47 protein-coding genes and 1 tRNA gene (1 of these 48 running past the window's edge) are annotated in these 57,671 nt (G+C 49.0%); 25 read left to right on the top strand and 23 right to left on the bottom strand.

Annotated elements, in window-relative coordinates:
* From murC to lpxC, 5 genes are all read left to right on the top strand, one after another.
* Window positions 1-618 carry the final stretch of a UDP-N-acetylmuramate--L-alanine ligase gene (gene murC, locus Q0852_RS14515; RefSeq protein WP_299019127.1) on the top strand. Its footprint begins 849 nt before the window's first position, so 618 of the gene's 1,467 nt are visible here — the last part of the coding sequence; the start codon falls outside the window, past its left edge; its stop codon occupies window positions 616-618.
* Between the two features lie 256 nt (window positions 619-874).
* On the top strand, window positions 875-1,630 hold the full coding sequence (locus Q0852_RS14510) for a cell division protein FtsQ/DivIB (RefSeq protein WP_299019125.1): 756 nt from the start codon (window positions 875-877) through the stop codon (window positions 1,628-1,630).
* A gap of 72 nt (window positions 1,631-1,702) precedes the next feature.
* Window positions 1,703-2,959 (top strand): cell division protein FtsA, encoded by a 1,257-nt coding sequence (ftsA, locus tag Q0852_RS14505; protein WP_299019123.1) that lies wholly within the window; start codon window positions 1,703-1,705, stop codon window positions 2,957-2,959.
* A gap of 33 nt (window positions 2,960-2,992) precedes the next feature.
* Window positions 2,993-4,183 carry a cell division protein FtsZ gene (gene ftsZ, locus Q0852_RS14500; protein WP_299019121.1) on the top strand — a complete coding sequence of 397 codons (1,191 nt, stop codon included), beginning with the start codon at window positions 2,993-2,995 and terminating at the stop codon, window positions 4,181-4,183.
* Window positions 4,184-4,296: 113 nt separating this feature from the next.
* Window positions 4,297-5,214 (top strand): UDP-3-O-acyl-N-acetylglucosamine deacetylase, encoded by a 918-nt coding sequence (gene lpxC / locus Q0852_RS14495; protein ID WP_299019120.1) that lies wholly within the window; start codon window positions 4,297-4,299, stop codon window positions 5,212-5,214.
* Between the two features lie 96 nt (window positions 5,215-5,310).
* On the opposite strand, the gene Q0852_RS14490 is transcribed toward lpxC, so the two are convergent.
* Complete coding sequence (locus tag Q0852_RS14490) at window positions 5,311-5,772, bottom strand: DUF721 domain-containing protein (protein ID WP_299019118.1); 462 nt, start codon at window positions 5,770-5,772, stop codon at window positions 5,311-5,313.
* 424 nt (window positions 5,773-6,196) lie between these two features.
* Here Q0852_RS14490 and secA point away from each other — a divergent pair, with 424 nt between their 5' ends.
* A complete protein-coding gene (secA, locus tag Q0852_RS14485) occupies window positions 6,197-8,923 on the top strand; it encodes a preprotein translocase subunit SecA (protein ID WP_299019115.1) in 2,727 nt (908 codons plus the stop codon).
* A 109-nt stretch (window positions 8,924-9,032) separates the two neighbouring features.
* On the top strand, window positions 9,033-9,431 hold the full coding sequence (gene mutT, locus Q0852_RS14480) for an 8-oxo-dGTP diphosphatase MutT (protein WP_299019113.1): 399 nt from the start codon (window positions 9,033-9,035) through the stop codon (window positions 9,429-9,431).
* Window positions 9,432-9,490: 59 nt separating this feature from the next.
* Here mutT and yacG read toward each other — a convergent pair whose 3' ends face one another.
* The 8 genes from yacG to nadC all read right to left on the bottom strand — a co-directional run bounded on the left by yacG (window position 9,491) and on the right by nadC (window position 16,712).
* Complete coding sequence (gene yacG, locus Q0852_RS14475) at window positions 9,491-9,712, bottom strand: DNA gyrase inhibitor YacG (RefSeq protein WP_299019111.1); 222 nt, start codon at window positions 9,710-9,712, stop codon at window positions 9,491-9,493.
* 8 nt (window positions 9,713-9,720) lie between these two features.
* Window positions 9,721-10,458, bottom strand: a complete 738-nt coding sequence (zapD, locus tag Q0852_RS14470; RefSeq protein ID WP_299019109.1) for a cell division protein ZapD — start codon at window positions 10,456-10,458, stop codon at window positions 9,721-9,723.
* Between the two features lie 25 nt (window positions 10,459-10,483).
* Window positions 10,484-11,089, bottom strand: coding sequence for a dephospho-CoA kinase (gene coaE / locus Q0852_RS14465; RefSeq protein ID WP_299019107.1), 606 nt, complete (start codon window positions 11,087-11,089; stop codon window positions 10,484-10,486).
* A gap of 2 nt (window positions 11,090-11,091) precedes the next feature.
* Window positions 11,092-11,961, bottom strand: coding sequence for an A24 family peptidase (locus Q0852_RS14460; RefSeq protein ID WP_299019104.1), 870 nt, complete (start codon window positions 11,959-11,961; stop codon window positions 11,092-11,094).
* Between the two features lie 70 nt (window positions 11,962-12,031).
* Window positions 12,032-13,252: a type II secretion system F family protein gene (locus tag Q0852_RS14455; RefSeq protein WP_299019103.1), complete on the bottom strand. Its 1,221-nt coding sequence runs from the start codon at window positions 13,250-13,252 to the stop codon at window positions 12,032-12,034.
* A gap of 21 nt (window positions 13,253-13,273) precedes the next feature.
* Window positions 13,274-14,983: a type IV-A pilus assembly ATPase PilB gene (gene pilB, locus Q0852_RS14450; protein ID WP_299019101.1), complete on the bottom strand. Its 1,710-nt coding sequence runs from the start codon at window positions 14,981-14,983 to the stop codon at window positions 13,274-13,276.
* Window positions 14,983-15,510 (bottom strand): prepilin-type N-terminal cleavage/methylation domain-containing protein, encoded by a 528-nt coding sequence (locus Q0852_RS14445; RefSeq protein ID WP_299019099.1) that lies wholly within the window; start codon window positions 15,508-15,510, stop codon window positions 14,983-14,985. The genes pilB and Q0852_RS14445 overlap by 1 nt, the downstream gene beginning before the upstream one ends.
* 314 nt (window positions 15,511-15,824) lie before the next feature.
* Complete coding sequence (gene nadC, locus Q0852_RS14440; RefSeq protein WP_299019271.1) at window positions 15,825-16,712, bottom strand: carboxylating nicotinate-nucleotide diphosphorylase; 888 nt, start codon at window positions 16,710-16,712, stop codon at window positions 15,825-15,827.
* A 305-nt stretch (window positions 16,713-17,017) separates the two neighbouring features.
* On the opposite strand from nadC, the gene ampD reads away from it, so the two are divergent.
* From ampD to lpdA, 5 genes are all read left to right on the top strand, one after another.
* Window positions 17,018-17,572: a 1,6-anhydro-N-acetylmuramyl-L-alanine amidase AmpD gene (gene ampD, locus Q0852_RS14435; protein WP_299019097.1), complete on the top strand. Its 555-nt coding sequence runs from the start codon at window positions 17,018-17,020 to the stop codon at window positions 17,570-17,572.
* 290 nt (window positions 17,573-17,862) lie between these two features.
* Complete coding sequence (gene pdhR, locus Q0852_RS14430; protein WP_299019095.1) at window positions 17,863-18,636, top strand: pyruvate dehydrogenase complex transcriptional repressor PdhR; 774 nt, start codon at window positions 17,863-17,865, stop codon at window positions 18,634-18,636.
* 82 nt (window positions 18,637-18,718) lie between these two features.
* Window positions 18,719-21,382 carry a pyruvate dehydrogenase (acetyl-transferring), homodimeric type gene (gene aceE / locus Q0852_RS14425; RefSeq protein ID WP_299019093.1) on the top strand — a complete coding sequence of 888 codons (2,664 nt, stop codon included), beginning with the start codon at window positions 18,719-18,721 and terminating at the stop codon, window positions 21,380-21,382.
* A 13-nt stretch (window positions 21,383-21,395) separates the two neighbouring features.
* Entirely contained in the window at window positions 21,396-23,237 is a 1,842-nt protein-coding gene (gene aceF / locus Q0852_RS14420) for a pyruvate dehydrogenase complex dihydrolipoyllysine-residue acetyltransferase (RefSeq protein ID WP_299019091.1), read from the top strand.
* A gap of 182 nt (window positions 23,238-23,419) precedes the next feature.
* The gene (gene lpdA / locus Q0852_RS14415) at window positions 23,420-24,847 is read left to right on the top strand and encodes a dihydrolipoyl dehydrogenase (protein WP_299019089.1); all 1,428 of its coding nucleotides are present in this window, start codon (window positions 23,420-23,422) and stop codon (window positions 24,845-24,847) included.
* A 248-nt stretch (window positions 24,848-25,095) separates the two neighbouring features.
* On the opposite strand, the gene Q0852_RS14410 is transcribed toward lpdA, so the two are convergent.
* A complete protein-coding gene (locus tag Q0852_RS14410; protein WP_299019086.1) occupies window positions 25,096-27,018 on the bottom strand; it encodes a methyl-accepting chemotaxis protein in 1,923 nt (640 codons plus the stop codon).
* A 157-nt stretch (window positions 27,019-27,175) separates the two neighbouring features.
* Between Q0852_RS14410 and Q0852_RS14405 the strand changes: the two genes are divergently transcribed.
* The gene (locus tag Q0852_RS14405; protein WP_299019084.1) at window positions 27,176-29,398 is read left to right on the top strand and encodes a patatin-like phospholipase family protein; all 2,223 of its coding nucleotides are present in this window, start codon (window positions 27,176-27,178) and stop codon (window positions 29,396-29,398) included.
* A gap of 215 nt (window positions 29,399-29,613) precedes the next feature.
* Window positions 29,614-32,211 carry a bifunctional aconitate hydratase 2/2-methylisocitrate dehydratase gene (acnB, locus tag Q0852_RS14400; protein ID WP_299019082.1) on the top strand — a complete coding sequence of 866 codons (2,598 nt, stop codon included), beginning with the start codon at window positions 29,614-29,616 and terminating at the stop codon, window positions 32,209-32,211.
* A gap of 118 nt (window positions 32,212-32,329) precedes the next feature.
* Here acnB and Q0852_RS14395 read toward each other — a convergent pair whose 3' ends face one another.
* Entirely contained in the window at window positions 32,330-33,466 is a 1,137-nt protein-coding gene (locus tag Q0852_RS14395; protein WP_299019079.1) for a glycerate kinase, read from the bottom strand.
* Between the two features lie 248 nt (window positions 33,467-33,714).
* On the opposite strand from Q0852_RS14395, the gene Q0852_RS14390 reads away from it, so the two are divergent.
* From Q0852_RS14390 to Q0852_RS14365, 6 genes are all read left to right on the top strand, one after another.
* Window positions 33,715-34,083 carry a YacL family protein gene (locus tag Q0852_RS14390; RefSeq protein WP_299019269.1) on the top strand — a complete coding sequence of 123 codons (369 nt, stop codon included), beginning with the start codon at window positions 33,715-33,717 and terminating at the stop codon, window positions 34,081-34,083.
* Window positions 34,084-34,276: 193 nt separating this feature from the next.
* Window positions 34,277-34,615, top strand: coding sequence for a P-II family nitrogen regulator (glnK, locus tag Q0852_RS14385; protein WP_299019077.1), 339 nt, complete (start codon window positions 34,277-34,279; stop codon window positions 34,613-34,615).
* A gap of 26 nt (window positions 34,616-34,641) precedes the next feature.
* Window positions 34,642-35,871 carry an ammonium transporter gene (locus tag Q0852_RS14380; RefSeq protein ID WP_299019075.1) on the top strand — a complete coding sequence of 410 codons (1,230 nt, stop codon included), beginning with the start codon at window positions 34,642-34,644 and terminating at the stop codon, window positions 35,869-35,871.
* 236 nt (window positions 35,872-36,107) lie between these two features.
* Window positions 36,108-37,121 (top strand): Fe(3+) ABC transporter substrate-binding protein, encoded by a 1,014-nt coding sequence (locus Q0852_RS14375; protein WP_299019073.1) that lies wholly within the window; start codon window positions 36,108-36,110, stop codon window positions 37,119-37,121.
* Window positions 37,122-37,297: 176 nt separating this feature from the next.
* On the top strand, window positions 37,298-38,926 hold the full coding sequence (locus tag Q0852_RS14370) for an iron ABC transporter permease (protein WP_299019071.1): 1,629 nt from the start codon (window positions 37,298-37,300) through the stop codon (window positions 38,924-38,926).
* Window positions 38,926-39,966 carry an ABC transporter ATP-binding protein gene (locus Q0852_RS14365; protein WP_299019069.1) on the top strand — a complete coding sequence of 347 codons (1,041 nt, stop codon included), beginning with the start codon at window positions 38,926-38,928 and terminating at the stop codon, window positions 39,964-39,966. Before Q0852_RS14370 ends, Q0852_RS14365 begins: the two co-directional genes overlap by 1 nt.
* A gap of 105 nt (window positions 39,967-40,071) precedes the next feature.
* On the opposite strand, the gene Q0852_RS14360 is transcribed toward Q0852_RS14365, so the two are convergent.
* Entirely contained in the window at window positions 40,072-40,677 is a 606-nt protein-coding gene (locus Q0852_RS14360; RefSeq protein ID WP_299019067.1) for a TetR/AcrR family transcriptional regulator, read from the bottom strand.
* 228 nt (window positions 40,678-40,905) lie between these two features.
* Between Q0852_RS14360 and hpt the strand changes: the two genes are divergently transcribed.
* Entirely contained in the window at window positions 40,906-41,439 is a 534-nt protein-coding gene (gene hpt / locus Q0852_RS14355; RefSeq protein ID WP_299019065.1) for a hypoxanthine phosphoribosyltransferase, read from the top strand.
* Between the two features lie 121 nt (window positions 41,440-41,560).
* Here hpt and can read toward each other — a convergent pair whose 3' ends face one another.
* Window positions 41,561-42,214, bottom strand: coding sequence for a carbonate dehydratase (can, locus tag Q0852_RS14350; RefSeq protein WP_299019063.1), 654 nt, complete (start codon window positions 42,212-42,214; stop codon window positions 41,561-41,563).
* A gap of 352 nt (window positions 42,215-42,566) precedes the next feature.
* Here can and Q0852_RS14345 point away from each other — a divergent pair, with 352 nt between their 5' ends.
* The gene (locus Q0852_RS14345) at window positions 42,567-43,490 is read left to right on the top strand and encodes an ABC transporter ATP-binding protein (RefSeq protein WP_299019061.1); all 924 of its coding nucleotides are present in this window, start codon (window positions 42,567-42,569) and stop codon (window positions 43,488-43,490) included.
* Entirely contained in the window at window positions 43,487-44,257 is a 771-nt protein-coding gene (locus Q0852_RS14340; protein WP_299019060.1) for an ABC transporter permease, read from the top strand. The genes Q0852_RS14345 and Q0852_RS14340 overlap by 4 nt, the downstream gene beginning before the upstream one ends.
* Before the next feature lie 74 nt (window positions 44,258-44,331).
* Here the strand turns inward: Q0852_RS14340 and panC are convergent, their stop codons facing one another.
* From panC to thpR, 8 genes are all read right to left on the bottom strand, one after another.
* Window positions 44,332-45,216: a pantoate--beta-alanine ligase gene (gene panC, locus Q0852_RS14335; RefSeq protein ID WP_299019058.1), complete on the bottom strand. Its 885-nt coding sequence runs from the start codon at window positions 45,214-45,216 to the stop codon at window positions 44,332-44,334.
* A 10-nt stretch (window positions 45,217-45,226) separates the two neighbouring features.
* On the bottom strand, window positions 45,227-46,021 hold the full coding sequence (panB, locus tag Q0852_RS14330) for a 3-methyl-2-oxobutanoate hydroxymethyltransferase (protein ID WP_299019057.1): 795 nt from the start codon (window positions 46,019-46,021) through the stop codon (window positions 45,227-45,229).
* Window positions 46,022-46,046: 25 nt separating this feature from the next.
* On the bottom strand, window positions 46,047-46,532 hold the full coding sequence (gene folK, locus Q0852_RS14325; RefSeq protein ID WP_299019055.1) for a 2-amino-4-hydroxy-6-hydroxymethyldihydropteridine diphosphokinase: 486 nt from the start codon (window positions 46,530-46,532) through the stop codon (window positions 46,047-46,049).
* Complete coding sequence (gene pcnB / locus Q0852_RS14320) at window positions 46,529-47,950, bottom strand: polynucleotide adenylyltransferase PcnB (RefSeq protein WP_299019053.1); 1,422 nt, start codon at window positions 47,948-47,950, stop codon at window positions 46,529-46,531. Before pcnB ends, folK begins: the two co-directional genes overlap by 4 nt.
* Before the next feature lie 55 nt (window positions 47,951-48,005).
* Window positions 48,006-48,890 (bottom strand): tRNA glutamyl-Q(34) synthetase GluQRS, encoded by an 885-nt coding sequence (gluQRS, locus tag Q0852_RS14315; protein ID WP_299019051.1) that lies wholly within the window; start codon window positions 48,888-48,890, stop codon window positions 48,006-48,008.
* Between the two features lie 75 nt (window positions 48,891-48,965).
* The gene (dksA, locus tag Q0852_RS14310; protein WP_299019049.1) at window positions 48,966-49,415 is read right to left on the bottom strand and encodes an RNA polymerase-binding protein DksA; all 450 of its coding nucleotides are present in this window, start codon (window positions 49,413-49,415) and stop codon (window positions 48,966-48,968) included.
* A gap of 130 nt (window positions 49,416-49,545) precedes the next feature.
* The gene (gene sfsA / locus Q0852_RS14305) at window positions 49,546-50,256 is read right to left on the bottom strand and encodes a DNA/RNA nuclease SfsA (protein WP_299019047.1); all 711 of its coding nucleotides are present in this window, start codon (window positions 50,254-50,256) and stop codon (window positions 49,546-49,548) included.
* Between the two features lie 34 nt (window positions 50,257-50,290).
* The gene (thpR, locus tag Q0852_RS14300; RefSeq protein ID WP_299019046.1) at window positions 50,291-50,851 is read right to left on the bottom strand and encodes an RNA 2',3'-cyclic phosphodiesterase; all 561 of its coding nucleotides are present in this window, start codon (window positions 50,849-50,851) and stop codon (window positions 50,291-50,293) included.
* Window positions 50,852-50,991: 140 nt separating this feature from the next.
* Here thpR and hrpB point away from each other — a divergent pair, with 140 nt between their 5' ends.
* Together hrpB and mrcB are read left to right on the top strand one after the other, a co-directional pair.
* Window positions 50,992-53,460 (top strand): ATP-dependent helicase HrpB, encoded by a 2,469-nt coding sequence (gene hrpB / locus Q0852_RS14295; RefSeq protein WP_299019044.1) that lies wholly within the window; start codon window positions 50,992-50,994, stop codon window positions 53,458-53,460.
* A 110-nt stretch (window positions 53,461-53,570) separates the two neighbouring features.
* The gene (gene mrcB / locus Q0852_RS14290) at window positions 53,571-56,030 is read left to right on the top strand and encodes a penicillin-binding protein 1B (protein ID WP_299019042.1); all 2,460 of its coding nucleotides are present in this window, start codon (window positions 53,571-53,573) and stop codon (window positions 56,028-56,030) included.
* Between the two features lie 48 nt (window positions 56,031-56,078).
* Here mrcB and Q0852_RS14285 read toward each other — a convergent pair whose 3' ends face one another.
* Both Q0852_RS14285 and Q0852_RS14280 read right to left on the bottom strand, forming a co-directional pair.
* The gene (locus Q0852_RS14285) at window positions 56,079-57,335 is read right to left on the bottom strand and encodes an HD-GYP domain-containing protein (protein WP_299019040.1); all 1,257 of its coding nucleotides are present in this window, start codon (window positions 57,333-57,335) and stop codon (window positions 56,079-56,081) included.
* Window positions 57,336-57,594: 259 nt separating this feature from the next.
* A tRNA-Thr gene (locus Q0852_RS14280) sits at window positions 57,595-57,670 on the bottom strand.
* Window position 57,671 lies beyond the last annotated feature (1 nt).

Below are 57,671 nucleotides of genomic sequence, written 5' to 3'. Positions count from 1 at the left end.
GCTCTTGAAGTGAAGCTGAATATTCCTGGTCGCCATAATGCCCTTAACGCCACTGCGGCTGTTGCGGTTGCAACGGAAGAAGGGGTTGAGGATGAAGCTATTATTCAGGCTTTGGCTGAGTTCCAGGGGACGGGGCGTCGTTTCGATCACCTTGGTGAATTCGACAGCGGTAACGGAAACGTCATGCTGGTAGATGATTACGGCCATCACCCAAGTGAAGTCGACGTAACCATCAAAGCGGCACGTGCTGGTTGGGAAGATAAGCGATTGGTGATGGTCTTCCAGCCACATCGTTACAGTCGTACCCGAGATCTTTATGAAGACTTTGCCAACGTGTTGGAGCAGGTGGATGTGCTGGTCATGCTAGATGTTTATGCGGCTGGTGAGAAGCCGATTGCCGGAGCCGATGGCCGTTCTCTTTGCCGCACTATCCGCGGACGCGGCAAGATCGATCCGATTTTTGTGCCAAATAGTGATGCGTTGCCAGCGGCATTGGCCAGTATTATTCAGGAAGGTGATCTGGTTTTAACTCAGGGAGCCGGAGATGTTGGCAAAGTTGCACGGAAATTGGCCGAAATGAAGCTAAGCATCACAAAAATGAGTGAAAATCAATATTAGCAACCAATAAATTGTGATAAAGGCATAAGCTTTGCGTGATTTTTAGGCGGCAAAGTGTCGGTAATCGAAGCATTTACCTGACTTTGTTCTCAGGATATGTAAGTAAACCTCCAACAATAGTTGGAGTGCTGCGGGTTGGTCGGTATAATCGAGCAACTTTGCATACTCCTACCTGATTGTATCAAGGATCAGCTTGGCCCTAAATTATTAATATAGGGACATAAAGCTGACAGCTGAGGTAAGGGGAACGAACAATATGGCTGATGCAGCCTTGAAAAAAATATCCCTTCCGTTTTCAGTAACACCTGGCCAGTGGGGGGGATTGGCGTTTTTCCTTTTTGTTATCGGTTTTATTGCCTGGCTGTTGAGCGCGGCAATAAACTGGATGACAGATGCCAATCGGTTGCCGCTTTCCCAGCTGGTAATTCAGGGAGAGCTGCACTACCTGAGTACGGATGATGTCCGTCAGGCGATTCTAGAACTGGATCATCTGAGTAGTTTTATGACTCAGGATGTCGATGATATTCAGCATACTCTGGATGCTTTGCCTTGGATTGCAAGGACATCAGTGCGAAAACAGTGGCCAGATTCGATTAAAGTCTTTCTGGTCGAGCACCAGCCAGCAGCGGTTTGGAATCAGCACTACCTGGTCAATACAGAAGGCGATGTCTTTCTGGCTCCGGCGGAGCAGGTCTCCGGACAGAATCTAGTTGAGCTGACGGGGCCGGAGAATACCAGCCGTGAAATGCTGGCAGCGCTGTTAGAAATGCAGCCGAGATTACAACGTGCCGGGTTCGACATTGCCGCTTTGGCGTTTAATGAACGTCGTGCCTGGCGGGTATGGTTAACTAACGGAGTTCGACTTGAGTTGGGTCGAGAAGCCCGGATGGAGCGTCTTGAACGGTTTGTCGGGTTGTATCCGGAATTAGAGCAGCTAGGAAAAGCCGTTGAGTACGTAGATTTACGCTACGATACCGGGGCTGCTGTGGGTTGGGATGTGGTTCCAGAATAATACTGGCCGGAGGCAGGCCTGCCAGGGTAGCAGGTGTGTTATGGCAGGGTATAACGATAAGAGCGTGCGCTAATGACGAAGGCGGCAGATAAAAAACTCATAGTGGGCCTGGATATAGGCACTTCCAAAGTGTGTGCTTTGGTAGGGGAAGTGTTGCCTGATGGTGGTGTGAATGTCATCGGTGTCGGTAGCAGCCCGTCACGGGGAATGGATAAAGGCGGGGTCAATGATCTTGAGTCCGTAGTTAAGTCGGTTCAGCGTGCAGTAGATCAAGCTGAACTGATGGCAGATTGCCAGATCTCCTCTGTGTTTTTGTCATTATCAGGCAAACATATACGTTGCCAAACGGAAAAAGGCATGGTGCCTATTTCGGATGAAGAGGTAACGCAGGATGACGTTGATAATGTTATTCATACAGCGAAATCCGTAAAAATTAGCGATGAACACCGAACTTTGCATGTAATTCCTCAGGAATTTGCTATTGATTATCAAGAGGGAATTAAAAACCCTGTTGGTTTATCAGGAGTTCGCATGGAAGCCAGTGTACATTTGATTACCTGTCACAATGACATGGCTCGGAATATCGTCAAGGCGGTAGAACGCTGTGGGCTGAAGGTTGATCAGTTGATCTTCTCTGGCCTGGCTGCCAGCCATGCAGTGCTGACGGCAGACGAACGCGAACTGGGTGTTTGTGTGGTTGATATCGGTGGCGGTACGATGGACCTTGCGGTCTGGATCGGTGGGGCATTACGCCATGCCGAAGTGATTCCGTATGCCGGCAATGTTGTAACCAGTGACATTGCCTACGCATTTGGTACCCCGCCGGGAGATGCTGAAGAAATTAAAGTAAAATATGGCTGTGCGCTGAGTGAGCTGGTAAGCAAAGATGCGAAAGTGGATGTCCCGAGTGTCGGTGGCCGCCCATCCCGCAGTTTGCAGAGCCAGACGTTAGCTGAAGTCATAGAACCCCGTTACAGTGAGCTGTTGGGGCTGGTTAACCAGAAGCTACTGGAAATACAAGAACAACTGCGTAATGCGGGCGAAAAACACCATTTAGCCGCGGGCATTGTCCTCACTGGGGGAGCCGCACAAATGGAAGGTTTGATTGAATGTGCCGAGCGAGTTTTTCGCAATCAGGTACGGATAGGTCAGCCGTTGGAGCTAAGTGGCCTGACTGATTATGTCCAGTCACCGCATTATGCGACTGCAGTAGGTTTACTGCATTACGGAAAGGACAGTCAGACATTTGATGGTAGTGATCTGGAGCCGAAGCGTTCGGTTTCCGGAATATTCTCTAAAATCAGTGGCTGGCTAAGAAAAGAATTTTAAACCTGATGCGAACAGGAAAGACGGAGAGAACAAATGTTTGAACCGATGATGGAAATGTCTGATGAAGCAGTAATCAAGGTCATTGGCGTTGGCGGCGGCGGCGGTAATGCTGTCGATCACATGGTACGTGAGTCGATTGAAGGTGTTGAGTTTATCAGTGTAAATACTGATGCTCAGGCACTTCGTAAGAGCAGTGTAAGTACTGTGATCCAGATTGGTGGTGATATCACTAAGGGTCTGGGTGCAGGTGCTAACCCTCAGGTAGGTCGTGATTCGGCCCTTGAGGATCGTGAAGCGATCAAGACTGAGCTGCAAGGTTCTGACATGATCTTTATTGCTGCCGGTATGGGTGGTGGTACCGGTACCGGTGCCGCGCCAATTATTGCTGAAGTAGCAAGAGAGCTGGGTATTCTTACCGTTGCGGTTGTGACCAAGCCGTTTAGCTTTGAAGGCAAAAAGCGCATGGCGTTTGCCGAGCAGGGTATCGAAGAGCTGTCCAAGCATGTTGACTCTCTGATCACGATTCCAAATGAGAAGCTGCTGAAAGTTCTTGGCCGTGGTATTACGCTGCTGGACGCATTTGCTAAAGCAAATGACGTGCTGAAAAACGCCGTTCAGGGTATTGCAGAGCTAATTACCCGCCCGGGTATGATTAACGTCGACTTTGCTGACGTTCGCACTGTGATGTCTGAGATGGGCCATGCCATGATGGGCAGCGGTGTTGCCACCGGTGACGATCGTGCGGAAGAAGCGGCAGAAATGGCAATTTCAAGCCCGCTGCTGGAAGATATCGATTTGGCTGGTGCGCGTGGTGTTTTGGTTAACATTACTGCTGGTCTTGATATGCGTCTTGATGAGTTTGAAACTGTGGGTAACACAGTGAAGGCATTTGCATCAGACAATGCAACCGTTGTTATCGGTACATCTCTGGATCCAGAAATGTCTGATGAGCTGCGTGTCACTGTTGTTGCAACAGGTATCGGCAAAGAAAGTAAGCCAGATATTACCCTGGTTACGACTTCTAAGCCTGTACAGGCTGTTGCTCAGGAAAAAACTGCAGCACCTGCAGTTGAAGAAGCGAAATCTGCACCGTTGACTCAGCAAGCTCCTGCAGCTGAAACTAACGTGCCGTCATCAGCCTCTTCTGCAGCACCAAAATCAAAGCCTCAGGCTGACCACGACTACCTTGATATCCCTGCGTTTTTGCGCAAGCAGGCTGACTAGTCGGCGTAAACTGTTTGGGTTATCAAATAAGAAGTGGTATCATATCTGCCCATTTATCGAACATTTGTTATAAATGGGCCGATGTATTGGCTAACAATAGTTGAGAAGAGCAGATGATTAGACAACGTACACTGAAAAGCATAGTGCAAACGACTGGGGTGGGCCTTCACTCTGGCCGTAAGGTGACGCTTATTCTTCGTCCTGCCGCAGCAAATACTGGTGTGATTTATCGCCGTACTGATTTGAATCCGCCTGTTGATTTTCCGGCTGATGCTGATTCAGTACGAGATACCATGCTGTGTACCGCCCTTGTGAATGAAGAAGGGGTGCGTATCTCAACTGTTGAACACTTGAACGCGGCTTTAGCAGGTATGGGTATCGATAACGTGATTATCGAAGTGGATGCGCCTGAAATTCCAATTATGGATGGTAGCGCCAGCCCATTTATTTATCTGCTGCAGTCTGCCGGTATCGATACGCTGAACACGCCGAAGCGATTCTTGCGTATCAAAAAAACTGTTCGCGTCGAAGATGGTGATAAATGGGCAGAGCTACGTCCACATAATGGATTCCGCCTTGACTTCGCCATCGATTTTAATCACCCGGCGATTGAATCAGAGCAGCAGCGTCTAGTGTTGGATTTTTCCAGCCAGTCATTTGTAAAAGATATCAGTCGTGCACGAACCTTCGGTTTCATGCGTGATATCGAGTACCTTCAGTCACAGAACCTGTGTCTGGGGGGGAGCTTTGATAATGCCATTGTTTTGGATGACTATCGTATCCTGAACGATGAAGGCCTACGTTTCGATAATGAGCTAGTGACTCACAAAGTTCTGGATGCCATTGGTGACCTTTACATGTGCGGCCACAACATTATCGGTGAAATGTGTGCTTATAAGTCTGGCCATGCATTGAACAACAAGCTATTGCGTGCTGTACTTGCTGATCAGGAAGCTTATGAGTGGTCGACCTTTGAGGAAGAACACGAAGTACCGGTTACCTTTGCCCAGCCGGGAATGGTACTGGCTTAAGCCATAAGAATTGATAAAAACGCCGGACTCAGTCCGGCGTTTTTGTTTGTGTAATCTGCAAGACCCGCTTTTCCTGCCATTATTTCTTGAACTTTGTTATTTATTTTTTCCCTTGGCTGAAAGGGCGGCAAGTCGTTCAAGCTTGTCTTTCACCTTCTTGGGTGCGTTTTTTGCTGCGCTAAGTAAATACTGCGCTGCCAGAGGGGAGATAGGTTTCTGGACAATATCTGGTGTCTTCTCTTTTGGTTTCTGTTCAACCGCAGCCAGTGCCGGATTAATTTTTACCTCAATATTGCCCAGGTTTGGCAGAAGTTTTTCCCTGAGTTTTTTGATCAGGTTATTGCGCTCATAATTAAGCCGCATAGACCAGGCTGCCGATGCAGTTTCGATAATCAGCGTGCCTTGCCGATAGTTACTGACACGGCAGAACTCAGCGCAATCGAGGTGCTGCTTGACGGCTTTGTTCAGCTTGCTGAGTGCGATAGCACGCTGTTGGATGTTGCCTAACTGGCTGTCATCGAGCAGGCTGGCGGTGGTTTGAGGGCGATGATCGCGCATTACACTCCATTCCAAATCATGATTTAGGGGCTAAGTTCTAATTTTTCGTATATGAAAAGCAAGTCACCCGTATTTATCATAGGCGGCCTCGTCAATATGTCATATTATACCAAGTCTGTAGAATTGCTGGATAATGATTATCAGCATATCTATAGCAATGGCATGTATGCCTAGCAGCGGGGCTGCAATTGTCGGTAAGACGTCGGCCTTGAGCAAATCATTGGTATTGTTTTCTTATTCCCCTTGAAATCAATCAAGGTGGCCACAATATCACTTATAACCCTTGTTTTTCGTGTCGGCTTCTGTTGTCACATTTGTGGCGGATTCAGACGGGATAGGGATGATTCAATCCCGGTTATGAAACCCAGATTAAGCGATTCAGCCAGTACTGAAGCTGAAATAACAAAGAGAAAACGGCATCGCCATGTTATCAAAACTACTGACCAAAGTTATCGGTAGCCGTAACGACCGCACTCTGCGTCGTATGCGCAAAATTGTAGACCAAATCAATAAGCTAGAACCTCAATTTGAAAGCCTGCAGGATGAAGAGCTGAAAGCAAAAACAGCTGAATTCCGTGAGCGTTTAGATCAAGGTGAAACCCTCGACCAGCTTCTTCCTGAAGCATTTGCAACTGTCCGTGAAGCATCTAAGCGTGTCTTTGGCATGCGTCACTTCGATGTTCAGATGATTGGCGGTATGGTGCTGAATAACTGCCAGATAGCCGAGATGCGTACTGGTGAAGGTAAGACCCTGACGGCAACCCTGCCTGCGTACCTGAATGCGCTGACGGGCAAAGGTGTTCACATTGTAACGGTGAACGACTACCTGGCTGCACGAGATGCGGAAACCAACCGTCCGTTATTTGAATTCCTGGGCATGACTGTTGGTGTTAACGTGCCTAACATGCCGCCGCAAGCGAAGAAAGAAGCTTACGCAGCAGATGTACTTTATGGTACTAACAACGAATTTGGCTTCGACTACCTGCGTGACAATATGGCATTTCGTCCGGAAGATTGCGTTCAGCGCGAGCGCTTCTTTGCCGTAGTCGATGAAGTGGATTCTATCCTGATCGATGAGGCCCGTACGCCGCTGATCATCTCCGGTCCTGCTGAAGATAGTTCAGAGCTGTATATCAAGATCAATGGCCTGATCCCAAGCCTGCAAAAGCAGGATCAGGAAGATACCGAAGAATACCGTGGCGATGGCCACTATACGGTTGACGAGAAATCCAAACAGGCACACCTGACAGAAACAGGTCAGGAGTTTGTTGAAGAGCTGCTTAAGCAAAAAGGCATGATGGAAGAGGACGATACACTGTATTCACCTGCCAATATCAGCCTGCTACATCACGTGCATGCGGCGCTTCGTGCCCATGTGCTGTTTGAGCGTGATGTTGACTATATCGTTAAAGATAATGAAGTGATCATCGTTGATGAGCACACTGGTCGTACTATGCCTGGTCGCCGTTGGTCTGAAGGTCTTCATCAGGCTGTTGAAGCCAAAGAAGGAGCGAAGATCCAGAACGAAAACCAGACCCTAGCATCGATCACTTTCCAGAATTACTTCCGTCTATACTCCAAGCTGTCGGGTATGACAGGTACGGCCGATACCGAAGCGTTCGAATTCCAGTCTATCTACGGTCTGGAAACCGTGGTACTTCCTACTAACAAACCAATGATCCGTGATGATATGGGTGACTTGGTGTACATGACCGAGCTTGAGAAGTTTGCTGCTATCAGTGAAGACATCAGAGAGCGTGTCGAAAAAGGCCAGCCAGTCTTGGTGGGTACAGTCTCGATTGAAAAATCTGAACTTCTGTCTAATGCGCTGAAGAAACAAGGTATCAAGCACCAGGTTCTGAATGCGAAGTTCCACGAGAAAGAAGCGGACATCGTTGCTGAAGCGGGTCAGTCTGGTGCAGTAACAATTGCAACCAATATGGCCGGCCGTGGTACGGATATCGTGTTGGGTGGCTCATGGCAGAGTGACGTTGCCAAGCTGGACAATGCTACAGACGATCAAATTGCTGCTATTAAGGCGAAGTGGAAGGATAACCATGAAGCCGTACTAGCTGCTGGTGGTTTGCATATTATCGGTACAGAGCGTCATGAGTCCCGTCGTATCGATAATCAGCTGCGTGGTCGTTCCGGTCGTCAGGGTGATCCGGGTTCATCTCGCTTTTATCTGTCGATGGAAGATGGCTTGATGCGTATTTTTGCCTCTGAACGTGTATCGAACATGATGAAGAAGCTGGGTATGGAAGAAGGCGAAGCGATTGAGCACCCATGGGTAACCAAGGCGATTGAAAACGCTCAGCGCAAGGTTGAAGGCCGTAACTTCGATATTCGTAAGCAGTTGCTTGAATTTGATGACGTAGCAAATGATCAGCGTAAGGTTGTTTACGAGCTGCGTGACGAGCTGATGAATGCTGAAGACATCAGCGAGATGATCGAGCAGAACCGCGATGATGTAATTCAAGCTGTTATTGATGGTTACATTCCGCCGCAGTCGCTGGAAGAAATGTGGGACATTCCGGGACTGGAAGAGCACCTGAGGAAAGAGTTTGATCTGGAGCTGCCAATTCAGGAGTGGCTGGATAGCGAAGAGAAGCTTTACGAAGAAGCATTACGTGAGCGTATTGTGAATACTTCGGTCGAAATTTATCGTCAGAAGGAAGAAGTGGTTGGTGCTCCGGTACTACGCAACTTCGAGAAGACGGTGATGCTGCAGAACCTGGATACATTGTGGAAAGAGCATCTGGCTGCAATGGATCACCTGCGTCAGGGGATCCACCTGCGTGGTTATGCTCAGAAGAACCCGAAACAGGAATACAAGCGTGAGTCGTTTGAATTGTTCGAGGGCATGCTTGAGAGCCTGAAATCGGATGTGATTGCGATTCTGAGCAAGGTACGTGTTCAGCAGCAGGAAGAAGTTGAGCGTCTGGAAGAAGAGCGTCGCCGTCAGGCTGAAGAGCTAGCTCGTCGTCAACAGTTCCAGCACCAGAATGCGGAAAGCCAGATTGCCGATGAAAGCAGCGAAGCTCAGGAAGCGACACCGTTCCAGCGTGAAGAGCGCAAGGTAGGTCGTAATGAGCCTTGCCCTTGTGGTTCCGGTAAAAAATACAAGCAGTGTCACGGTAAGATCAGTTAATTGATCCTCCGGATAGGTTTGATACAGTAAAAGGCCGCGCAAGCGGCCTTTTTTATAACGATTAAAAGAGGGATTGCAGTGTCCCTCGAAATGAAAAGCAGGCTTTGAAATGGATAAGAAACAAGTTTGGATCTCGGCCGGAATCATTTTGAACGATCAGCAGGATAAGGTATTTATTACTCAGCGTGCCGCTAAGGCGCATAAAGGTGGTTTCTGGGAGTTTGCCGGAGGTAAGGTTGAGTGCGGCGAGACAGCAGAGCAGGCTGTTATACGTGAGCTTGATGAAGAAGTCGGGATTCTGGTTACCGAACTGGAGCATTTTATTGCCCTTGAGCACGAATATCCGGAAAAAGCGCTGAAGTTTGATTTCTTTCTGGTTAAGGGATTTGAAGGAGAGGCATATGGCAAAGAAGGCCAACCGGGTGAATGGGTAAAACTGACTAAACTTCGAGACTATGATTTCCCGGAAGCGAATGAGATAGTGCTGGATAAGTTGATGGGGATGTAAAATTGAGCCTAGCGGATTGCTCGTGTTTCCACGAAACCAGGAGCTAGGCTCTATATTAATTAATAGCCCATATCTTCCGACCAGCCGTCGGAATCAGACATGTCGGGCGCACCCGGGATCGCTTTTTCTTCCTCGGCCCATTCGCCAAGGTCAATCAGCTGGCAGCGCTTTGAGCAGAAAGGGCGAAATGGGCTTTTCTCGCTCCATTCAACCTTGGATTGGCAGGTCGGGCATTTCACCACGGTGATGTTAGCCGAAGACGGCGTGCTAGATTGCGTCACAATGAACCTCAGCAAATAGCTAATTTAAACTCGATAGCTTCCGCAATACTCGTCCCTTCCTCAAAAGGCAGGTAACGAATGGCAAAGCGGTTGCGATGGCCTGATATCATAGGGTAAACCCCATGGCTAGGGCAAATTTCAAGGCGAAGCAGGCTGGCATCTTCAGCTTCATACTGAAAGAAGCCGCTGCGGGCAACTTGCGGTTGGAAGTGCCCCGATTCGCGGGTTAAACGCAACCATAAATTGAGAGCCTCAGTCAGTTCGGCTAGCTGTGTCAGCCAGTTAGCGAGATCACTTTGTTTATGCGCCAATGGTAAATGTAGCCAGTGGTGCAGGGTTGGCAGATCGAAACAGCAGCTACCGCCAGGGATTGAGAAACGCTGTTTGATGCCGCTCAAGAAGCGATCTTCACGGATATCCTGACCTAGGCGGTTGGCAGCGATAAGTTTATGGTGAGCAAGATCCAAATTATCGAGAATAGCCAACAGGGCAGACTGATCGACCCCATTAATATTGAGCCAGCTTTTTAGTTTGGTTCTCTGTTTGTCGAGATCTTTGGCCAGCTCGGATTTGAGTTGGATTTGATCTAGGATTTCCAGCAGGTCAAACAGGGCGCGGAAAAAAATCTGATGCTGCCACTGATCACTGAGTTGACTGGAATGAGTCATCTGCCGGATCAAATACTCAAGCCGTAAATAAATACGCACTTTTTCATTCAACGGATGTTCAAAGCGGTTTGTTAGCATACTTGCATTATCCGATGTTAACTCGTTATTGATATTGAAGGCTCATCGCTAAATATTGCTGGTGCAGAGCGGCTACTTCATCTCTAAGTGCTGTACTGTTGCCATTGTTGCTAATCACATCGTCAGCGGCGGCCAGTCTGTCCTCGCGGGAGGCCTGGGCGGCCAGGATCTTTTTGACATGATCGGCATCAACCTGATCACGTTGCTTGGTGCGGGCGATCTGCACTTCCTCATCCACATCAACTACAAGAAGGCGGTGAGCCATGGTTTGCAGGTTATTTTCAACCATCAGCGGGATCACCAGCAGGCAGTAAGGTGAGGTTGCCTGCGCAATATCATCCAGCATCCTTTCCCTGATCATTGGGTGGAGTAACTGATTAATCCATGTTTTCAGACTGTTATCATTGAAAATCACCTGTCTTAGCTTACTGCGGTCGAGGGTGCCGTCTGTCAGCAGGATGTCAGAACCCAGTTTTTCAGTAATGGCTTGCAAGCCGGGAGTGCCGGGCTCTACAACTTCCCGGGCGGCAACATCAGCATCAATAATATCAATGTTATAGTGGGCAAACAGATCTGCGACTGTGGTTTTGCCACTGCCGATACCGCCGGTTAGCCCGACAACCATAGTCATAATTACAGTCCTAAATATGAAGTCAGGTACCAGTTCAGGATATCTTCACCCCATAGAATGCCAATCCAGCCTGCCAGGGCAAGGTAAGGACCGAAGGAAAACGGGGTCTGAGAATCAGAACTTTGTATACGCAACAAGATGATGCCACAAATTGCCCCGACCAAGGAAGACAACAGGACAACAAAAGGTAGTAATTGCCAACCTAACCAAGCACCTAGAGCTGCAAGTAGCTTGAAATCACCATATCCCATCCCTTCTTTACCGGTTAGAAGCTTGAAACACCAGTACAGGCTCCAGAGAGACAGGTAGCCAGCCATGGCTCCGATCACCGAATCAGTCAGGGAGATAGGCCCCCAGCCAAGTAAGGCAACCAGGATACCGCCCCACATCAGGGGAAGGGTGATCTGATCCGGCAGCAACATCTTATCGATATCGATAAAAGTGAGAGCGATCAGGGCAAAGCTGAAAAAGATCACCGCAATAGCCCACTGTGAAGGGGGTAACACGGTGGCGACCGTTGCCGTTACGATGGCAGTAAACAGTTCGACTGCCGGATAGCGGGTGCTGATCTTTGCCTGGCACGAGCGACAGCGTCCTTTAAGCAGCAGCCAGCTCAGTACCGGAATATTTTCCCTCATGCTGATTTGGTGCTGACAGTGCGGGCAGCGCGAGCGCGGTATGCTCAGGTTGAATGTCTGGCTATCGTCGACCGGGCCAAACTCAGGGAAGCATTCGGCGCAGTCAGCTTTCCATTGTCGCTCCATCATGACAGGCAGGCGATAGATCACCACATTAAGGAAGCTGCCGATCAGCAAGCCGAACAGGGCCGCAAAGGCAGGAAATAGCCAAGGATAGTAAGTCAGCAGTTCCATGAAAAACATCTCATATATACATATGCGGTTATTGTAGGGGATTCAGGGGGGAGATCCTAGAACCAGTCAATTACCCTATCACACTCATCAGTTTGAAAATCGGCATGTACATGGCAACTAGCAAGCCGCCTATAAGGCCGCCGAGGAAGATAATGATCAACGGTTCGATAATCTTTCCCAGGTTGTCGACCGTGTTATCGACATCATTTTCATAGAGGTTGGCCATTTTATTGAGCATGTCATCGAGGGAACCTGACTCTTCGCCAATCATGGTCATTTGCAGCATCAGCTCGGGAAAGACATCGCTTTGCCGCAGGGCAATGTGAAGCGGCATTCCGGCGGCGGTACTGGTATAGGCTTCTTCTACGGCTTGTTCTATATGAAGGTTTCCGGCCGTTTTCCCTGCGGATTGCAAGCCGTTCAATAGCGGAATGCCGGCACTGAAGGTGGTGGCCAGTGTACGGGAGAACCGGGCGACAGTTGCTTTGAGTAACACGGTGCCAATGATGGGCAGCTTGAGGTTGAAGCGGTGGATGGCTTGTTTAAAGCTGGGTGAGCGCTTGTAGCTATAATGGGTGAGGAGCAGAGCGCAACCCAGAGCTGTAGCCAGGTACGCGCCACTGTTGAGCATGAAATCGGATGCTTTGATCACCTGACGGGTAAACCAGGGAAGTTCGGCACCAAAGCTACTGAAGATGCTGGCAAATTGTGGGATCACAAAAACCAGCATCATAATGGTGACAATAATAGCGGTGAGGGTAACCATACTTGGGTAAATCATTGCTTTTACGACTTTCTTGCGCATCGCTTCGCTTTTTTCCCGGTAGGTTGCAATGCGCTCAAACACTTCCCCTAAATGTCCGGTTTGTTCTCCGGTAAAGACAAGATCGCAATAGAAATTGTCAAACAGCGGTGAGCTGGTTTTCAATGCTTTGGAAAGTGAGGCGCCGGATTCGACTTGTATGGTGACTTGTGTCAGTACAGCCCGGGCTTCAGCTTTGTGATGGCTGCTGGACATCAGCTTTAATGCCTGTACCACCGGTACCCCTGCGGCGATCATGGTTGCCAGTTGACGGGTAATTGCCGTAATGTCGGCCGGTTTCATTTGATTTTTGAGTTTGCTCAGGGTTGAAGGATTTCGTCGCTTGATTTTTTTGACCTGTATCATCTGCTCACTGAGCTTGGCGCGTACTTCTTGTTCCTGAAATCCTAAGATGACACCTGAGATCTTTCTTCCGGCCTGGTTGACGCCGCGCCAGTGGTAATAACGAACTTTACTGGCCTGTGCCATAACTGTGTTCCTTGTTAACGATTAGCTAAAGTGCAGTACCCGCTGAAGCTCTGTCAGGCTGGTGACCCCTGCGATGAGTTTTTCTATCCCTGATTGTTGCAGCTTCTGCATCCCTTGGCGGCAGGCAATATCTTCCAGCTCAAGCGTACAGGCTCCGGCCATCAGGGCTTCGGCAAGTTCGCGGGTAAAGGGCATTACTTCATAGATCCCGACTCGACCGAGATAACCGTTATTGCAGTCGTCGCAGCCTCCTGCGCGGGCCTGATAGAGTGTTGTATCTGTGTTGATAGCAAGCTTTTTTCTCATGAAATCATCGAGGTGATGTGCTTCCTTGCAGTTATTGCAGAGCCGGCGTGCGAGACGCTGAGCGATGATCAGGCTCAGCGAGGAAGCGAGGTTGAAATCTTCCACACCCATGTTGGTCAATCGGGTAATGGTTTCTGCTGCCGAGTTGGTATGCAGGGTTGAAAGCACCAGGTGACCGGTCTGGGCGGCTTTCACTGCTATAGCGCCGGTTTCCAGATCGCGGATCTCACCAACCATTACCACATCTGGATCCTGACGCAGGAAAGATCGCAGCGCTTCGGCAAAGCCCAGCCCGACCATATTATTGATTTGAACCTGGTTGATCCCTGGCAGGTTGATTTCCACCGGATCTTCGGCGGTTGATATGTTGCGCTCATCGGTATTAAGAATTTTCAGCCCGGTATAGAGCGAGACGGTCTTGCCGCTGCCCGTTGGGCCGGTCATCAGGATCATTCCCTGCGGTTGCTGCAGGGCATCAAGGTAGGCCTGTTTTTGCTGGACGTTATAACCAAGAATATCGATGTCCAGATTGGCACTGGAACTGTCGAGGATCCGCAGTACTACTTTTTCACCCCACAGTGTCGGCAGGGTTGAAACCCGCAGATCAACCGCCAGAGTAGGAGCGAGCTTTAACTTGATCCGGCCATCCTGTGGTTGGCGGCGTTCGGCAATATTGAGTTTGGACATCACCTTGATACGGGTAGACAGCCGTCGAGACAAATGTGCGGGTGGATTGGCGTGCTGGTGCAAGATCCCGTCGCAACGAAAGCGGATCCGGTAGGTTTCTTCATACGGCTCGAAATGGATATCCGAGGCTTTTTTTCGCACGGCATCAAGCAGTACCTGATTAATGTAGCGGGTAACCGGTGCGTTGTCCTGGCTTAAATCAGTTGTCTCATCCAGCTGTTCGCCTTCACTCAGATCGACCAGATCAACTAAGTCGGCATCACTGACACTGCGTTGATTTTGTTGCTGGCCTTGGGAGGTTTTTCCCCCTATGTCGCTGCCGTACATACGACGGATGGCTGCATCCAGTTGTTTGGTTTCCAGCAGTAACGGCTCGATATTTTTGCCGGTAGCAAAGCGGAATTCATCCAGCGCATCGAGTTGGGTCGGATCGCACAGGCCAATATAGAGGGTATGTTCTGTGGCTTGCAGTGGCAGGATTTTGTGCCTGAGTATTAAGTCTCTTTGGTTGAGGTTTTTACAACAGCTAGCATAGTCATACTGGTGGGCATCAACCAGGGCGATGGCAAATATATGTTCTAAGTGGCGTGCCAGCTCGGTACTGCTGAACAGACCGAGCTGAACCAAAGCCGAAGGCACAGAGGTGCCTTCGGCCCTGGCAAAGTCTACCACTTGCTGTTCCTGCACCAGGCTGATAAGCCCGGCCTGGTGCAGGATAGAGGCGAGATTGGTTTGCATTAGTTACTTGAACAATCTATGCCACGACCTGGTGTTGTAGTAGCGCATCCTGTTCCAGTTAAATCCCAATCAAAAACTCCATTTTGAATCGTTGGCGTGAGAGTTACTGCTAATAATGCAGGAGTTGCAGCTCCATCGTTTGCTGTTGATGTTACCGTTATTACGCCGTCATCTATTGTAAGCTGATCAACATAAGAGATCGTGGCACCAGCATTCGCTGCTGCAATAGCAGCAGGAATATCGTTACTACCGGCATTACAGCCAGCCAGTGTGCCTAGGTCTTGTGCACATAATGCAACCGCAGTTTTAAAACCAGTTATACCGGCTACTGCACCAGCGACACGGGTACGTTGCGTATAATCAGAATAAGCTGGAATTGCAAACGCAGAAATAATTCCAATAATCGCCACCACGATCATCAATTCAATTAACGTAAAACCCTTTTGTCCTTTCATTTGTTTTAAACCCTTTTTAAATATGCCCGCAAGCACGAAAAATAAAGTGGGTTCAGCATAGTTCTCATGCACAACTGATTGAAAATATCGAGAAAGGGTTACTGGGCTGAGTTAGAAAAATAATGTGTATTGTTGCATTTTTTTGCATATCAGCTTCGGCGGACAACGGGTTTTAGTAATAAGAAAATCATCAATATAGGGATATTGATATGATTGGTAGGAATATGGGGAAAGTGTGTTTGAGTATCTAGTCTAGCCTTGGATAGGGCTGCGAGAGAGGGCGTGGTTGGTAATTATTTACCGAAATGAGTGGAGATTGATTGAAAGCAGAGGGAATTAAATGAGGCGAAACACACAGTTATCGCCTCTGATAACTTGAAACAGGGTTACTTAAACCGCATCGACAGATCCATTGCCTTTAGGTGTTTGGTCAGTGCGCCGACAGAAATGTAATCCACGCCTGTTTCGGCGCATTCACGGATGTTTTGTAAGGTGATGTTGCCGGAGTTTTCCAGTGCCGCGCGACCTTGGTTGATAGCAACGGCCTCGCGCATCATATCGAAAGTGAAGTTATCCAGCATAATGATGTCGGCACCGGCATCGATAGCGCGCTGCAACTCTTCCAGGCTTTCTGTTTCCACTTCAACCGGCTTGCCCGGATTCAGCTCTTTTGCTGTGGTGATAGCTGCTTCAATACTGCCGCAGGCAATGATGTGGTTCTCTTTGATCAGGTAAGCATCAAATACGCCGATACGGTGGTTGTAGCCGCCGCCGCAAGTGACGGCATATTTCAGTGCGCTGCGCAGGCCGGGAATAGTCTTGCGGGTATCGAGAAGTCGGGTATTAGTACCTTCCAGTTGCTTAACGTATTCTGCTGTTGTGGTTGCGCAGCCTGACAGGGTCTGGATAAAGTTCATCGCGTTGCGCTCGCCGGTAAGCAGGATCCGTGATGGGCCGCGCAAGGTGCATAGGATTTGATTGGGTTCAACGGTATCGCCATCCTGGATATGCCATTCAATAGAGACTTCGCCACCTAGTTGTTTGAATACTTCTTCGGCCCACATCTGGCCGCAGAATACTCCGTGTTCTCGGGTAATAATGGTGGCAACCCCTTGGCTGTCTGCCGGGATCAGGCTGGCGGTAACATCACGTGACGGGTCAATGACACCACCGAGATCTTCACGCAGGGTGTCGGCGACGGCACGGGTAATTTCCTGTGGGAGCTGTTGTTTTAGGTAGTTCAGGCGCGATGCGCTGTCGTGCTTCTTTTCCATCTGAGTCATGACATATCCGTAGCAAGGGTTAAGCTGCTGGTTAGCCGGGGAAGCGGTTGGTGCTTCCTGCTTTATTGATGGTTTCGATCATACATGGAGAAAAAAGGAGATGCGAGATCCGGGATCTGAGTTCCGAGGAAAATCGGGAAAGCGCGTTATGATGAAAATATATCGGGAGTGATGAAGAATAGTAAGGCTTTGATATTGGAATATTGAAGTAGAGGAACGAATTTTCGAGGGCTGGCGCGTGACTTGTTTTATGCTCCGCGAGCCTGATTTTATGACTAAGAATCCAGGGTTTACAAATGTTAACAATTAATCAGCATCATTGGGTGGAAGGCGTTAAGCATGTTCCTTCACCGTTTTTTGATGAGCGACCGGATAGCGATGATATCTCGCTGCTGGTGGTACACAATATCAGTTTACCGCCGGGGCAGTTTGGTGGCCCCTACATAGAGCAGCTTTTTACCGGACAGCTAGACCCGGATGAGCATCCCTATTTCGAGTTAATTTCAGGTTTTCGTGTCTCTGCTCATTGTTTAATTAGACGAAATGGCGATATTATTCAGTTTGTTCCATTTAATTGTCGTGCATGGCATGCCGGTGTTTCGCAGTTTGAAGGCCGTGATAAGTGTAACGATTATTCTATTGGAATTGAGCTGGAAGGAACGGACACCCTCCCTTATACCCAGGCCCAGTATGATACCCTGACTGAGCTTTCCCGGGTAATAATAAACCGTTATCCGAAGATTACTTCTTCACGGATCACCGGCCATGAATTTATAGCTCCCGGTAGAAAAACGGATCCTGGCCTGTCTTTTGACTGGCGTACGTTTAAAATCGCCTTGATTGAAAAGTAATCCTTACAGGGTTGAAAATTAGGCTAACTTTGATTGGTCTGACCATTTATCGTTCTCCCTCCTTTATTTCTTCTTTTTACTGTTAATGAATGGTGTTGATGGTGTTTTAATAAGTTTTCATAAGTTGAAATCTTTGTTAAATCACCACTCGTTCTATGATTTCCGTCAAGTTGCTGGTGGACATCCCAAATTATTTCTGTAAACTTTCCTTCCACAATTTAATTGGTAATACCAATTATCCGCGAACAGGTTTACTGAAACGCTATAAGTGCCAGAAGCATAAATAAAAAATGACTTATAAACGAATTCGCCAACCCAAGCTCTCCGATGCTATCGAGCAGGAAATTGAGCGTCTGATCCTCGAGGGCACCTTGTCCCCGGGTCAGCAGCTGCCGCCTGAACGTGAGCTGGCTAAGCAATTCGACGTTTCACGTCCTTCCGTTCGAGAAGCAATCCAGCGCCTTGAAGCCAAAAATCTCCTGACCCGCCGTCAGGGTGGCGGCACCTTTGTGACAGAAAAACTATGGCAGAGTTTTTCTGAGCCGCTGCTGGACTTGCTAAGCACCCACCCGGAAACCCAACTCGATTTACTGGAGTCTCGTCACGCCCTTGAAGGCCTGGCTGCGTATTACGCGGCATTACGAGGCAACGAAGAAGATTTCACTCGTATTCGTGACTGCCATACATGGATACAAGACGCTCAGCAGCTAGGTGATCAAAAAGCCGAAGCCAGTGCGGTAATGCAGTACCTGATTGCGGTGACGGAATCCGCACACAACATGGTACTGCTTCATATCATCCGCAGCCTTGCCCCTTTGCTAGAGCAAAACGTATTACAAAACTTTGAGCTCCTGAACCGCCGCCCAGAGGTTGTGGAAAAGGTGCGAAAGCATCGAGCCAATATTGTGCAGGCAATTGTTTCTGGTGAGCCAGAAAAAGCCCGTGAAGCATCGCATGCACATTTGGCTTATATCGAGGAAACCCTGTTGGATTTATCGCGTGAAGATAGCAGACGTGAACGCTCTCTTCGTCGGATTCAACAACGCAAGGACGGGCTGGATTAGTACCCCTCATATCAGCCGAGGCAGGTAGTAAACAGTCGCGACATTGTTAGTTTTGTAGATTATCAACGAAAGGATAGATCGCATGTCTGAAGTCATGAAAAATGACGTTGACGTACTTGAAACTCAAGAGTGGCTAGAAGCTCTTGAATCAGTCGTTCGTGAAGAAGGTGTAGAGCGTGCACAGTACCTGCTTGAGCAAGTTCTGGATAAAGCACGTTTAGACGGTGTAGATATGCCAACAGGCATGACTACGAACTACATCAATACGATCCCAGCTGCACAAGAGCCTGCGTATCCTGGTGATACTACTCTTGAGCGTCGTATTCGTTCCATCATCCGTTGGAACGCAATCATGATCGTACTACGTGCTTCTAAGAAAGATTTAGACCTAGGTGGCCACATGGCTTCTTACCAGTCTGCTTCTGCATTCTACGAAGTATGTTTCAACCACTTCTTCCGTGCTCCAAACGAAGTTGATGGCGGCGATTTGGTTTACTACCAGGGCCACATCTCTCCAGGTATCTATTCTCGTGCATTTGTTGAAGGTCGTCTGACTGAAGAGCAGCTAGACAACTTCCGTCAAGAAGTTGATGGCAAAGGTATCCCTTCATACCCGCACCCTAAACTAATGCCTGAGTTCTGGCAGTTCCCGACTGTTTCTATGGGTCTAGGCCCTATCTCTGCTATCTATCAAGCACGTTTCCTAAAGTATCTGGAAGGTCGTGGCCTAAAAGACACCTCTGCTCAGCGCGTATATGCGTTCCTGGGTGATGGTGAGATGGATGAGCCAGAATCACGCGGTGCAATCTCTTTCGCTGCCCGTGAAAAGCTAGACAACCTATGTTTCCTAATCAACTGTAACCTACAGCGTCTAGATGGCCCTGTTATGGGTAACGGTAAGATCATTCAAGAGCTAGAAGGCCTGTTCAAAGGTGCTGGCTGGAATGTGGTTAAAGTGGTTTGGGGTAACAACTGGGATTCGCTACTAGCGAAAGACACTACTGGTAAGCTTCTTCAGCTAATGAACGAAACTATCGATGGTGACTACCAGACATTCAAATCTAAAGATGGTGCATACGTACGTGAGCACTTCTTTGGTAAATACCCAGAAACAGCTGCACTAGTTGCTGATATGACTGATGACGAAATCTTCGCGCTTAAGCGTGGTGGTCACGAGTCTTCTAAGCTGTTTGCTGCATTTAACAATGCAAAAGAAACTGAAGGTCGTCCAACCGTAATTCTGGCTAAAACTGTTAAAGGTTACGGCATGGGTGAAGCGGCTGAAGGTAAGAACATCGCTCACGGTGTGAAGAAAATGGACATGACGCATGTTCAGCACCTACGCGATCGCCTAGGCCTGGAAGATCTGGTTTCTGACGAAGACATGAAGAATCTTCCGTACCTGAAACTGGAAGAAGGTTCTGCAGAGTACAACTACCTGCATGCACGTCGTAACGCGCTACACGGTTACACGCCTAAGCGTCTGCCTAAGTTCACACAAGAATTTAAGGTGCCAGAGCTAGACGATTTCGCACCTCTACTCGGCGAGCAGAAGCGTGACATCTCTACGACTATGGCTTACGTGCGTACGCTAAATATCCTGCTTAAAGATAAAGCTATTGGTAAGAACATCGTACCAATCATCTGTGATGAAGCTCGTACCTTTGGTATGGAAGGTCTATTCCGTCAGGTTGGTATCTATAACCCACACGGTCAAGAGTACACACCTGAAGACCGCGGTGTGGTTTCTTACTACAAAGAAGCGACGTCTGGTCAGGTTCTACAAGAAGGCATTAACGAGCTAGGCTCAATGGCATCTTGGGTTGCTGCTGCTACATCTTACAGCACAAACGATCTGCCAATGATCCCATTCTACATCTACTACTCAATGTTCGGTTTCCAGCGTATTGGTGACATGGCATGGCTAGCAGGTGACCAACAAGCTCGTGGTTTCCTATTGGGTGCTACTGCTGGTCGTACAACACTGAATGGTGAAGGTCTACAGCACGAAGATGGTCACTCGCACATCCAGGCGAACACTATCCCTAACTGTATCTCTTACGACCCAACGTTTGCTTACGAAGTTGCTGTAATCATGCAAGACGGTATCCGTCGCATGTACGGTGAGAACCAAGAGAACGTGTTCTACTACCTAACAGTAATGAACGAAAACTACGCAATGCCAGCAATGCCAGAAGGCGCTGAAGAAGGCATTCGTAAGGGTATCTACAAGCTAGAATCTCACGCTGGTGAGAAGAAAGTTCAGCTAATGAGCTCTGGTACTATCATGAATGAAGTACGTAAAGCGGCTCAAATCCTAAGCGAAGATTACGGCGTAGCATCTGACGTATTCTCTGTAACTTCTTTCAACGAACTGACTCGCGATGGTCAAGATGTTGAGCGTTACAACATGCTACACCCAGAAGCAGAGCAAAAAGTACCTTATATCACAACTGTAATGGGTACTGAGCCAGCTATCGCTGCGACGGATTACATGAAGAACTACGCTGAGCAAGTACGTGCATTCATGCCGTCTGAATCTTTCAAAGTTCTTGGTACTGATGGTTTCGGTCGTTCTGACAGCCGTGCAAACCTACGTCGTCACTTCGAAGTTAACGCAGGCTACGTAGTTGTTGCTGCACTAACTGAACTGGCTAACCGTGGTGATATTGAGAAATCAGTAGTTGCAGAAGCAATTGCGAAATTCGACATCGACGCAGACAAGATCAACCCGCTATACGCGTAAGAGGCAATACAACATGGCAATCGAAATTAATGTACCTGACATCGGTGCGGATGAGGTTGAAGTAACTGAGATTCTTGTAAGCGTTGGCGACAAGGTTGAAGAAGAGCAGTCTTTGATCACTGTAGAAGGCGACAAGGCTTCTATGGAAGTACCAGCTTCTCAGGCGGGTATCGTTAAAGAAATCAAAGTTGCTGAAGGTGACTCTGTTTCTACTGGTTCTCTGATCATGATCTTTGAAGCGGAAGGTGCTGTAGAAGCACCTGCTGCTCCAGCAGTTGAAGCGGCTCCAGCGGCAGCCGCTCCTGCTACTTCAGAGCTTAAAGAAGTTCACGTACCGGATATCGGTGGCGACGAAGTAGAAGTTACTGAAATCATGGTCGCTATCGGCGACAGCATTGAAGAAGAGCAATCTCTTCTTACTGTTGAAGGCGACAAAGCATCAATGGAAGTTCCTGCGCCATTCGCGGGTACGCTAAAAGAGATCAAAGTAGCGGCAGGCGATAAAGTATCGACTGGCTCTCTGATCATGATCTTTGAAACTGCAGGTTCTGCTCCAGCAGCAGAAGCGCCAGCGGCGGCTCCTGCAGCATCTGCAGCGAAAGAAGTAAACGTACCAGACATCGGCGGTGATGAAGTAGAAGTTACTGAAATCATGGTTGCTGTTGGCGATAAGGTTGAAGAAGAGCAATCTTTGATCACTGTTGAAGGTGACAAGGCTTCTATGGAAGTTCCTGCACCATTCGCGGGTACAGTTAAAGAAATCAAGATTGCAGCTGGCGACAAAGTGTCTACTGGCTCGCTAATCATGGTATTCGAAGTTGCGGGTGCGGCACCTGCTCCAGCGGCGGTAGCGCCTGCAGCAGCGCCAGCGAAAGCGGCACCGGCGGCAGCTCCTGCAGCGACTGGTGATTTCCAGGAAAACAACGAGTACGCACACGCGTCTCCAGTTGTTCGTCGTCTAGCTCGTGAGTTTGGCGTTAACCTATCTAAGGTTAAAGGTACTGGCCGTAAGCAACGCATTCTGAAAGAAGACGTACAGAACTTCGTTAAAGAAGCGCTTAAGCGCCTTGAGTCTGGTGCTGCTGCATCTGGCAAAGGCGACGGTTCTGCGCTTGGTCTACTACCATGGCCGAAAGTTGACTTCAGCAAGTTCGGTGAGACTGAAACTAAGCCTCTATCTCGCATCAAGAAGATCTCTGGCGCTAACCTGCATCGTAACTGGGTAATGATCCCTCACGTTACACAGTGGGACAACGCAGACATCACTGCTCTGGAAGCATTCCGTAAAGAGCAGAACGCGATTGAAGCGAAGAAAGATTCAGGCATGAAGATCACTCCACTTGTGTTCATCATGAAAGCGGTAGCTAAAGCGCTTGAAGCATTCCCTGCATTTAACTCTTCTCTATCTGAAGACGGTGAAAACCTGATTCTGAAGAAGTACGTGAACGTAGGTATTGCTGTTGATACGCCAAACGGCCTGGTTGTTCCTGTCTTCAAAGACGTGAACAAGAAAGGTATCTACGAGCTATCTGAAGAGCTAATGGCTGTATCTAAGAAAGCTCGTGCGGGTAAGCTAACTGCAGCTGACATGCAGGGCGGCTGTTTCACTATCTCTAGCCTTGGCGGCTTGGGTGGTACTGCATTCACACCAATCGTGAACGCACCAGAAGTAGGTATCCTAGGTGTATCTAAGTCTGAAATGAAACCAGTATGGAACGGCAAGGACTTCGAACCTCGCCTGATGCTTCCTCTGTCACTGTCTTACGATCACCGCGTGATCGATGGTGCTGAAGGTGCACGCTTCATTACTTACCTAAACGGTTGTCTATCTGATATCCGCCGTTTGGTGCTTTAAGGTTTCATATCCACAACGCCATGCCTGCAAAAGCAGGCATGGAATTGTTGTGTAGCTCACAGGCTATGCCAATTTCCTTTTCAGTTTGTTAACAGGGCTGTAAACTTGTTAGTCAACTAGAAGTATAAAGTGCAAATAACCTTATAGCCTGTTAGGGATAAAAGACTTACAACGAGGTCATGATGAGTAAAGAAATTAAAGCCCAGGTAGTGGTTTTGGGTTCAGGCCCTGCTGGTTACTCTGCGGCGTTCCGTTGCGCTGACTTAGGTCTAGATACGGTTCTAATCGAAAAGTACAACACCCTTGGTGGTGTATGTCTGAACGTGGGTTGTATCCCATCAAAAGCTCTGCTTCACGTAGCAAAAGTTATCGAAGAAGCTAAAGCAATGGCTGATCACGGTGTTGTGTTTGGCGAGCCGCAAACAGACATCAATAAAATCCGTTTGTGGAAAGATAAAGTAATCACTCAGTTAACCGGTGGTCTTGGCGGCATGGCTAAGATGCGTAAGGTTAACGTTGTTAATGGTTACGGTAAGTTTACTGGCCCGAACACTATCGTAGTTGAAGGCGAAGACGGTCAAACAACTGTAAACTTCGACAACGCGATTGTTGCTGCGGGTTCTCGTCCAATTGAACTGCCTTTCATTCCGCATGAAGACCCACGTATCTGGGATTCAACGGATGCTCTGGAGCTGAAAGAAGTTCCTGAGAAGCTGCTGGTAATGGGTGGCGGTATCATCGGCCTGGAAATGGGTACGGTTTACCACGCACTAGGTTCTCAGATCGACGTTGTTGAAATGTTCGATCAGGTTATTCCTGCGGCTGATAAAGACATCGTTAAAATCTTTACTAAGCGCATCAAGAAGAAATTCAACCTGATGCTGGAAACCAAAGTAACGGCTGTTGAAGCGAAAGAAGACGGTATCTACGTTTCAATGGAAGGCAAAAAAGCACCTGCAGAGCCTGTACGTTATGATGCAGTACTTGTAGCTATCGGTCGTGTACCAAACGGTAAGCTGATCGACGCTGAAAAAGCGGGCATTGAAGTTGATGAGCGTGGCTTTATTAACGTTGATAAGCAGATGCGTACCAACGTGTCTCACATCCACGCTATCGGTGATATCGTTGGTCAGCCAATGCTTGCTCATAAAGGTGTGCATGAAGGTCACGTAGCTGCTGAAGTTATTTCTGGTAAGAAGCACTACTTCGATCCTAAGGTTATTCCTTCAATCGCTTACACCGAGCCAGAAGTGGCGTGGGTTGGTAAGACAGAGAAAGAAGCGAAGGCTGAAGGTATCAACTACGAAGTTGCGACTTTCCCATGGGCGGCTTCTGGTCGTGCAATCGCTTCAGATTGCTCTGACGGTATGACGAAGATGATCTTCGACAAAGATACGCACCGTGTTATCGGTGGTGCTATCGTTGGTACCAACGGTGGTGAACTACTGGGTGAAATCGGCCTTGCAATCGAGATGGGTTGTGATGCAGAAGATATCGCTCTGACTATCCACGCCCACCCAACACTGCACGAATCTGTTGGTCTGGCTGCGGAAGTCTTTGAAGGTTCAATCACTGACCTTCCAAACGCGAAAGCAGTTAAGCGTAAGTAATTACGTTTTCTTGACTATGAAAAAAGCGCCTTAGGGCGCTTTTTTTGTGTCTGCTGTTTGATGCTTCCTTTGCTTATACCAAACTGAATAATAAGCTTGCCTATCAGCGATTATTGTTCAGTTTTGTATGACTCTTTTTTGTGAAGGGAAGGCAGTGTTTTGGGGACTTATAAAGTAAAAAGGAGAGCCGAAGCTCTCCTTTTCATTATCATTTTGTAGCAAGCTAAGCATCTCGCCATTTTTTTCTTTTACAGCTTAAACGTACCAACCATATCATCAAGGCGCTGAGACAGTTCACGGAGTGACTGGCTTGAGTTAGCCAGATCCGTTGCGGTATCAGCCGTTCGCTGGGTGGTTTCATTGATCTCTTCAATATTGCAGTTGATGTCGTTAACAACGGTAGACTGCTCTTCGGTAGCCGTAGCGACCTGGGTATTCATATCGGAAATCAGGGTGATACGGTCAGCGATGGATACCAGTGCGCCAGAAGCCTCATCGGCTGCCGAAACACCTTCAGACGTTAGCTGGCGGCTATGTACCATAGCGTTAACCGCATTACTGGCTTCTTCCTGAAGACGGTTGATCATGTTCTGGATCTCGTCTGTTGAATCAGAAGTACGGCTGGCGAGGCTACGAACTTCGTCTGCAACAACGGCAAAGCCGCGGCCTTGTTCACCGGCTCGTGCTGCTTCGATTGCAGCGTTCAGTGCCAGTAGGTTGGTCTGCTCGGAAATACCGCGGATCACATCCAGGATACTGCCAATCGCCTGTGTATTGTTGGCAAGAGATTCAATCACCTCACTTACCTGTGATACATCGCTTGATAGCTGGTTGATGCTGTTGCGAGCCTGGCCTACAACGTCCTGGCCGCCCTGAGTCTCTTCATCTGCATTGTGCGCGGCTTCGGCTGCCTGGGCTGCATTGCCGGCAATTTCATTGACGGTTGCACCCATTTGGTTGATGGCGGTTACTACCTGAAGAGTTCGGTCTCGTTGGGTATTGCTGTTATCCAGGGTCAGTTGAGCCTGAGAAGCTACGGCTTCAGCTGCGCCGCGCAGTGAGTTGCCCGTTTCAGCGACTTCTTTCACCGAGTGATGGATTTTGCTGATAAAACTATTAAAACCGTCAGAAAGCTGGGCGATTTCATCTTTGCCTTCCACTTCGATTCGGTGGCGCAGGTCGCCTTCACCTTCTCCCAAGTCTTTAAAGACAGCAGCAAGACGCTCGATAGGGCGTGTGATATTGCTGCCAAGCCAGATGGCTAGTAGAACGAATACCGCAGCAATACCAGCGGTCCAGAGCATGATCTGGTACTGGGCTTGATTCAGGCCAGAAAAAGCTTCTTCTTTAGGTAGTTCAGCGACGACATACCATTCCATCGACGGAATATAGCTGGTCGCAATCAAGGTATCTTTACCATTAATTTTTGCTTCAGCGACGTTGAATTCGCTTTTACTCAGTAGCTGGCGGGTAATATCAGCACCATAGACTTTAGCCAGGTTCGTGTTGCCCATTTTGTTAGTGTCTTTATGGATACGAATCAAGCCGCTGGCGTCGGTCAGGTAGACAAAGCCGGTCTTCTCCAGCTTGAATTGGTTAATGAAACGAACCATTTCATCAATAGACTTTGACAGGCCGGACATACCACGGCCGTTTAGCTGCTGGAAGTTCACGAACAGTTTTACATCACCGTTGGCTTCGCGAAAGACATTCAGCATGGTGGCGTTGCCGCTATTTACATAGTTAAAGAACCAGCCGTCCATATTGTTATTTGGACTCAGCTGACGAAGGAAACCGCCCTGGTTCCAATAACGATGGGTTTTTCTATCTGCAACTGATGAATCGAATAGGTTATATTGCGCTTTGATATCATTGAGCACCTGAACCATGCGCGCTTCTTTTTCAGGTGTGCGTTCACCTTCGTAGTAATCGGTCACAAAGCGGTTGTTGGCAAGCTGCTGAGCTGCGGCTTGTATTACAGATATCTCTTTGTCGATGTTGTTACCGATTTGCTTTAAAGTGGCAGGCAATTCTGACTTGAGCAATCGGGTCTCGACGACATCGCGGGCTTGGTTTTGACCAATGATACCCACAAGTATTGTTGAGGCTAGAACGGCGAGAACCATCGCCAGAATCAGTTTCTGTTTAATGGTGAACTGGTTGAACTTCATAATGCTTAGCTGCTTCTAGGTATAGTAATGAACGAGTGAATCGTTTTCGGACAATATGTAGCCAATGACAAAAAATATGCCATCAATGATAAACCACTTTTTGATTAATTATCGACCATTCCGCTGTAAAACTTTAGTGAACGTGATCACATTATTAATGATATTTCTATCATTAAGTGCGTACGCATCAGAAAGACCCAAAGTTGGTGTCGTTTTAGGTGGTGGTGGAGCTAAGGGGGCTGCCCATATTGGGGTTCTGAAGGCATTAGAAGAGATGCAGGTTCCGGTTGACTACATTGTTGGTACCAGCATGGGGGCTTATGTCGGTGGACTTTATGCTACAGGGATGAGTGCTGATGAAATTGCATCCTTACTGACGACGGTTGACTGGGAAAAAGGTTATCAAGACCGGGTCTTGCGAAGTGATCGCCGGGTCAGGGAGAAGCAGCAGGAAGACAGGTATCAGGTTAGCAGCGAAATTGGCTTTGATTTCTGGGAGCTGAAGGCGCCCAAAGGGTTAGTTCAGGGCCAGAGTATGGGGGAAATCTTGCGCGCCACGTCCGGAAATCTGCCAGAGCTGAAAAGTTTTGATCGGCTACCTATTCCGTTTCGTGCTGTGGCGACAGATATCGAAAATCTTGAACCTGTTGTGTTGGACAGAGGGGATTTGGCCGAGGTGATGCAGGCCAGCATGTCGATTCCGGGTCTTTTGCCGCCGATGGAGCTGGGTGACAAGTTGCTGGTTGATGGTGGGATCACTAACAACCTGCCGATATCAGTGGTAAAGGAAATGGGGGCCGATATTGTCATTGCCGTCGATATCAGCAGCAACTTTAAAAAGCGCGACGAGCTTGATAATTATTTTGCTGTAATGGATCAGCTGACGGATTTTATGGTCCGTGATAATGCGAGCCGACAGATCAAATTGCTGACCGATAAAGACGTATTAATCCGCCCGAATATTCGCGGTATTTCGACAGCTGATTTTTCTCTGATGCCTGAGGCATTTGAAAGTGGATATAAAGCCGCTGTGGCCTATGAAAAACAGTTACAGGCAATGGGGCGTTCACCCTGGTTTCAGGCTTATATTGAGCGTAAACAGCGTAAGCGACGCAGCCTCAACCACCTTGATGAGCTGACGATCGATGACATTCAGTTGGTTAATCATAGCCATTATTCTGAGCAGGTGTTACTTGATCGGTTGCAGTTAAATGCCGGTGATGAGATCACTTCTGAAGAGTTGGCCGAGAGTGTACGTAACCTTTATGCCCTGGATCGTTTTGGACGTATTGATTATCGAATCAAAAAAGAAGGGGATGAAAACATTATCAAGCTGGAAGTTACGGAAAAAAGCTGGGGGCCCCACTTTATTGATTTGCGTTTTGCCCTGGAAGATGATTTTGAAAACAGTACCGAGTATTCCATGGGAGTGGCCTTTAATGTTACCGGGCTTAGCGAGGCTGGGGCTGAATGGCGTTCTGAGCTTGAATACGGGTCAAGTAACCGGATTGCGACTGGGTTATATTTGCCATTCGTCCAGGATCAGGAGTGGTTTAGTCAGGTTACAGCCGAGTACAAACTGGAAGACCGGCATGTAAGTAACCTCTTTGAAGAACCAAGCCTGGACAACGTTGATTTTTTCATTCCGGCTTCTTTTACTGATGTTACTTTCGATGCTTCTTTTGGTTGGCAACCGGAGCTTTGGCAGGAGTTTCGTTTGGGTTTCAGGTACATAACTGGTGATATCGATTTTCCTCGTCTTGTTGATCTTAGCCTTGATACTACTAGCTTAAAGCGAGAGAGTAAGATGGGTTATATCAATTATAACCTGGATACGCTTGATGACTTTATGTTGCCGAAAAGTGGTAACTATTTGTACCTTGAAGTAGCGGGCTCTGATGATACCGGGAAGAGCCAGGGTGAAGTAGAGACTGATTTCTCCATGCATTTTGATGTTAAATGGAAAGGGGCTTATACCACAGCGGATCATACCTTTATGGGAAAAGCTGAAATTGGTCGGTTAGACTCACGGCTTATTCAGCTCTTGTATCCGCAACAGATCGGTGGTTTCCTCAATTTATCCGGGATCCCGAAAAATAGCTTGTCCGGTAGCAATAAACTCTTTACAGCCCTTATTTATCGCTATCACTTGCTGGATCAGGATTTTGGGTTGTTCAAGTCGACTGTTTACCTAGGAAGCTCGGTCGAATGGGGAGGGGTTTATAACAACAGTGATCTATCGCTGAAAGAAGCTCCCCTGTATTTTGCCGGTAGTGTGTTCTCCGGTATAACCACGCCGCTTGGACCGTTGATTGTAGCCTATGGTCAGACTGAGCAGAATCATGGTGCCTTCTATGTCTTTTTCGGTGGCGCGCTGTGATTCTAATAATAATGCGTGAAGTAAGAATGTTGAAAAATAAGGGTGGATTTTAATTTTAAGTTAAAACTGATATGCTGATTGAACGGTTTTGGTCTCTTCTATATGTACTTAGCTCTTAGTCAGGGTGTTTTTCATGACGAGGGGGAGTAGAGGAGATCAATCACTTCCAAGGATGTTTAGCTATTAAGGCTAAACCGAAATAAGAGGAATATGTCGTGCTTGAAGCTTACCGTAAACACGTCGAAGAACGTGCTGCAGAAGGAGTTGTAGCCAAACCGCTTGATGCCGAGCAGGTTGCGGCTTTGGTCGATCTCCTGAAGACCCCCCCCGCGGGTGAAGAAGCCTTCCTGCTGGAGCTATTTGAAAATCGTATTCCACCAGGTGTCGACGAAGCAGCGTATGTTAAAGCCGGTTTCCTGGCTGCTCTGACTAAAGGCGAAGCGGTGTCCTCGATTGTAAGTAAGGAGAAAGCAGCCGAACTACTTGGCACTATGCAAGGGGGCTATAATATCGAGCCTCTGATCTCCCTTCTTGATGATGCCGTACTTGCTCCGATTGCCGCTGAGGCGCTTTCTCACACTTTGCTAATGTTTGACGCCTTCTATGATGTGGAAGAGAAAGCCAAAGCTGGTAATGAGTTTGCCAAACAAGTTATTCAGTCCTGGGCTGATGCTGAGTGGTTCCTGTCTAAGCCTGAATTGGCTGAAAAGATCACCCTGACCGTGTTTAAAGTGACAGGCGAGACGAATACCGATGATCTTTCGCCTGCTCCTGATGCCTGGTCACGCCCGGATATTCCGCTGCATGCGCTGGCAATGTTGAAGAATGAGCGCGACGGTATTGAGCCGGATCAAGGGGGTGCCGTCGGTCCGGTTAAGCAGATTGAAGCCTTAAAAGAAAAAGGCCATCAGTTGGTGTATGTGGGAGATGTGGTCGGTACCGGTTCTTCACGTAAGTCGGCGACGAACTCTGTATTGTGGTTTATGGGAGATGACATTCCTCATGTGCCGAATAAGCGTGCTGGCGGTTATGTTCTAGGTGGTAAGATTGCGCCAATTTTCTTTAATACCATGGAAGATGCCGGTGCACTGCCAATTGAAGTGGATGTGACGGCTTTGAATATGGGGGATGTTATTGATGTCTACCCGTTTAAAGGCGAAGTACGCCGCCATGACAGTAACGAGCTGGTATCGAGCTTTGAGCTGAAAACGGATGTCCTGATTGATGAAGTTCGTGCCGGAGGCCGTATCCCACTGATCATCGGTCGTGGCCTGACCGATCGAGCCCGTCAGTCACTGGGTCTGCCGTCATCAGATGTATTCCGTCGGCCTGGAGCGGTGGAAGATACCGGCAAGGGTTTCACCCTGGCCCAGAAGATGGTGGGTAAAGCGTGTGGTGTGGAAGGTGTTCGCCCAGGAACATATTGCGAGCCTAAGATGACGACGGTCGGCTCTCAGGATACCACCGGCCCGATGACCCGCGATGAGCTGAAAGATTTGGCTTGTCTTGGTTTCTCTGCCGAGCTGACCATGCAGTCGTTCTGTCATACCTCGGCCTACCCAAAACCGATTGATGTGAATACCCATCATACCTTGCCTGATTTCATCATGAACCGTGGTGGTGTTTCGCTTCGTCCGGGGGATGGTGTAATCCACTCTTGGCTAAACCGTATGCTGCTGCCGGATACCGTGGGTACGGGCGGTGACTCGCATACCCGTTTCCCGCTGGGCATTTCTTTCCCTGCTGGTTCTGGTCTGGTGGCGTTTGCGGCGGCAACCGGTGTGATGCCGCTTGATATGCCTGAATCTATTCTGGTTCGTTTTAAGGGCGAGATGCAGGAAGGGATCACCCTTCGAGATCTGGTTCATGCTATCCCTTACTACGCCATTCAGCAAGGCCTGCTAACGGTTGAGAAAGCCGGTAAAATCAATGAATTCTCCGGTCGTGTTCTGGAGATCGAAGGGGTTGAACACCTGACTGTCGAGCAGGCTTTCGAGCTGTCTGATGCATCGGCTGAGCGTAGTGCGGCGGGCTGTACCGTTAAGCTGTCACAAGAATCAATTGCAGAGTATCTGAACTCGAATATTGTAATGCTCAAATGGATGATTGCTGAAGGTTATGGCGATCGCCGCACCATCGAGCGTCGTATTACGGCGATGGAAGAGTGGGTGGCAAATCCGGAGCTGATGCAAGCGGATAAGGATGCTGAGTATGCGCATGTAATTGAAATTGATCTGGCGGAAATTAAAGAGCCGATCTTATGTGCGCCGAACGATCCCGATGATGCACGTTTGCTGTCTGATGTGCAGGGGACCGCGATCGATGAAGTCTTTATCGGTTCGTGCATGACCAATATTGGCCACTTCCGTGCTGCCGGTAAGCTGCTGGAGAAATTCGGTGGTCAGCTAGATACCCGCCTGTGGGTTGCACCGCCAACCAAGATGGATCGTGATCAGCTAACAGAAGAAGGTTACTACGGTATATTTGGCCGCGCAGGGGTACGGATCGAAACTCCGGGGTGTTCTCTGTGTATGGGTAACCAGGCACGTGTTGCCAATGAAGCGACAGTTATGTCGACTTCAACCCGTAACTTCCCGAACCGTTTGGGAACCGGAGCCAATGTTTACTTGTCTTCTGCTGAACTTGCTGCGGTTGGCGCTATTCTTGGCCGTATCCCGACTAAGGAAGAGTATCTGGAGTACGCGAAGCAAATTGATGCGACGGCTGCTGATACCTACCGGTACTTGAACTTCCACCGCATGGAAAACTACACCAAAAAGGCGGGTGACGTGATTATTCAGGCGGAAGTCTAACTGCGAACCTGATAAATAATGCCTAATAATAAAGCCCTCGCATTGCGAGGGCTTTTAGTTTACAGCGCATTTCTACGAATGCTGTTTTACTCGTCTACACGTCGAAACGTCGGACTCTTTATCTATTACTGACCGTCAGCATCGCAGCGATATTCCGCGCTGTCATCTCAACATTGAAGGAGGCTTCATCCAGGGCATCTTTGAGCTCCATTGCTCTGGGAACGACGCTGAACACGGCATCAATACCGTGGTCGTAAACAACGTTGCAATCATTGGACAGACAGCCTGCGATACCGATCACCGGAATCTGGAATTTCTTGGCGGTACGGGCCACTCCGATAGGAGTCTTGCCGTGGATGGTCTGGCTGTCGATACGGCCCTCGCCGGTGATCACAAGGTCGGCATCAAAGAGTATTTCGGTCAGGTGAACTGCATCCATCACAATCTCTATTCCCGGTCGCAGGCTGGCATCAAGCAGGCCTAGAAAAGCGGCTCCTAAGCCACCTGCGGCACCAGCTCCAGCTCTTTCTTTTACATCACGGCCTAATTGTGTCTTGATAACATTTGTGTAGTGAGCAAGGTTGGCATCTAGCTGCTTGACCATCTCCGGTGTCGCCCCTTTTTGTGGGCCGAATATATGGGATGCCCCTTTGGGACCGCACAGCGGATTATCGACATCACAAGCGACTTCCAGTTTTATTTTCGCAAGGCGAGGATCGACATGGGTTGTATTGATTGTCTCCAGGCGTGATAGTTCGTCACCGCCAAAGCCTATCTCTTTATCATTGGCATCCAGGAAGCGGAAACCCAATGCCTGGGCCATTCCGATCCCCCCGTCATTGGTTGCGCTGCCGCCGATGCCGATTATGATGTGCTCAACACCGTTATCCAGTGCAGCCTGGACCAGCTCTCCGGTGCCGAAGGTGGTGGTTTTTAGTGGATTACGCTGCTTTGGTTCGACGAGATGCAGGCCTGAAGCAGCGGCCATCTCAACGATAGCGGTTTTGCCGTCACCCAGAATGCCATAGAAGCCATTAACCTGCTCACCTAGCGGTCCGGTAACCTTGTGTTTGATAATTGTGCCATGGGTGGCATCAACCAGAGATTGTACCGTGCCTTCGCCACCGTCAGCCATTGGCAGTTTATGATATTCGGCTTCTGGCAGAATTTGCCGAAAGCCTGCTTCAATAGCCGTTGCCACTTCCATCGCGGTCAGGCTCTCTTTATATGAGTCGGGCGCAATAACAATTTTCATGTATTTTTCCTGCTCGGTGTATTGTTGGTCCATGGTGTTGATACGGAATGGTTGTGGTTCACTATGGTGTGTTTGACAATTTACCGCAAGGCAGTGGCATTGGGTTGCATTCTTGTCGCAAATCCTGACAATGTGCGGGCTCTGTAACGATAAGCGTTGTCTGCCATGATAGCGCTGTTGCCTATTGAGCTGGCATTTGTCCCAAGCTGGTGATAGCTGGGCGTGGAATATTGATGATGAGGATAGCTATGGACTACGAATTTAAGAAAAATACCCTGGACGGTAGCTATCATGCCATTTTCTCGATGGGCCATGAGGCGTTGGGGCGCTGGTTGATCGAAGAGGTTGGAAAGGACTTTGCCAAAATCGATACTGTTTTGGCGCAAATTGGTGCGTTGAAAAGCAGTACTAAAGAATGGCGTCTGTTGGGTGAGGATCTGACGCTCAGCCTGCAGGACAATGAAGCCTTGGTACAGGCTAATTATCTATTTTCTGAAGATGAAACCGAGCTTGAGGAAGACATGCATTTCTATGATGATGAGTGTATGTCTCTGTGCGGTTTTGAGGATATGGAGCAGATGCTGCAAGCTTGGCGTGCATTTGTGAATCGTTTTTAAACTTCAAATTCCCGCATTCAGAACAATTTGCTTCTTTTAAGTGAAAGGGCTGCACCTAAATGGTGCGGCCCTTTTTCGTTATGCGCTGTCATTTGTCTATTGTATTGAATTTAAAGTAATTAAAAAATTGGCATAAAGCTTGTTTGCTAGAGAACTGTGATTGAGAGGGAATTCTGATTTTGAGGAGCAGGCAATGAAACTAATCAATGCAATCATAAAACCATTCAAGCTGGATGATGTACGCGAGGCATTAGCGGATGTCGGTGTCGAGGGGATGACTGTCACCGAGGTTAAGGGATTCGGTCGTCAGAAAGGTCATACCGAACTCTATCGCGGTGCCGAGTACCAGGTGGATTTTTTGCCAAAAGTTAAGCTGGAAATTGCGACTCAAGCAGAGAATCTGGAAGCGATTGTCGATGCGATTTCCAAAGCCGCCCAAACCGGAAAAATTGGTGACGGTAAGATTTTTGTTTATGACCTGGATCATGCCGTGCGTATCCGTACCGGTGAGACCGATCTGGAAGCATTATAGGAACTGGACGAGAAGGGGTTATGACTATGGAACTATCAACAACGGTAACTGAGTTACGTTATGCGCTCGATACATTCTTCTTTCTGATGTCCGGGGCTTTGGTTATGTGGATGGCGGCGGGGTTTGCCATGCTGGAAGCCGGCCTGGTGCGCTCGAAGAATACCACTGAAATCCTGACCAAAAATGTGTGCCTTTATGCCATTGCCTGCACCATGTACCTGATTGTTGGTTACAACATCATGTATGTTGATAATGGTGAAGGCGGTTGGCTGCCGTCATTTGGCGCTCTGATTGGTACTCAGGCTGAAGGGGCGGATCATTCTCTGGAGTCGGATTTCTTCTTCCAGGTTGTGTTTGTGGCGACGGCAATGTCGGTAGTCTCCGGCGCAGTAGCCGAGCGAATGAAGTTATGGTCGTTCCTCATTTTCTCAGTCATTTTGACGGCCTTTATCTATCCGATGGAAGGGTACTGGACTTGGGGCGGTGGTTTCCTGTCTGAAGCTGGTTTCAGTGACTTTGCTGGCTCAGGCATCGTTCATATGGCTGGTGCTGCAGCGGCCTTGGCCGGGGTTTTGTTGCTGGGGGCTCGTAAGGGAAAATATGGTAAGAATGGTGCGATTTACCCAATTCCTGGTTCGAACATGCCGCTGGCAACTCTCGGGACTTTTATTTTATGGTTCGGTTGGTTCGGCTTTAACGGTGGTTCGCAGCTGATGGTGTCGGATTTTGAGAATGCCACAGCCGTCGGCCAGATCTTCCTGAATACGAATGCTGCCGCTGCGGCCGGTGCGATTACAGCTCTGGCAGTCTGTAAGACGACGTGGGGTAAGGCTGATTTAACGATGATCCTTAACGGTGCCTTGGCTGGGTTGGTAGCTATTACAGCGGATCCATTGTCTCCGTCACCGATGGCTGCCGTCATTATTGGTGTGATTGCCGGTGCCTTGGTTGTCTTCAGTATCGTTGGCCTGGATAAAGTGAAGATAGATGACCCGGTTGGTGCGATTTCGGTACACGGTACTTGTGGTTTCTTTGGCTTGATGGTCGTACCGTTCAGCAATGTGGATGCAACATTTGCAGTTCAGCTGTTGGGCGCAGTGGTTATCTTTGGCTGGGTATTTGGTATGAGCCTGGCTGTATGGGCAATATTGAAATACACCGTGGGTATCCGAGTGACGGAAGAAGAAGAACTGGCGGGTATGGATCTGCATGACTGTGGTATTGATGCTTATCCTGAATTTGTCAGTGTGAAATAATCAGTGGATAAAATTCAGCCAGTTAACATTTGCGATATGAATGGTGGTTCATTGGTTAATGTTGTGTTACGAAACTTGTAACATATATTTAGATCACAACTTTTAAAAACGCTGCCAATAGGCGGCGTTTTTTTTGTTTTCAAATGTAAGAGAGCATTGTTTTCCAAAAGTGCTAAAGTATAATTATTCGATATTGATAAACATTCTCATTACATTTTGCATTAAGGGATGAATAAATGAAAAAGCTGTTGGCATCAGCAATTTTGGTTGGTTTGGCGGCTCCTCAAGTGGCGACTGCTGCTGAAGAAGTCAATGTTTACTCCTACCGTCAGCCTTTCTTAGTTGAGCCTATGTTCAATGAGTTCACTAAAGAAACCGGTATTAAGGTAAACGTGAAGTTTGCGAAGAAAGGTTTGGCAGAGAAGTTACAGCAGGAAGGCCAATACAGCCCAGCAGACGTGATCCTGACGACGGACATCAGCCGTTTGGTGGAGCTGGCAGAGAAAGAGCTTGTGCAGTCAGTTGATAGCAAAAAAATTGATAAGAATGTGCCGGCTCAGTTCCGTGATAGTGCAGATGAGTGGTTTGCACTGACACTGCGTTCCCGCAATGTTTATTCGTCCCGTGATCGAGTAGGTCGCCTACCGGCGAACTTTGATTATGCGGATCTTGCTAAGCCGGAATGGAAAGGCAAGATTTGTACTCGTTCGGGCAAGCACCCTTACAATGTGTCATTGGTTTCTTCGATGGTTGCCAACCACGGTGAAGCCGAAGCCAAGACATGGCTGGAAGGTGTGAAGGCTAACCTGGCACGCAAGCCTCAGGGTAATGACCGTGCGCAGGTTAAAGCTGTGAAGGAAGGCTTGTGTGATTTGGCTATCGGTAACAGCTACTACTTGGGCAAAATGGTTAATGATGAGAAGCAGAAGTCTTGGGCTGAAGCGGTTTATATTAACTTCCCAGGCCAGAAAGCCGACGGTACCCACGTTAACGTTAGTGGTATGGCTATGGCCAAATATGCGCCAAATAAAGATAACGCACAGAAGCTGATGGAATTTTTGACCGGTGATAAAGCGCAGCAGATGTATGCTGAAGTGAATTATGAGTACCCCGTTAAAGATGGCGTGAAGCGCTCTGAACTTGTCGCATCGTGGGGAGATTTCCAGGCAGATAAACTGTCGCTGGAGAAAGTGGCACAGTACCACAGCACAGCAATCAAGCTACTGGATGAAGTGAAGTTTGATCTGTAAGTTCTTACAAGAAATGGGGTGTTATGCCCCATTTATTTGTTGAGATCTTAGTATCTTTTCCAATAACTAGTGGGAGCTTAACTGCTCTGCTGGCGGAGAAAGTGGTGAGATAACCGCTGTGCAGGCAAGAGTAGTGATGCCATGAATTTATTGCAAAAGGTACTAAGTAGTAAGCAATGAAAGAAAAATATATATGCTGGCGAACCAGTGGCTGGGGATTCTCCTTGCTGCTGGTTTTGCCTATTCTGGCCATTTTCTATACCGCAATGGGAGAGTCGGACGAGGTCTTCTCTCACTTGATGGGCACGGTGATGGCTGTTTATACCAGCAATACGTTCTGGCTGGTTGTTGGGACTATGCTGTTGGCCCTGCTCTTTGGTTTGCCTGCTGCCTGGCTCATGGCGATGTGCCGGATCCCCGGGGAAAAGGTCCTGCAATGGGCGCTTGTCCTGCCTCTGGCCATGCCCGGCTATATAATTGGTTATATTTACACCGACTGGTTTGACTACGCTGGCCCGATCCAGATTTTTCTGCGTGATTTTTTTGGCTGGCAAAGTGTTTCTGATTACTGGTTCCCGGATATCCGTACCTTAGGCGGGGCCTGTCTGGTACTGGCTTTGGTGCTCTATCCTTATATCTATTTGTTGGCGCGCGCCGCCTTTATGGAGCAGAGTGTCAGTTTGCTTCAGTCTGCTCGACTTCTGCGTTGCACCCCATGGGATAGCTTCCGCCGGATATCGCTGCCGCTGGCCCGCCCGTCTATTGCGGTTGGCCTTTCGCTGGTGGCCATGGAGGCGCTGGGGGATTTCGGGACAGTCAGTTACTTTGCGGTGAACACGCTTACGACGGCGGTCTATGATACCTGGCTCGGTTATTCTAACCTTAATGCTGCAGCCAAAATCTCGGCGATCATGCTGATGGTGATTTTCCTGTTGATCAGTGCTGAGCGTTTTAGTCGCCGCAAGCAGAAATTGTTTCAGCAGGAATTTGAGCGCGGTGATGATATTCGCTATGCCCTGACGGGTGTGAAAAAATGGCTGGCCTGTCTCTGGTGCTGGGGGCTGGTAGGTTTTGCCTTCGCCTTGCCGTTGCTGCAGTTGGGTTATTATGCCTGGCATTATTTCTGGGAAAGCTGGACGCCTGAGTTCCAGCAATACAGCTTAAACAGCCTGTTGGTATCTATGGTGGCAGCAGTTTTGGCCGTGATACTGGCACTGACTGTGAATTTTTACCGTCGCCTTGATGGCGGTAAATCGACCCTGGTGCCGATCCGTATTTCATCATTGGGTTATGCCGTTCCGGGAACCGTATTAGCGATTGGAGTGATGATCCCGCTGACCAGTGCCGATCACTTGTTAAATGATTTTGCGATTAGTTTTGGTCTTGGCCGTCCGGGGCTGTTTTTCTCCGGCACGATGATTGCGATTATTTTCGCATTTGTTGTCCGGTTTGCTGCTGTTGCTATCGGTAGTATTGAAAGTAGCCTAGCCAAGGTTCCACCGTCGCTTGATATGGCGTCGAAAACCATGGGTTACGCTTCTACCCAGATGCTGCGTCGGGTGCATCTTCCACTGATTCGCCGAGGATGCCTGATTGCCGGCCTGCTGGTGTTTATTGAATCGATGAAAGAGCTTAACGCTGCTTTGCTGTTACGGCCATTTAACTTCGAAACATTGGCGACCTATGTTTTTAACTTTGCCTCTGATGAGCAGCTGGAGCTTGCGGCTCTTCCGGCGATTATCTTGGTCTTTGTTGGCCTGATCCCTTTGGTGATGGTTAACCGTTCTTTGGAGCAGAAACACTGATGAGTCATGCATTATCCGTTCAAAACCTGACATGTAAGTACAATGGGCAGGCGGTATTACAGAACCTATCACTGCCGGTCAAAGATAATGAGATCGTCTGTCTGTTGGGGGCTAGTGGCTGTGGCAAAACGACCTTGCTGAAAGCGATTGCAGGCCTGCTGCCGCTGGAGAGTGGCGATATTAATATTAATGGCAGGGTGATTGCCGACCAGCACACTTGGTTACCGCCTGAGAAGCGTAATATCGGGATGATATTTCAGGATTATGCATTGTTCCCGCACCTGACGGTTGCCGAGAATATTGCATTTGGTCTGCGTGACTGGGATGAGTCCCGTACCCGGACAAAAGTGCAGGAGATGCTGGAACTGGTTCATCTGATCGGACTGGATAAACGCTACCCTCACCAGCTTTCTGGTGGCCAGCAGCAACGGGTTGCGATAGCCCGTGCGCTGGCTTGTGAGCCTGATTTAATTTTGCTGGATGAGCCATTTTCAAATATTGATACTCAGGTACGCCACGGTTTGATTAAAGAGATCCGTCGGATATTTAAGGCGCAGGGGGTAACAGCGATTTTTGTAACCCATAGCCGCGAGGAGGCGTTTGCCTTTGCTGATCGCCTGGCGGTGATGAACAACGGGGTGATTGAGCAGTTCGGCTGTGCGACAGATCTGTATTATCGGCCGAGTAGCCGTTTTGTGGCCGAATTTCTTGGTATAGGCTCTTATCTGCCGGCTACCGTAAAAAATGATAATCAGTTATTCACCCCGTTTGGTGAGCTGGATTTGAAAGCGGAGTGGCCATATGGAACGGAAACGAATGTGGATTGGTTGCTTCGACCACAGAACCTGAAGGTTAAGCCAGATCTGGGCGGATTGGGGGTGATTACCGAGCAGTTGTTTATGGGAGATAGCTGCCGTTATACCGTTGATTACCAAGGGCATAAATTGGTTGTTAATTCGCATCTGATCTTGCAGGCCGGAGATAAGGTTGCCGTGGAGGTTGAGCCTCATGACCCGGTTGTGTTTGCGACGGCATGTTGATGTGGTATGTATTTATACCAAAATAATCTGAGTAGTATTAGTTACAAATCTAAGGCCAGCATGACGCTGGCCTTATTTGGAGGATTGAGAGGTTGAGCCGGGTTATTATTCGCCAAGTAGGGCTGTAATGTAACCATCAGCCAGCTCTCGCATCTTTTCCTGATCTGGGTTAAGGTTGGTCTGCAGGTAAAGAACGTAGCAAATACCATACAGTTGCCAAGCCAGTTTCTCAGGTGATTGTTGGGTGGTAAGCTCCTGTTTTTCCAAGCCTTCGGTAAACATGTCTGTCAGGCACTGAAGGCTCTTGCGGTTTTCATTGGTAAACTGTGGCCAGATTTCGTCTCGTACTGAGGTACTCCACTCGAACCATACCTTTAGCCAGTCCTGTTGCTCGATAACTCCATCAATCAGGTTGTGACTAATGCAATTCAGGCGAAGCAGCAACGGTTTGCCTGGAGCACCTAAACAGGTCGTTAGCATGGTGCTGAAGCGGTTTTCAACTTGTGCTAGCACTTGTTCGACGAGAGCTTCCCTTGTCGGGAAGTAGTTGAATACAGTTGCCACGGACACATTAGCCATCTCGGCAATGTCCGCATGTCCTGCTCGGCCGATGCCTCGACGGGCAAAAACATCCAATGCAAAATCAAGTAATTGTTGTTTTCTTTTTTCTGGTGAAAGGCGTGTTCTGGTTTTTTTTACGATCGTATCCATTTCGCTTATTTCCCTAGCCCTAACTATTTATAAACGTTATATGCTGATTCTTCCTCATAACTTTACAATAGCAACAGATTGCGTTCAAACTGGTTTTTATTCAAGCTGTATCATATAGTTGACAGTATCGATAAAATAACTATCTATTGGTAATGAGTGTTAGAATAGAATTCCGTTGAGATTGATAGCCTGCAGGCGGCTGGTTGGGTCGTTCTGATGGAGAAAAAGATGAAGCATACAATTGAAGTAATGATTTCTGAGCAGGATGTTCAGGCACGGGTAAAAGAGCTAGGACAGCAGATCACTGAGTGTTACAAAGATTCTGAGAATCTTGTGATGGTTGGCCTACTACGTGGTTCTTTCGTGTTTATGGCCGATTTGGCGCGTGCTATTGAGCTTCCTCATGAAGTCGACTTCATGACTGCATCAAGTTATGGCAATACCATGGAAAGTAACCGTGATGTTCGCATCCTGAAAGATCTGGATGATGACATTAAAGGTAAAGATGTCCTGCTGGTGGAAGATATCATTGATACCGGGAACACTCTGAACAAAGTTTGTGAAATCCTGTCGCTGCGCGAGCCTAACTCAATCCGAATTTGTACGCTGCTTGATAAGCCGGAGCGTCGTGAAGTTAAGGTTGACGTTGCATGGATTGGTTTTGAAATCCCTGACGAATTCGTTGTTGGCGTAGGTATCGACTATGCCCAGAAATACCGTCACCTGCCATTCATCGGCAAAGTTGTACCGCAGGAAGACTAATATACCTCAGAAAGGCTAATATCTTAGTCGGAAGGTGTCAGATTTAGAAAAAGCGACCGTGAGGGTCGCTTTTTTATTGTCATTCTAAAACCACCGCCTATGGTGGTTGGGGGAGGAAAGCTTACCCGACGGTTGGTAGGATTGAAACCATGGCTTTCTGGTAGGCCTCTTCCAGGCCTTCACTGCTGGTAGCTGCCACACCCAGGTCTCGAAGTACACCGTCGCCGATACCGTAGATCCAGCCGTGAATTTTGATTTTCTGGCCACGTTCCCATGCCTGCTGCATGATGGTGGAGTTACCCAGATTATAGACCTGGGTAGCAACGTTGATCTCACACAGTTTGTCGCTCCATTTCTCTCGTGGCAGAGTGTTGAGCTCCGGGCGATATTTCAGGTAAAGATCGCGGATGTGGAGCAACCAGTTGTTGATCAGGCCAAGTTTAGGGTTATCTATCGCCGCTGTAACGCCACCACAGCCGTAGTGACCGCAGACAATGATATGCCTTACCTTTAGGACGTCGACGGCGTACTGTACGACTGAGAGGCAATTTAGGTCGGTGTGAATGACTTGGTTGGCAACATTGCGGTGGACGAATAGCTCACCGGAGTCCAGGCCGGTTAAACGTTCTGCAGGAACCCGGCTGTCGGAACAGCCAATCCATAAGTATTCAGGGCGCTGGCCTTTTTCAAGATGAGAAAAGAACTCTGGATTTTCTTCCTTAATATTCTCTGACCAAGAGAGGTTATTTGCGAATAGCTGCTTAATATCTGCCATGATGATGCCTTTCTTTGATACATTCTTATACCAATCGGTAAAAGTATATGCCTATATTTGCGAGACAATATGCCGCTGAGGCAAAGTACTTGGGGAAACAAATATTCAATTTCTTTCCTAATCAGGCACTGCCGTACAGCAGTCATTATCTTTGTTCTTAAATTACAACAAATCGCAGTGATAATGCTTAATACGTTTTCTGATGGGTTTTTCCAATTCACATAACTATCAGGCCTGAATTAGCTGGGATTGATAGTTATGAAAACTAGCTCCACTATACACAAGCTGGCTAGATAGCAAATCGGATTAGTTGTCCGGATGAAGAAAATTTCTAACATAAAGATTGCATTTTATGAACGCATTGGAAATAAAAAGTGTAAGTAAAATTTATAAAGGTGGTGTTCAGGCCTTAAAAAATATCAGCCTGAATGTCGAGGAAGGGGACTTTTTTGCTTTGCTCGGACCGAATGGAGCGGGTAAGTCCACCACCATCGGGATCATCAGCTCGTTAGTTAATAAGACGTCGGGAACAGTAAACGTGTTCGGCTACGATCTGGATACCCAGAAGGTTGATGCCAAAAATCAGCTCGGTTTGGTGCCGCAGGAGTTTAACTTTAATCAGTTTGAGACGGTCGAGCAGATTGTGATTAACCAGGCGGGTTATTACGGTGTCGAACGACCTTTGGCAAAGGAGCGGGCTAAGAAGTACTTAAGCCAGCTGGATTTATGGGAAAAGCGTAACGAGCGGGCCCGTAATCTGTCAGGCGGGATGAAACGTCGTCTGATGATTGCCCGTGCACTGATGCATGAGCCAAGGCTATTGATCCTTGATGAGCCGACGGCGGGGGTTGATATTGAACTGCGTCGCTCGATGTGGGATTTCCTGCGTGAGATTAATCGTCAGGGCGTGACTATCATTCTGACTACCCACTACCTGGAAGAGGCTGAAATGCTGTGCCGTAATATCGGTATCATCAACCAGGGCGTACTGATTGAAAATACCAGCATGAAGACGCTGCTGGGTAAGCTGGAAGCAGAAACCTTCATTCTGGATGTGAGCTTGCACGGTAATAAGCCTGAGCTGAGCGGGATTGAATGGAAGTTGCCGGATAACCATACCTTAGAAGTCAGTATTTCAAAGGGTGAAAGCCTCAACGAGGTTTTCTCGCAGCTGACTCAGCAAGGGATTGAGGTGAAGTCGATGCGTAATAAAGCCAATCGCTTGGAAGAGCTGTTTGTTACCCTGGTGGCACAGAGCAAAGGAGAGCAAGCATGAAGCGACAGTACTGGATCGCTTTTAAAAGTCTGATCATTAAAGAGATCAATCGCTTTGCCCGGATCTGGGTACAGACAATGGTACCGCCGGCGATCACTATGACTCTATATTTCATTATCTTCGGTAGTCTTATCGGTAGCCGGATCGGTGAGATGGGTGGTTTTACTTATATGGAGTACATTGTGCCCGGCCTGATCATGATGTCAGTGATCACCAACTCCTACTCCAATGTTGCCTCATCATTTTTCAGTGCTAAGTTCCAGCATAATATCGAGGAGCTGCTGGTAGCGCCGGTGCCTAACTATGTGATTATTGCCGGTTATGTTGGAGGTGGTGTACTACGTGGCCTCGGCGTGGGCTTTATTGTTTCTGTTGTCTCGTTGCTGTTTGTTGATCTGCAGGTTGCCCATTTCGGGGTGGTCGTGGCGACGGTACTGATGACATCGGTCGTATTCTCACTCGGTGGGCTGATTAATGCGGTTTATGCCAAGACGTTTGATGACATTAGTATTATCCCAACCTTTGTGCTGACCCCGCTGACTTACCTGGGAGGCGTTTTCTATTCGCTGAGCCTGTTGCCGGAGTTCTGGCAGGGGGTATCCAAACTTAATCCGATCGTCTATATGGTCAATGCGTTCCGCTATGGTTTCCTCGGCGTGTCGGATGTGGGAATTGGGACGTCATTTGCAGTGCTGGGTATGTTTACTATTGCGCTGTATAGTTTTGTGTATTACCTCATTTCCCGCGGTATTGGTTTGCGTTCTTAGTGAATTGATGGACGTTAGACATAAAAAATCCCAGCTCACGAGCTGGGATTTTTTATTTGCTACTTTGCTTTCGGCTACGATTCAGCTGAAGGCTCTGCCGGGGCTGGCGGTGTTAGATCGACAATCTGGTTGTCAATCAGTCGTGCTTTGCCCAGGTAGGCAGACATCAGGATCACAGCTTGCTGGCTTTCTTCGCCAACCAGCTGCAGGGTCACGGCATCACGGATATAAATTTCATCCGGTTGCAGGCCTGCGGCACGCAGCTGATCGCTGGCATCGACCACGATTTCGGCGTAATCGGTACGGCCGCCGCGCATCTGGCTGCTGATCCAGCGCATGGAGCGGGCCAGAACCGGCGCACGCTGACGCTCATCAACAGTCAGCAGGCCATTGCGAGAGCTCATTGCCAGGCCGTCCATCTCACGTACGGTCGGTACGCCGATGATTTCGATATCCATCGCCATATCGCTGACCATCTGGCGGATCAGGGCCAGCTGCTGGTAGTCTTTCTCACCGAAGCAGGCAACATCCGGCTGGACAATATTGAACAGCTTAGTTACTACGGTCGACACACCACGGAAGTGGTTAGGACGAAGCGCTCCTTCCAGCATAGTGGACAGGCTTGGAACCTCGACATAAGTCTGGCGATCCAGACCTTTCGGGTACATCACTTCTGGTGTCGGTGTAAAGACGAGATCAACCGCTTCGGCATTTAGTTTGGCCAGATCATCCTCAAGGGTACGCGGATAGTTGGTCAGGTCATCAGCTTTGTCGAATTGCATTGGATTGACAAAGATACTGACAACAACAATATCAGCCTGCTCGCGGGCTTTGCGAACCAGTGTAAGGTGACCTTCATGCAGGTTGCCCATTGTTGGAACAAAGGCGATACGGCGGCCTTCACGGCGCCAGGATCGTACTTGCTCCCGGATTGGGGCAATCTCAGCGAATGTTTGCATCTTTAATTCCTTACTCAAAGGTATGCTCTGGGCCCGGGAAAGTCCCGGCCTCGACATCTTCTAGGTATTTGGTGACAGCCGCACGCATCTCACCGGTTTCTGCCAGGTAGTTCTTTGAGAAGCGTGGTATATAGTTGGCGGAGATACCGAACATGTCATGCATCACCAGGATTTGGCCGTCGGTCGCGTTACCGGCACCGATACCAATCACAGGTACTTCGACAGCTTTAGTAATGCGTTCAGCCAGACGGGCCGGTACACATTCAAGCAAAATGATTTGTGCGCCTGCATTTTTCAACAGGATAGCATCTTTTACCATCTGTTCAGCGTGGTCAGAGTCACGTCCTTGAACTTTGTAGCCACCAAAAATATTGACTGACTGCGGTGTCAGGCCCAAGTGGGCGCATACAGGGACGGCACGCTCTGCCAGCTTGGAAACTGTTTCGGCCAGCCATGCTCCGCCCTCCAACTTAACCATGTTGGCTCCGGCGCGCATTAGTTCGGCGGCATTTTCACAGGCCTGTTCCGGGGTGCTATAGCTCATGAACGGCATGTCGGCCATCAGAAGCGAATTCGGGCTACCGGCGCGAACGCAGCGGGTGTGATAGGCGATGTCCTGAACGCTGACTGGCAGGGTATCAGGTTTGCCTTGTAATACCATGCCCAGTGAGTCACCGACCAGCATAACCGGGACTTCCTGTTGTTCGAATAACTGGGCAAAGCTCGCATCGTAAGCGGTAACAGATGCAAATTTACGACCTTCCTGCTTCCATTTCATCAGGTCGTTGATAGTAATTTTTTTCATAATCTTTTCTCCCTAAAACAATGCCTTATGAATCCCAGACTGTCAGGCTATTGCGATCTACCTGGATCAGTAAGCTCTTAAGTGCTGTCTGATCTGGCAGGATTAAATCAGGGGCAATTTCTGCCAGCGGGTAAAGTACGAATTCGCGCACTTTCATGCCGTAGTGCGGAACGGTCAGCCGCTCACAGTCTTGTACCAGGTCGCCATACAGGATGATGTCGAGATCCAGGGTCCTAGGGCCCCAGCGTTCGGCTTTGCGAACCCGGCCATGCTCCAGTTCGATAGTCTGGGTTTGATCGAGCAAAGCAAGTGGCGACAGGGTGGTATCGATTGCAACAACAGCATTGATGTAGTCGGGTTGGTCCTGTGGCCCCATAGGGGTACTGCTGTACAGGGATGATTCGGCGACGACGTCGATGCCCGGCACTTTTTTCAGTGCCGCAATCGCATTGCGGGCCTGGGTGACGGGATCACCCAGGTTGCTGCCAATTGCAATATAAGCTCGGATCATGATGATGATTTCGCTTGCGGTTTCTTACGGCGCTGAGGACGACGACGGCGTGGGCGGCGCTGGCCTCCGTTACCTTCGTTGATCTGCTGGACCATTTTGCTGCGTTTGTTGCGGTCGGCAGACTGGAACTCACGCCACCAGCTTGCCAGTTCGGTAATGTCGCCGCCTTCGAAGTGGCCGCGCATTTCAAGAAAGTCGTAGGCTGCACGGAATTTCGGGTGCTCGAGCATTTTGAAGGCACGTTTACCGGTGCGACGGCTAAAGCGCATTTGCTGTTGCCAGATATCGCGGATAGTCGTAGTGAAACGGCGAGGGATCGCAATCGTCTTCACCTGCTCGTCCAGGATATCGTTAGAAGCAACCATGAAGGCGTCATAGTATGACAGGCCACTGGTGATCGAGATTTCCTCAGCACGGGTCACCATTGGGTACCACAGCATTGCGGCAAACATAAAGGCCGGGTTAACGCGTTTTTCTTCGACGATGCGCTTGTCTGTGGCTACCAGGATATGTTCAATCATCTGCTCAGTCTGGCTGTCTTGCTCTTCGGTAAAGTGCTCGGACAGTAGCGGGAACAGTTGCTGGAACAGATTGTGTTCACGCATCAGCTTGTAGGTTGCCTGGCCATTACCCGATTGGAGCAGCTTCAGGCTCTCTTCGAACAGTCGAGCTGCAGGAATATCCTGTAGGAGCGTTGATAGCTGGTGCATTGGCGCTGCGGTATTGGCTTCAATATCCATGTCCAGCTTGGCGGCAAAGCGCACGGCACGCAGCATCCGTACTGGATCTTCTCGGTAGCGGGTTTCCGGATCGCCCATCAGGCGGACAATGCGGTTTTCCAGGTCATGGACGCCATTAGCATAGTCGCTGACGGTAAAGTCTTTGATGCTGTAGTAAAGGGCATTGATCGTGAAGTCACGGCGTTCGGCATCTTCCTCGATGGTGCCGTAGACGTTGTCACGCAATAGCATGCCTTCTTGGCTTTGAGCCGAAATTTGCTGTTTGTTGCTAATATTTGGTTTGGCATCGGCGTGATGGCCGCGGAACGTTGCCACTTCAATTACATCACGGCCAAACAGGATATGCGCCAGGCGGAAGCGACGGCCGATCAGGCGGCAATTGCGAAATAGCTTCTTGATTTCTTCCGGCGTTGCATTGGTGGCGATATCAAAATCTTTTGGTTGTTTGTTTAGTAACAGGTCACGAACACCGCCACCGACAAGGTAGGCGTCATAACCGGCCTTATTGAGGCGATAAAGTACCTTCAGCGCATTTTCGCTGATATCTTTACGTGAAATGCCGTGCTCTTGGCGTTGAAAAACTTGCAAAGCTTGCTCCTCGTTAGCGGGAGTACTACTGTCGCGATTCAATACCTTACGGCAAAAGCTGGCTACTCGATTAAAGATAATACACCTCATTTTTATGGATCGGGTTCAACAAACAGCCGCATATCATATATCACGGCAAGCAATTTTAGAATGCTAGTGTGATCGCTGTCGTCTTGGGCAGCTGGTCAACATGCCAGTGTTGGGCTCCCCATTTCAGGATATCGTCCAGGCTGCAGGCCATCAGGTCGGCTGGCGGGTTCATCCCGAGAAACGTCATTGCTTGGAGCAAGGCTGGCTTAGGGTTAGCCTTGTCGATAGCTGGCGCATGGTTTTGCTTCGACAGCTTGCTGCCATTGTCGGTAACAGCTAGCGGTAAATGCAGGTAGCTGACTTCCGGGTGTTGCAACAGGCGATAAAGGCTAATTTGCCGACCGGTAGGTTCTATCAGATCGGCTCCACGTACGATCTCGGTAATGCCTTGCTCTATATCATCGAGCACGACAGCCAAGTTGTAGGCAAAGAGCCCATCGCGGCGGTGAATGATGAAATCTTCACGGGCTAGGGGCCCGGGGATTTCAATCTGGCCATGGAGTTTATCGTAAAAATGGGTAACAGGCGTAGTAACTTTTAGCCGAACAGCGCTATTGGTGGCATGTTGGTTCAGTTCTCGGCAGGTTCCCGGGTAATAACCGCCGGCAAGTTTGATTTGCTTACGGGTACACTGGCAGTAGTAAGCCTCTTGGTTACGTAGCCAGTCATTAATTTGGGCCAGATAGGCATCGTGGCGTTGGCTTTGGTACATGACAGTACCATCCCACTTCAGGCCGTAAGCTTCCAGGGTGCGCAGGATATCATCGGCGGCGCCGGGCATTTCCCGCGGCGGATCCAGATCTTCCATGCGGACCAGCCAGGATCCTTGTTGCGATCTGGCCTGGAGGTAGCTGCCCAGTGCCGCGATCAGGGAGCCAAAATGCAATGGGCCTGACGGGGAAGGGGCAAAGCGTCCGATATAATGGTTTTCTGTACTCATAAACAAATCAGCAAAAATGAAAGAGGGAGCATCCGCTCCCCCTTATAACTGGTGGTTGGCAATAATACCGCAGTATTAGCCAGCCATCTGCTTTTCTTTGATCTCTGCAAGTGTTTTACAGTCAATACACAGTTCGGCTGTTGGGCGAGCTTCAAGACGGCGGATACCGATCTCGATACCGCAAGAGTCACAAAAGCCAAAGTCATCGTCTTCGATGCGCTGAAGCGTTTTTTCAATCTTCTTGATCAGTTTACGCTCACGGTCACGGTTACGCAGTTCTAGGCTGAACTCTTCTTCCTGTGCTGCGCGGTCAACGGGATCTGGGAAGTTGGCTGCTTCATCTTGCATGTGGTTTACAGTACGGTCAACTTCTTCGCGAAGCTGATTGCGCCATGCGTCAAGAATCTTACGGAAGTGCTCTAGTTGCGCTTCTCCCATATACTCTTCGCCAGCTTTTTCCTGATACGGCTCGACCCCAGCAATAGCCAGGATGCCTAGCGATTTTTTACCTTTGCTCTCTGGCATATAGCATCTCCTAATATACCTAATAACCGTCACTGGTTAAATTTGGGCGGTAATCTATAGCAGAAAGGATAATTGGAGGCAATTGCTGCATATATCCTATTGTATACCAATGTGAAGAAAGCATCATTTTTCACGAAGTTTGGCGGAATTCTATACAGTTATCCAAGTAGAGTTCGTTCTGATCCAATACCGCTTTGTAACAGATGATCTCTACACCGGCCTTTTCTGCTTGTTTAATCAACTTATGATAGTCCGGGTCTATATGGTGCGCCGCGAATAAATTTTCAATCCCTGAATGCAAAATAGCGAAAAAAAGTACGGCCCTGTCTCCGCGTTGCGCCACTTCCATCAGCTCCCGAAGATGCTTCTGGCCCCGGGTTGTGACTGCATCGGGGAAAAAGCCTTGCTTATTCTCCAGCAGGGTGACGCTCTTTACTTCAATGTAGCATGGTGGCTTGTCATTATCGGTTAGTAGGATGTCTATCCTGCTGTTTTCACTACCATACTTTACTTCTGTTTTAAGTGATGAATAGCCTTGCAGTTCTGTGATGGCTTTCTTGTTAATTGCTTCTTCGACCAGGCGGTTGGCCTGGGCGGTATTTACACAAATCCAGTGCCCTTTTTTTGTCTGAGTTAGCTCCCAACTATTGGGGTACTTTCGTTTCGGGTTATCCGAAGTGGAGTACCAGACTGTGCAGCCTGGCTCGGCACAGCCCGTCATTGCGCCGGTATTGGCACAATGAATCGTTTTAACCTCGCCGTTAGGAAGCTTGATATCGGCAAGGAAGCGCTTGTAGCGTTTAATCAATGTAGCAGCCTGTAACGGTGGGTCAAATTTCATTCCGTGTCCTGATTGTTAGGTTATCTTATTGGAGCTAGGTGCGGGCGAGGGGCCACTGTTGAAGGCAGCGGTATTCGACGCCCGAACCATATGTTGTCTGGCATGGTTGAGAAATATACAAGCCAAAGTGTTGAAAGTGAAAGGTAAATATGGGGCTATCTGGCATCGGTTCTGGGCGGCGTGGTACCTGTTTTTTCAGGGTTATGTGGGGAGCATAGTCACGTTCATCCTGAGTCAGCCCTACCTGGAGTGCGGCTTGTTTTAGCTCTGAAGCCAGCCGATACAGGGGCTCTGGTACGTTTTCGCTGCCGAGCCAGAGTATTTTACTGCGCTTCCAGTAACGGAAAGTTGAGCAACTGAGTGAAAATGGCGGAATGACAATTTGCTTGGCTAGTGCGGACAGCTGAGTTTTTTGTTCCGGGTTTACCTGTCCGAGGAAAGCCAGGGTGAGGTGTAGGTTGCTGTTGGGTACCCGGTGTCCCCCTTCTGGCAACTGGCTGGAAAAATGGCATAGCTGGCGAAATGCTTGCTTGTTTTCCGCCGGGGAATCTAGGGCTAGGGCAAAGAAGAGGCGTTCGCTATTCTTATTCATCATAAGTCGACCTAGTTGATAAGTATCTAAAATTGATAGTGTGGCAATGATTGCATATTGACCGGATAAATGTTCGGTTTGGTATATCACTTTCTTGTACAATATCTTTCAGCTTAATTTGAATATGACACAAGGTTTTCACATTGTCACAGCTGCCTATTGATGCCGTTCTCACTCCGCTGCTTGAGCAGCTTCAGTTTTGTTCCCAGCTTATTTTGAAGGCACCGCCCGGGGCGGGTAAGTCGACCCGGTTGCCGTTGGCTATTTTGCAGCAAGGTGGTATCGGTGGGCGAATTGTGATGTTGGAGCCGCGTCGTTTGGCTGCACGAAACATTGCCGGTTATCTGGCATCCCAGCTTGGAGAATCTGTCGGACAGACGGTTGGCCTGCGGGTTCGTGGCGAAACCCGGGTCAGTGCTGCTACCCGGCTTGAAATTGTCACTGAAGGTGTTATGACCCGCATGTTGCAGCAGGATCCAGAACTTGAAGGTATAGGGCTGCTGATTTTTGATGAATTCCATGAGCGCAGTATCCATGCAGATACTGCGCTGGCGCTGGCTTTGGAAGTGCAGGAAGCGCTGCGTGATGATCTTAAATTGTTGGTGATGTCGGCTACTCTGGATGCCGAAGCGCTGACAACCTTGATGCCGGAGGCGGGATACATTGAATCTGAAGGTCGTTGTTATCCGGTTGAGCATCGCTACAAAACTGTGGCAGATAGCCAGCAACTGGTCGACAGTACTGCCCGTGAAGTAGTGAATTTGCTTAATGCCGAGTCAGGTTCGATGCTGGTGTTTTTGCCAGGTGCCGGAGAAATCCGTCGGTTGGCTGAGTTATTGGAAGAAAGAGCTGGCTCAGATGTGCTGGTTTGTCCTTTATACGGGCAGCTCAGTACCGGTCAGCAGCAACAGGCAATAACTCCAGCCCCGAAAGGTAAGCGTAAAGTGGTGCTTGCGACGAATATTGCCGAGACCAGTTTGACTATTGAAGGGATCCGGATGGTGGTGGATTGTGGTCTGGAACGGGTATCAGTGTGGGATCCGAAAACCGGGATCAGTCGGCTGGAATCTGTCCGTATTGCTCGATCATCAGCTGAGCAACGTGCTGGTCGTGCCGGACGTTTGGAGCCGGGGATATGCTTGCGTCTTTATAGTGAGGAGATGCTATCAAGGCAGCCTGCAACTCCGCAGCCAGAAATTCTGCGGGCGGATCTGACCAGCCTGGCAATGGAGTTGGCGCAATGGGGCTGTAGTGAAGCCAGTGAGTTACGCTGGCTGGATCTGCCCCCAGTCCAGGCGCTGACTCAGTCGCGCCGTTTATTGCAAAGTCTGGGGGCGATGGACTCACGCTACCAGTTGACAGATAAGGGCAAGCAAATTCAGCAGCTTGGCGCTGAACCGCGCCATGCTGCGATATTACTGATGGCAAAGCACCAGGGAGCGGCGGCAATGACGACAGCCGCTATGCTGGTAGCCTTGCTGGAAGATCCGCCGCGCGGAATGAATAACCCGGATCTGCACTTTCAGCTTAACTTGCTGGAAGCGGGCAAATTGCCGCGTAGCAGACAGTATCAACAGCGGGCTAAACAACATCTGGCTAAGTTGACCGACATTAAGTCTTCGGGGCTGCGTGTCGCGCCGGAGTGGATTGCGCCGCTGATGGCGGCTGGTTTCCCGGATCGAATAGCCCTTTCACGAGGTCGGGACGGCCGTTATCAGCTGGCAAATGGTCAGGGAGCGATGCTGTTGCCAGATGAGCCGATGGCTGATGAAGCAATGCTGGTGGTCGCCGATGTGGTGAAAACCCGCCAGGGGGACAGCCGGATTTTTTCAGCCATTGCTGCTGATAGTGCGCAGTTACAGGCGTTACTGCCACAGTTATTTATCGAGCGGGAATGGTTCGATTGGGATGACAAAAAAGGGCGTTTAACCGCGGAAAATCATCTATGTTGTGGCCAGCTGATCTTACTGCGAACACCAATGGGTGAACCTGATCCGGCTAAGGCCAGCGAAGCGCTACTCAATGCTATTGTCCGTAAGGGGCTGACCGTTTTGCCGTGGAATAGCAGTGCAGAAAGTTTGTTAGTCAGGGCTCGTTGCGCTGCCGAATGGCTGCCTGAGCTTGATTTACCAGCGATGGATGAAGCTAGCTTGTTGGCCGAGGCTGACCAATGGCTGCTGCCATTTATGCATGGGATGAAGACTCTAAAAGCGCTTGATAAACTTGATTTGGTCTCGGCTCTGGAAGCGCGGCTAGGGTGGGAGCAAGCTAAGGCCATGGAGGCGGCATTACCGACTCATTATCAGGTGCCGACCGGTTCGCGTTATCCTATTCGTTACCAGCCCGGGCAAAAGCCAGTATTGGCGGTTCGAATGCAGGAAATGTTTGGCGAGAAAACATCACCTCAGATTGCTAATGGTAAAGTGGCGGTGGTCTTGGAGCTACTTTCTCCGGCCCAGCGTCCGTTGCAAATCACTCAGGATTTGGCTGCTTTCTGGCAAGGCTCATACCGGGATGTACAGAAAGAGATGAAAGGGCGTTATCCCAAACATGTTTGGCCGGATGATCCTGCCAGTCATGCGCCGACACGAAAAACCAAAAAGTACATGTAACCTATTGTGGCAGCTTTGCTCTAGATGAAGTGGCCAGCAGTTATTGCTCCCTGTTGTAAAGGATAGTTATCCGAGGCGGGGAGCTGATTTCGGGAATGAAGAAAAAGCACATGATGAAGTTGCCAGTTCGCCTTGCCGCGCCTGCACCCAAGAAGCCGGGAACCAAGAAACCAGGTGCAACTAAGAAGCCTGGAGAGAAGAAACCTACCGCCACTCGGCGTAAGAGTTCGACTAAGACTCCGGCAAAGAAACGAGCGGCCCGTAGCGGTAAAAAGGAAAATACCAGGAAGAAGACCTCGGGGCTGCCTGGTTGGCTGAAGTGGTTGCTTGGCTTTGGGCTAAAGGTGACGATTGCGGTCGTTGCGGTATTGCTAGTGGTCGGTATTTACCTGGATAACGTTGTCCGTGACAAGTTTGACGGTCAGCTCTGGAATCTGCCAGCGGTGGTGTATGGCAGGGTTTTGAACTTGCAACCGGATCAGTCGATGACGCTGGATGAGGTTCGCAGGGAGTTAGACTTACTTCAGTATCACAAAGTCAGGACGCCGCAGCGTATTGGTGAATATTCATCATCTTCGACCCGCATTGAATTGACCCGTCGACCTTTTGAGTTTGAAGATGGCCATGAGGGCGCTCGCCATGTGATGCTGAGCTTTGCCGACAATGAGCTTAAGAGTATCAAGGAAGTGGGTAGCCAGCGTCAGCTTGGCTATTTGCGTATCGAGCCGAAAATGCTGGGGATGCTGGGCACGAAGGAAGGCGAACAACGGATATTCTTACCAAGGGAACGTTTTCCTGAGGTGCTGGTCGATGCTTTGTTGGTAACCGAGGACCGCGACTTTTACCATCATGAAGGGGTTTCCCCACTGGCTATTGTGCGAGCCTTGCTGGTTAACCTGAAAGCCGGCCGGACAGTGCAGGGCGGTAGTACCCTGACTCAGCAGTTAGCCAAGAATATCTTCTTGTCTCGTGAGCGTACGCTGCTGCGTAAGCTGAGCGAGGCCTATATTGCCCTGATCATTGATTATCGTTACAGCAAGGATCGGATCCTCGAAGCTTACCTGAATGAGATATACCTGGGGCAGGATGGCGGTAAAGAGGTGCATGGTTTTGCTCTTGGTGCCCGGCTGTACTTTGGTCGACCGCTGCAGGAGCTGCGTATCGACCAGCAGGCTTTGCTGGTGGGGATGGCGAAAGGCCCTTCTTATTACAATCCTTGGCGTAATCCAGAGCGTGCCCGGCAGCGCCGTGACCTGATCCTTCGTCTGATGATGGATAACGGTATCCTGAATGGTGCCCAGTATGAGCAGGCGGCTTCCCGTCCGCTGGACGTACAGCGTCGCCCAATGATTGCCAGCCGCCAGCCCGCATATTTCCAGCAGCTGCAGCGGGAACTGAAGCAGAAAGTGGGGGATAACTTTACCCCGGGTGTTGGCTTGAGGGTGTTCAGTACCTTAGACCCGCTGTCGCAGAAGAAAGCTGAAGAGGCGGTAATGGCAATGGTACCGAAGCTGAATAAGAAAGCGAGAATCAAGGTTGAGACGGCTTTGGTTGCCGTAGACCGCCAGAGCGGTGAAATCCGGGCGATGATAGGCGGTAGCCGTCCGGGTTATGCCGGTTTTAATCGGGCGCTGGATGCAAGCCGGCAGATTGGCTCACTGGTGAAACCAGCCGTTTATCTGGCTGCCCTGCGCAAGCCTGAGCAGTTTACGCTGGCAACGACCGTAGACGACAAGCCGATTGAACTTAAAGGAAGCCGGGGAACGGCCTGGAAGCCGCGTAACTATGACCGTAAGTTCCGAGGTGAGGTGCCATTGTATTATGCGTTAGCGAAATCGCTGAATGTGCCTACGGTTAACTTAGGTATGCAGGTTGGGCTGGAACAAGTTATTAATACTATGGTGCAGTTGGGTGTTAATAGGAATGAGATCCCTAAATTGCCATCCATCTTGTTGGGGGCATTTACCCTGACGCCTTATGAAGTCACTCAGATGTACCAGACGGTAACCAGCGGAGGACGCAAGGCGGAACTGACCGCGCTGCGAGCTGTTGTTGACCAGCAAGGGAGCTTGCTGTTTCAGAGTTATCCCAAGGCGAAGCAGGTTGTTCCACAGCAAGCTGCTTGGTTAACAACCTATGGTTTGAAAAATGCTGTCAGCCAGGGAACCGCGCGTTTCCTTCAGCCGAAGTTTGGCTGGGCTGCGCTGGCCGGTAAAACCGGGACAACGGATAAGACAAGAGATAGCTGGTATGTCGGTGTCGACGGACGTGAGGTTGTTACTGTGTGGGTAGGGCGTGATGATAATAAGCCGGTTAACCTGACGGGATCTGCTGGTGCGTTGCGTCTTTATAGTAATTACCTGGAACGTCGTCACCCAGAGCCGCTGCGCCTGACGTGGCCGAAAAAGCTGGCGACTGTGAAGTATAACCGCCTGGCAAACGGAACGTTGACGATGGACTGCGCAGGTAAGCAATCACTGCCTGCCTGGGACAAGGATGGTGTGTTGCGTTCACGTTGTAATGGCAGTAAGCCTGCAGGCTGGATAAAAGACATGTTCAGTTGGAAATAAAAGTGGTTCGATAAAAAATCGCCCGGTTAAGACCGGGCGGTTTTTTGTTTAGTCGTCGGGATCGAAGTAGAACGAGATCCTGACTCGAGGGTTTAGGTAGTCGTGAACCTGCTCCGGCAGCTTGTGCGGCGCGATTGCTTGTTCAATCCTGAGGCCACTTTCTTCGAGATCGAGGATCGGTGCTTCGTTGGAAGGTACCGATGGGTCATATAGCAGAACGTTCGGGAACAGTAGGCTCTCTGAGTTTACTGAAATGACTAAGCCGAGCTGCTGGTTGGAAAGCTGTACGACACTGCCTGGCGGATAAACGCCCATCAGGCGGATCAACAAGGCCAGATAGTCATTGTTGTACTGTTCTTTTTTGTTTTTGAATAAGTAAGACAGAGCGCTATATGGAATTCGGGCTTTGGCTGGGTCCAGTGGGTGGCAAAGGTTGTCATAGGCATTAACCACCGCGACTAGCTGCGCATTATCATCAATTTGCTCACCTTTGAGTTGTTTCGGGTAACCACTGCCATCCAGCAGTTCGTGGTGCTGGATCAGGATCGGTTTTGCTGCATTGGGAAAGCTTTCCGTCAGATTCGCCAAATCGAGACTGTATTTGGTATGCATCTTCAGGTAATTATCTTCCGGCTCTGTCAGCGGTGTTGTCTTGCGGGTAATTGCCGTTGGTACCTGGAGCTTGCCCATGTCATGGAATAGTGCTCCCAGTGCGATTAACTTGATTTCATCGGCAGATTTACCGCTGGACTTTGCCAGCATCATTGACATGATCGCGACATTTAATGAGTGGAAGTAGATATCTTCCGATTCTTTTGAATCGTTCATTAGATGGAGTGCGACACTGTCGGCTTCCATCAGCGCATCAACCATCTCTTCGACCAGGCTTTCTGCTTCTTGTATCGCCGTTACCGGACGACTCTTTATCTTGCCGACGATAGAGCGCAGCTGAGACATAGAACGACTGAAGTTCTCTTCGCAGCGTTGCAGTTGGCGTTTGTAATTTTTGAGTCGGGTGATCCTGCCTTGTTTCTCTTTCCATAGCTTTTCAGTTTGCAGGTTAAGAAAGTGGCTTTCATCTTCAGTCAGGGCTTCAACTGGCGTTTCAGGGGCCAGCGGATTGGTATCGCTTTTTTCCGGGATAAGGTAGACAAACTTAACCCCGAGATTCTTAATTAGGCGAATCTGTTGGTGATCTTTGATCTTGAAATGGTTCAGTAGAAAAGGGTGATCAGTCCATTGCAAGGGGAGCTTAATGTATAAACCTTCGGTTAAGCGCTCTACTGATAGTTTTATATTTGCCATTATATTCAGCGCAACCTGTTATTTTATCGTTTGACACCTGTAGGGTTCTTTTTTCACAGTTTGCGCGTTTCAATTTATTGCAGGATGAATCACAAGCACAAGCATAGCTTTAAGTGTGGTGACTCATTGAAACTGGTGGCATTCTGCTTAATGGTATTATTGTAAACTATATCTTGATAGTGACCCAATATGAAATTCGGTGAGATGTGGAAAGTTACAGACGAAAAAAAACCTCATCATATGATGAGGTTTCAAAGAGTGGTGCCGACTACCGGAGTCGAACTGGTGACCTACTGATTACAAGTCAGTTGCTCTACCTACTGAGCTAAGTCGGCA

This window comes from uncultured Photobacterium sp. (assembly GCF_947502415.1).
Classification (GTDB): Bacteria; Pseudomonadota; Gammaproteobacteria; order Enterobacterales; family Vibrionaceae; genus Photobacterium.
Note: the sequence above shows the minus strand (reverse complement) of the source record. Positions and strands in the feature narration are given on the sequence as shown.

Excerpts from the sequence above, each read along its gene's own strand:
- Q0852_RS14510 (WP_299019125.1), top strand. The coding sequence starts at position 875 with ATGGCTGATGCAGCCTTGAAAAAAATATCCCTTCCGTTTTCAGTAACA.
- ftsA (WP_299019123.1), top strand. The coding sequence starts at position 1,703 with ATGACGAAGGCGGCAGATAAAAAACTCATAGTGGGCCTGGATATAGGC.
- ftsZ (WP_299019121.1), top strand. The coding sequence starts at position 2,993 with ATGTTTGAACCGATGATGGAAATGTCTGATGAAGCAGTAATCAAGGTC.
- lpxC (WP_299019120.1), top strand. The coding sequence starts at position 4,297 with ATGATTAGACAACGTACACTGAAAAGCATAGTGCAAACGACTGGGGTG.
- Q0852_RS14490 (WP_299019118.1), bottom strand. The coding sequence starts at position 5,772 with ATGCGCGATCATCGCCCTCAAACCACCGCCAGCCTGCTCGATGACAGC.
- secA (WP_299019115.1), top strand. The coding sequence starts at position 6,197 with ATGTTATCAAAACTACTGACCAAAGTTATCGGTAGCCGTAACGACCGC.
- mutT (WP_299019113.1), top strand. The coding sequence starts at position 9,033 with ATGGATAAGAAACAAGTTTGGATCTCGGCCGGAATCATTTTGAACGAT.
- zapD (WP_299019109.1), bottom strand. The coding sequence starts at position 10,458 with ATGCTAACAAACCGCTTTGAACATCCGTTGAATGAAAAAGTGCGTATT.
- coaE (WP_299019107.1), bottom strand. The coding sequence starts at position 11,089 with ATGACTATGGTTGTCGGGCTAACCGGCGGTATCGGCAGTGGCAAAACC.
- Q0852_RS14460 (WP_299019104.1), bottom strand. The coding sequence starts at position 11,961 with ATGGAACTGCTGACTTACTATCCTTGGCTATTTCCTGCCTTTGCGGCC.
- Q0852_RS14455 (WP_299019103.1), bottom strand. The coding sequence starts at position 13,252 with ATGGCACAGGCCAGTAAAGTTCGTTATTACCACTGGCGCGGCGTCAAC.
- pilB (WP_299019101.1), bottom strand. The coding sequence starts at position 14,983 with ATGCAAACCAATCTCGCCTCTATCCTGCACCAGGCCGGGCTTATCAGC.
- nadC (WP_299019271.1), bottom strand. The coding sequence starts at position 16,712 with ATGGAAAAGAAGCACGACAGCGCATCGCGCCTGAACTACCTAAAACAA.
- ampD (WP_299019097.1), top strand. The coding sequence starts at position 17,018 with ATGTTAACAATTAATCAGCATCATTGGGTGGAAGGCGTTAAGCATGTT.
- pdhR (WP_299019095.1), top strand. The coding sequence starts at position 17,863 with ATGACTTATAAACGAATTCGCCAACCCAAGCTCTCCGATGCTATCGAG.
- aceE (WP_299019093.1), top strand. The coding sequence starts at position 18,719 with ATGTCTGAAGTCATGAAAAATGACGTTGACGTACTTGAAACTCAAGAG.
- aceF (WP_299019091.1), top strand. The coding sequence starts at position 21,396 with ATGGCAATCGAAATTAATGTACCTGACATCGGTGCGGATGAGGTTGAA.
- lpdA (WP_299019089.1), top strand. The coding sequence starts at position 23,420 with ATGAGTAAAGAAATTAAAGCCCAGGTAGTGGTTTTGGGTTCAGGCCCT.
- Q0852_RS14410 (WP_299019086.1), bottom strand. The coding sequence starts at position 27,018 with ATGAAGTTCAACCAGTTCACCATTAAACAGAAACTGATTCTGGCGATG.
- Q0852_RS14405 (WP_299019084.1), top strand. The coding sequence starts at position 27,176 with ATGATATTTCTATCATTAAGTGCGTACGCATCAGAAAGACCCAAAGTT.
- Q0852_RS14395 (WP_299019079.1), bottom strand. The coding sequence starts at position 33,466 with ATGAAAATTGTTATTGCGCCCGACTCATATAAAGAGAGCCTGACCGCG.
- Q0852_RS14390 (WP_299019269.1), top strand. The coding sequence starts at position 33,715 with ATGGACTACGAATTTAAGAAAAATACCCTGGACGGTAGCTATCATGCC.
- glnK (WP_299019077.1), top strand. The coding sequence starts at position 34,277 with ATGAAACTAATCAATGCAATCATAAAACCATTCAAGCTGGATGATGTA.
- Q0852_RS14380 (WP_299019075.1), top strand. The coding sequence starts at position 34,642 with ATGGAACTATCAACAACGGTAACTGAGTTACGTTATGCGCTCGATACA.
- Q0852_RS14375 (WP_299019073.1), top strand. The coding sequence starts at position 36,108 with ATGAAAAAGCTGTTGGCATCAGCAATTTTGGTTGGTTTGGCGGCTCCT.
- Q0852_RS14370 (WP_299019071.1), top strand. The coding sequence starts at position 37,298 with ATGAAAGAAAAATATATATGCTGGCGAACCAGTGGCTGGGGATTCTCC.
- Q0852_RS14365 (WP_299019069.1), top strand. The coding sequence starts at position 38,926 with ATGAGTCATGCATTATCCGTTCAAAACCTGACATGTAAGTACAATGGG.
- Q0852_RS14360 (WP_299019067.1), bottom strand. The coding sequence starts at position 40,677 with ATGGATACGATCGTAAAAAAAACCAGAACACGCCTTTCACCAGAAAAA.
- hpt (WP_299019065.1), top strand. The coding sequence starts at position 40,906 with ATGAAGCATACAATTGAAGTAATGATTTCTGAGCAGGATGTTCAGGCA.
- can (WP_299019063.1), bottom strand. The coding sequence starts at position 42,214 with ATGGCAGATATTAAGCAGCTATTCGCAAATAACCTCTCTTGGTCAGAG.
- Q0852_RS14345 (WP_299019061.1), top strand. The coding sequence starts at position 42,567 with ATGAACGCATTGGAAATAAAAAGTGTAAGTAAAATTTATAAAGGTGGT.
- Q0852_RS14340 (WP_299019060.1), top strand. The coding sequence starts at position 43,487 with ATGAAGCGACAGTACTGGATCGCTTTTAAAAGTCTGATCATTAAAGAG.
- panC (WP_299019058.1), bottom strand. The coding sequence starts at position 45,216 with ATGCAAACATTCGCTGAGATTGCCCCAATCCGGGAGCAAGTACGATCC.
- panB (WP_299019057.1), bottom strand. The coding sequence starts at position 46,021 with ATGAAAAAAATTACTATCAACGACCTGATGAAATGGAAGCAGGAAGGT.
- folK (WP_299019055.1), bottom strand. The coding sequence starts at position 46,532 with ATGATCCGAGCTTATATTGCAATTGGCAGCAACCTGGGTGATCCCGTC.
- pcnB (WP_299019053.1), bottom strand. The coding sequence starts at position 47,950 with ATGAGGTGTATTATCTTTAATCGAGTAGCCAGCTTTTGCCGTAAGGTA.
- gluQRS (WP_299019051.1), bottom strand. The coding sequence starts at position 48,890 with ATGAGTACAGAAAACCATTATATCGGACGCTTTGCCCCTTCCCCGTCA.
- dksA (WP_299019049.1), bottom strand. The coding sequence starts at position 49,415 with ATGCCAGAGAGCAAAGGTAAAAAATCGCTAGGCATCCTGGCTATTGCT.
- sfsA (WP_299019047.1), bottom strand. The coding sequence starts at position 50,256 with ATGAAATTTGACCCACCGTTACAGGCTGCTACATTGATTAAACGCTAC.
- thpR (WP_299019046.1), bottom strand. The coding sequence starts at position 50,851 with ATGATGAATAAGAATAGCGAACGCCTCTTCTTTGCCCTAGCCCTAGAT.
- mrcB (WP_299019042.1), top strand. The coding sequence starts at position 53,571 with ATGATGAAGTTGCCAGTTCGCCTTGCCGCGCCTGCACCCAAGAAGCCG.
- Q0852_RS14285 (WP_299019040.1), bottom strand. The coding sequence starts at position 57,335 with ATGGCAAATATAAAACTATCAGTAGAGCGCTTAACCGAAGGTTTATAC.